49 protein-coding genes, 1 tRNA gene, 2 pseudogenes and 1 riboswitch are annotated in these 57,671 nt (G+C 70.9%); of the genes and pseudogenes, 29 read left to right on the top strand and 23 right to left on the bottom strand.

Going from position 1 to position 57,671, the window contains the following annotated elements:
- Positions 1-513: 513 nt before the first annotated feature.
- The 5 genes and pseudogenes from AC1DU4_RS10325 to AC1DU4_RS10305 all read left to right on the top strand — a co-directional run.
- Positions 514-1,386, top strand: a pseudogene (locus AC1DU4_RS10325) (pseudouridine synthase); the annotation flags it as partial.
- Between the two features lie 59 nt (positions 1,387-1,445).
- On the top strand, positions 1,446-2,108 hold the full coding sequence (cmk, locus tag AC1DU4_RS10320; protein WP_477839541.1) for a (d)CMP kinase: 663 nt from the start codon (positions 1,446-1,448) through the stop codon (positions 2,106-2,108).
- On the top strand, positions 2,105-3,550 hold the full coding sequence (gene der / locus AC1DU4_RS10315) for a ribosome biogenesis GTPase Der (protein WP_477839510.1): 1,446 nt from the start codon (positions 2,105-2,107) through the stop codon (positions 3,548-3,550). Before cmk ends, der begins: the two co-directional genes overlap by 4 nt.
- Positions 3,551-3,724: 174 nt before the next feature.
- Positions 3,725-3,798: transfer RNA gene (locus AC1DU4_RS10310), tRNA-Pro, on the top strand.
- Between the two features lie 168 nt (positions 3,799-3,966).
- Positions 3,967-4,581, top strand: a complete 615-nt coding sequence (locus AC1DU4_RS10305) for an NUDIX hydrolase (RefSeq protein ID WP_477839508.1) — start codon at positions 3,967-3,969, stop codon at positions 4,579-4,581.
- A gap of 9 nt (positions 4,582-4,590) precedes the next feature.
- Here the strand turns inward: AC1DU4_RS10305 and AC1DU4_RS10300 are convergent, their stop codons facing one another.
- Entirely contained in the window at positions 4,591-5,097 is a 507-nt protein-coding gene (locus tag AC1DU4_RS10300; protein WP_477839539.1) for a DUF1990 family protein, read from the bottom strand.
- 85 nt (positions 5,098-5,182) lie between these two features.
- Between AC1DU4_RS10300 and AC1DU4_RS10295 the strand changes: the two genes are divergently transcribed.
- The 12 genes from AC1DU4_RS10295 (at position 5,183) to AC1DU4_RS10240 (ending at position 15,857) form a co-directional block, all read left to right on the top strand.
- Positions 5,183-6,226, top strand: a complete 1,044-nt coding sequence (locus AC1DU4_RS10295; protein WP_477839506.1) for an SMP-30/gluconolactonase/LRE family protein — start codon at positions 5,183-5,185, stop codon at positions 6,224-6,226.
- Between the two features lie 45 nt (positions 6,227-6,271).
- A complete protein-coding gene (locus tag AC1DU4_RS10290; protein WP_477839505.1) occupies positions 6,272-6,955 on the top strand; it encodes a CDP-alcohol phosphatidyltransferase family protein in 684 nt (227 codons plus the stop codon).
- Entirely contained in the window at positions 6,952-7,812 is an 861-nt protein-coding gene (locus AC1DU4_RS10285; protein WP_477839503.1) for a DUF881 domain-containing protein, read from the top strand. The genes AC1DU4_RS10290 and AC1DU4_RS10285 overlap by 4 nt, the downstream gene beginning before the upstream one ends.
- A gap of 14 nt (positions 7,813-7,826) precedes the next feature.
- Positions 7,827-8,177 (top strand): small basic family protein, encoded by a 351-nt coding sequence (locus tag AC1DU4_RS10280; RefSeq protein ID WP_072845315.1) that lies wholly within the window; start codon positions 7,827-7,829, stop codon positions 8,175-8,177.
- Positions 8,178-8,180: 3 nt separating this feature from the next.
- Positions 8,181-8,927, top strand: a complete 747-nt coding sequence (locus AC1DU4_RS10275) for a DUF881 domain-containing protein (protein ID WP_477839501.1) — start codon at positions 8,181-8,183, stop codon at positions 8,925-8,927.
- Positions 8,928-8,991: 64 nt separating this feature from the next.
- Positions 8,992-9,396 (top strand): glycine cleavage system protein GcvH, encoded by a 405-nt coding sequence (gene gcvH, locus AC1DU4_RS10270; RefSeq protein ID WP_477839499.1) that lies wholly within the window; start codon positions 8,992-8,994, stop codon positions 9,394-9,396.
- A 168-nt stretch (positions 9,397-9,564) separates the two neighbouring features.
- Positions 9,565-10,050 (top strand): glycogen accumulation regulator GarA, encoded by a 486-nt coding sequence (garA, locus tag AC1DU4_RS10265; RefSeq protein ID WP_072845205.1) that lies wholly within the window; start codon positions 9,565-9,567, stop codon positions 10,048-10,050.
- Entirely contained in the window at positions 10,050-10,787 is a 738-nt protein-coding gene (gene ftsR, locus AC1DU4_RS10260; protein ID WP_072845206.1) for a transcriptional regulator FtsR, read from the top strand. The genes garA and ftsR overlap by 1 nt, the downstream gene beginning before the upstream one ends.
- A 97-nt stretch (positions 10,788-10,884) precedes the next feature.
- Positions 10,885-11,358: a bifunctional nuclease family protein gene (locus AC1DU4_RS10255; protein ID WP_072845207.1), complete on the top strand. Its 474-nt coding sequence runs from the start codon at positions 10,885-10,887 to the stop codon at positions 11,356-11,358.
- A gap of 382 nt (positions 11,359-11,740) precedes the next feature.
- On the top strand, positions 11,741-12,280 hold the full coding sequence (locus AC1DU4_RS10250; protein WP_245709293.1) for a MerR family transcriptional regulator: 540 nt from the start codon (positions 11,741-11,743) through the stop codon (positions 12,278-12,280).
- A 92-nt stretch (positions 12,281-12,372) separates the two neighbouring features.
- Positions 12,373-12,471, top strand: a riboswitch (glycine riboswitch).
- Between the two features lie 172 nt (positions 12,472-12,643).
- Complete coding sequence (gene gcvP / locus AC1DU4_RS10245; RefSeq protein WP_477839496.1) at positions 12,644-15,493, top strand: aminomethyl-transferring glycine dehydrogenase; 2,850 nt, start codon at positions 12,644-12,646, stop codon at positions 15,491-15,493.
- A gap of 193 nt (positions 15,494-15,686) precedes the next feature.
- The gene (locus tag AC1DU4_RS10240) at positions 15,687-15,857 is read left to right on the top strand and encodes a hypothetical protein (protein ID WP_477839494.1); all 171 of its coding nucleotides are present in this window, start codon (positions 15,687-15,689) and stop codon (positions 15,855-15,857) included.
- A gap of 58 nt (positions 15,858-15,915) precedes the next feature.
- Here AC1DU4_RS10240 and AC1DU4_RS10235 read toward each other — a convergent pair whose 3' ends face one another.
- From AC1DU4_RS10235 to AC1DU4_RS10220, 4 genes are all read right to left on the bottom strand, one after another.
- Positions 15,916-17,070, bottom strand: coding sequence for a metallophosphoesterase (locus AC1DU4_RS10235; protein WP_477839492.1), 1,155 nt, complete (start codon positions 17,068-17,070; stop codon positions 15,916-15,918).
- 3 nt (positions 17,071-17,073) lie between these two features.
- Positions 17,074-18,852: a substrate-binding domain-containing protein gene (locus AC1DU4_RS10230; RefSeq protein WP_477839490.1), complete on the bottom strand. Its 1,779-nt coding sequence runs from the start codon at positions 18,850-18,852 to the stop codon at positions 17,074-17,076.
- A gap of 143 nt (positions 18,853-18,995) precedes the next feature.
- Positions 18,996-21,179, bottom strand: coding sequence for a malate synthase G (locus tag AC1DU4_RS10225; protein ID WP_477839488.1), 2,184 nt, complete (start codon positions 21,177-21,179; stop codon positions 18,996-18,998).
- A 359-nt stretch (positions 21,180-21,538) separates the two neighbouring features.
- Entirely contained in the window at positions 21,539-22,660 is a 1,122-nt protein-coding gene (locus AC1DU4_RS10220) for a class I SAM-dependent methyltransferase (RefSeq protein WP_477839486.1), read from the bottom strand.
- A 1,114-nt stretch (positions 22,661-23,774) separates the two neighbouring features.
- On the opposite strand from AC1DU4_RS10220, the gene AC1DU4_RS10215 reads away from it, so the two are divergent.
- Complete coding sequence (locus tag AC1DU4_RS10215; RefSeq protein WP_477839484.1) at positions 23,775-24,779, top strand: hypothetical protein; 1,005 nt, start codon at positions 23,775-23,777, stop codon at positions 24,777-24,779.
- A gap of 23 nt (positions 24,780-24,802) precedes the next feature.
- The gene (locus AC1DU4_RS10210) at positions 24,803-27,634 is read left to right on the top strand and encodes an FtsW/RodA/SpoVE family cell cycle protein (protein ID WP_477839482.1); all 2,832 of its coding nucleotides are present in this window, start codon (positions 24,803-24,805) and stop codon (positions 27,632-27,634) included.
- Here AC1DU4_RS10210 and AC1DU4_RS10205 read toward each other — a convergent pair whose 3' ends face one another.
- From AC1DU4_RS10205 to AC1DU4_RS10195, 3 genes are all read right to left on the bottom strand, one after another.
- A complete protein-coding gene (locus tag AC1DU4_RS10205) occupies positions 27,635-28,624 on the bottom strand; it encodes a rod shape-determining protein (RefSeq protein WP_477839537.1) in 990 nt (329 codons plus the stop codon).
- Positions 28,625-28,823: 199 nt separating this feature from the next.
- A complete protein-coding gene (locus tag AC1DU4_RS10200; RefSeq protein WP_477839480.1) occupies positions 28,824-30,383 on the bottom strand; it encodes an HNH endonuclease signature motif containing protein in 1,560 nt (519 codons plus the stop codon).
- Between the two features lie 52 nt (positions 30,384-30,435).
- A complete protein-coding gene (locus tag AC1DU4_RS10195; RefSeq protein WP_477839478.1) occupies positions 30,436-32,253 on the bottom strand; it encodes a multicopper oxidase family protein in 1,818 nt (605 codons plus the stop codon).
- A gap of 239 nt (positions 32,254-32,492) precedes the next feature.
- Between AC1DU4_RS10195 and AC1DU4_RS10190 the strand changes: the two genes are divergently transcribed.
- Both AC1DU4_RS10190 and AC1DU4_RS10185 read left to right on the top strand, forming a co-directional pair.
- Positions 32,493-33,227: a class I SAM-dependent methyltransferase gene (locus AC1DU4_RS10190; RefSeq protein ID WP_477839477.1), complete on the top strand. Its 735-nt coding sequence runs from the start codon at positions 32,493-32,495 to the stop codon at positions 33,225-33,227.
- 70 nt (positions 33,228-33,297) lie between these two features.
- The gene (locus AC1DU4_RS10185; protein ID WP_477839475.1) at positions 33,298-34,347 is read left to right on the top strand and encodes a lipoate--protein ligase family protein; all 1,050 of its coding nucleotides are present in this window, start codon (positions 33,298-33,300) and stop codon (positions 34,345-34,347) included.
- A gap of 70 nt (positions 34,348-34,417) precedes the next feature.
- On the opposite strand, the gene AC1DU4_RS10180 is transcribed toward AC1DU4_RS10185, so the two are convergent.
- The 3 genes from AC1DU4_RS10180 to AC1DU4_RS10170 all read right to left on the bottom strand — a co-directional run bounded on the left by AC1DU4_RS10180 (position 34,418) and on the right by AC1DU4_RS10170 (position 37,148).
- Entirely contained in the window at positions 34,418-34,846 is a 429-nt protein-coding gene (locus AC1DU4_RS10180; RefSeq protein WP_477839473.1) for a pyridoxamine 5'-phosphate oxidase family protein, read from the bottom strand.
- Between the two features lie 86 nt (positions 34,847-34,932).
- Positions 34,933-36,420: a GMC family oxidoreductase gene (locus AC1DU4_RS10175; protein ID WP_477839471.1), complete on the bottom strand. Its 1,488-nt coding sequence runs from the start codon at positions 36,418-36,420 to the stop codon at positions 34,933-34,935.
- A 110-nt stretch (positions 36,421-36,530) separates the two neighbouring features.
- On the bottom strand, positions 36,531-37,148 hold the full coding sequence (locus AC1DU4_RS10170) for a PaaI family thioesterase (RefSeq protein WP_477839469.1): 618 nt from the start codon (positions 37,146-37,148) through the stop codon (positions 36,531-36,533).
- 103 nt (positions 37,149-37,251) lie between these two features.
- Between AC1DU4_RS10170 and AC1DU4_RS10165 the strand changes: the two genes are divergently transcribed.
- Positions 37,252-37,620: a SpoIIAA family protein gene (locus tag AC1DU4_RS10165; protein ID WP_477839467.1), complete on the top strand. Its 369-nt coding sequence runs from the start codon at positions 37,252-37,254 to the stop codon at positions 37,618-37,620.
- 28 nt (positions 37,621-37,648) lie between these two features.
- Here the strand turns inward: AC1DU4_RS10165 and AC1DU4_RS10160 are convergent, their stop codons facing one another.
- The 6 genes from AC1DU4_RS10160 to AC1DU4_RS10135 all read right to left on the bottom strand — a co-directional run bounded on the left by AC1DU4_RS10160 (position 37,649) and on the right by AC1DU4_RS10135 (position 45,077).
- A complete protein-coding gene (locus tag AC1DU4_RS10160; RefSeq protein ID WP_477839465.1) occupies positions 37,649-38,587 on the bottom strand; it encodes a 3-methyladenine DNA glycosylase in 939 nt (312 codons plus the stop codon).
- Positions 38,584-39,672: a hemolysin family protein gene (locus tag AC1DU4_RS10155; protein ID WP_477839463.1), complete on the bottom strand. Its 1,089-nt coding sequence runs from the start codon at positions 39,670-39,672 to the stop codon at positions 38,584-38,586. The genes AC1DU4_RS10160 and AC1DU4_RS10155 overlap by 4 nt, the downstream gene beginning before the upstream one ends.
- A complete protein-coding gene (locus tag AC1DU4_RS10150) occupies positions 39,665-41,059 on the bottom strand; it encodes a hemolysin family protein (protein ID WP_477839461.1) in 1,395 nt (464 codons plus the stop codon). The genes AC1DU4_RS10155 and AC1DU4_RS10150 overlap by 8 nt, the downstream gene beginning before the upstream one ends.
- Positions 41,060-41,404: 345 nt before the next feature.
- Entirely contained in the window at positions 41,405-42,841 is a 1,437-nt protein-coding gene (gene guaB1, locus AC1DU4_RS10145) for a GMP reductase (RefSeq protein WP_477839459.1), read from the bottom strand.
- Positions 42,842-42,843: 2 nt separating this feature from the next.
- The gene (locus AC1DU4_RS10140) at positions 42,844-43,725 is read right to left on the bottom strand and encodes a DMT family transporter (RefSeq protein ID WP_477839457.1); all 882 of its coding nucleotides are present in this window, start codon (positions 43,723-43,725) and stop codon (positions 42,844-42,846) included.
- 5 nt (positions 43,726-43,730) lie between these two features.
- Positions 43,731-45,077 carry a DEAD/DEAH box helicase gene (locus tag AC1DU4_RS10135; protein WP_477839455.1) on the bottom strand — a complete coding sequence of 449 codons (1,347 nt, stop codon included), beginning with the start codon at positions 45,075-45,077 and terminating at the stop codon, positions 43,731-43,733.
- Positions 45,078-45,333: 256 nt separating this feature from the next.
- Here AC1DU4_RS10135 and AC1DU4_RS10130 point away from each other — a divergent pair, with 256 nt between their 5' ends.
- Entirely contained in the window at positions 45,334-45,489 is a 156-nt protein-coding gene (locus AC1DU4_RS10130; protein ID WP_477839453.1) for a hypothetical protein, read from the top strand.
- Position 45,490: 1 nt separating this feature from the next.
- Here the strand turns inward: AC1DU4_RS10130 and AC1DU4_RS10125 are convergent, their stop codons facing one another.
- Positions 45,491-46,315, bottom strand: coding sequence for a putative protein N(5)-glutamine methyltransferase (locus AC1DU4_RS10125; protein WP_477839452.1), 825 nt, complete (start codon positions 46,313-46,315; stop codon positions 45,491-45,493).
- A gap of 355 nt (positions 46,316-46,670) precedes the next feature.
- Between AC1DU4_RS10125 and AC1DU4_RS10120 the strand changes: the two genes are divergently transcribed.
- From AC1DU4_RS10120 to AC1DU4_RS10110, 3 genes are all read left to right on the top strand, one after another.
- Positions 46,671-47,129, top strand: a complete 459-nt coding sequence (locus AC1DU4_RS10120; RefSeq protein WP_477839450.1) for a hypothetical protein — start codon at positions 46,671-46,673, stop codon at positions 47,127-47,129.
- Between the two features lie 2 nt (positions 47,130-47,131).
- Entirely contained in the window at positions 47,132-47,728 is a 597-nt protein-coding gene (locus AC1DU4_RS10115) for a hypothetical protein (RefSeq protein ID WP_477839448.1), read from the top strand.
- A 62-nt stretch (positions 47,729-47,790) separates the two neighbouring features.
- Complete coding sequence (locus tag AC1DU4_RS10110; protein WP_477839446.1) at positions 47,791-48,642, top strand: alpha/beta fold hydrolase; 852 nt, start codon at positions 47,791-47,793, stop codon at positions 48,640-48,642.
- 6 nt (positions 48,643-48,648) lie between these two features.
- Here AC1DU4_RS10110 and AC1DU4_RS10105 read toward each other — a convergent pair whose 3' ends face one another.
- A complete protein-coding gene (locus AC1DU4_RS10105; RefSeq protein ID WP_477839444.1) occupies positions 48,649-49,434 on the bottom strand; it encodes an enoyl-CoA hydratase in 786 nt (261 codons plus the stop codon).
- A gap of 158 nt (positions 49,435-49,592) precedes the next feature.
- On the opposite strand from AC1DU4_RS10105, the gene AC1DU4_RS10100 reads away from it, so the two are divergent.
- Positions 49,593-50,072 carry a DUF4262 domain-containing protein gene (locus tag AC1DU4_RS10100; RefSeq protein ID WP_477839442.1) on the top strand — a complete coding sequence of 160 codons (480 nt, stop codon included), beginning with the start codon at positions 49,593-49,595 and terminating at the stop codon, positions 50,070-50,072.
- Positions 50,073-50,160: 88 nt separating this feature from the next.
- Here the strand turns inward: AC1DU4_RS10100 and gndA are convergent, their stop codons facing one another.
- The 4 genes from gndA to AC1DU4_RS10080 all read right to left on the bottom strand — a co-directional run bounded on the left by gndA (position 50,161) and on the right by AC1DU4_RS10080 (position 55,516).
- Entirely contained in the window at positions 50,161-51,618 is a 1,458-nt protein-coding gene (gene gndA / locus AC1DU4_RS10095; protein ID WP_477839440.1) for an NADP-dependent phosphogluconate dehydrogenase, read from the bottom strand.
- Between the two features lie 170 nt (positions 51,619-51,788).
- Positions 51,789-53,858 carry a DEAD/DEAH box helicase gene (locus tag AC1DU4_RS10090; RefSeq protein ID WP_477839438.1) on the bottom strand — a complete coding sequence of 690 codons (2,070 nt, stop codon included), beginning with the start codon at positions 53,856-53,858 and terminating at the stop codon, positions 51,789-51,791.
- A gap of 263 nt (positions 53,859-54,121) precedes the next feature.
- On the bottom strand, positions 54,122-55,066 hold the full coding sequence (locus AC1DU4_RS10085) for a M56 family metallopeptidase (RefSeq protein WP_477839437.1): 945 nt from the start codon (positions 55,064-55,066) through the stop codon (positions 54,122-54,124).
- A 27-nt stretch (positions 55,067-55,093) separates the two neighbouring features.
- Positions 55,094-55,516, bottom strand: a complete 423-nt coding sequence (locus tag AC1DU4_RS10080; protein WP_477839435.1) for a BlaI/MecI/CopY family transcriptional regulator — start codon at positions 55,514-55,516, stop codon at positions 55,094-55,096.
- Between the two features lie 136 nt (positions 55,517-55,652).
- Here AC1DU4_RS10080 and AC1DU4_RS10075 point away from each other — a divergent pair, with 136 nt between their 5' ends.
- Positions 55,653-56,963 (top strand): alpha/beta hydrolase, encoded by a 1,311-nt coding sequence (locus AC1DU4_RS10075; RefSeq protein ID WP_477839433.1) that lies wholly within the window; start codon positions 55,653-55,655, stop codon positions 56,961-56,963.
- Positions 56,960-57,671: pseudogene (locus AC1DU4_RS10070) on the top strand (hypothetical protein); the annotation flags it as partial. The gene AC1DU4_RS10075 and the pseudogene AC1DU4_RS10070, both read left to right, overlap by 4 nt.

Raw genomic sequence — 57,671 nt, 5'->3', positions numbered from 1 at the left:
TACCAGCGCGATGACTCCCCGCGTGGCGGCGCCCCCCGCGGCGGCAGCACCCGCGGCTCCTCCTCCTACGATCGCGGCGCGGCGCCTCGTGGCGGTGCTCCCCGTGGTGGCGAGTCGCGCGGTTCCTACGATCGCGGCGCGGCCCCTCGTGGTGGCGCTTCCCGTGGCGGCTACGAGCGCGGCGGCGAGTCGCGTGGTTCGTACGATCGCGGTGCGGCGCCTCGTGGCGGTGCTCCCCGTGGTGGCGAGTCGCGCGGTTCGTACGATCGCGGCGCGGCGCCCCGTGGCGGTGCTCCCCGTGGTGGCGAGTCGCGTGGTTCCTACGACCGTGGCGCGGCCCCTCGTGGTGGCGCTTCCCGTGGCGGCGAGTCGCGTGCTCCGTACGAGCGCACCGAGCGTGGCGCCCCCCGTGGTGGCGAGTCGCGCGCTCCGTACGAGCGCACCGAGCGTGGCGGTGCCCCCCGTGGCGCAGCTCCCCGCGGTGCCGCCCCTCGTGGCGCGGCCCAGCCGCCGGCGGATCAGAACAAGTACGGCAAGCCCAAGGCAGCCAAGCCGCAGCGCGCCCAGGCGGCCACGCCGAAGCTCAGCAACGCCAAGCCCGCACGGCACCAGCACACCGACGAGGCCTCCGGGCCTCCGCGGATGGCGTCCGGCGAGGGTATGCGTCTGCAGAAGGTGCTGGCTCAGGCCGGCGTCGCCTCGCGGCGTGCCGCCGAGGAACTGATCGACCAGGGGCGCGTCGAGGTCGACGGCCGCATCGTCGTCGAACAGGGCCTGCGGGTCGACCCCGAGAACGCGGTGGTCCGTGTCGACGGCATCCGCGTCGTCGTCAAGAAGGACCTGGTCCACATCGCGCTGAACAAGCCGCGTGGCTGGCAGTCCACGATGTCGGACGACCTCGGTCGCCCCTGCATCGGCGACATCGTCTCCGAGCGGGTGTCCGCCGGGCAGCGTCTGTTCCACGTCGGCAGGCTCGACGCCGACACCGAGGGACTGATCCTGCTGACCAACGACGGCGACCTGGCTCACCGGCTGATGCATCCGTCGTTCGAGGTCCCGAAGACCTACCTCGCGACGGTGTCCGGCACCGTCGAGCGGAGTCTCGGCAAGACGCTGAAGGCGGGTGTCGAACTCGAGGACGGCCCGGCCAAGGTCGACCAGTTCGCGCTGCTCGACATCGGCGAGGGCAAGTCGCTGGTGAAGATCGTGCTGCACGAGGGACGCAAGCACATCGTGCGCCGGCTGCTCGACGCCGTCGGGCACCCGGTGGTGCGTCTGGTCCGGACCGACATCGGTGCGGTTGCGCTCGGCGACGGGCGACCCGGCACCCTGCGGGTGCTCGGTCGCGGCGAGGTCGGCAGCCTGTACCAGGCGGTCGGCCTGTGACCGGAGCGAGCGCGGCGACCGAGACCGCTCAGAGGACCGGTAGCCGACTCGTCGTGGCCATGGACGGACCGTCCGGCACCGGCAAGTCGAGCGTGTCCCGACGCCTCGCTATCGGGCTGGCCGCGCGCTACCTCGACACCGGTGCGATGTACCGGATCGCCACGCTGCACGCGTTGCGCTCCGGCGTCGACGTGTCCGATCCCGCGGCGGTCGCCGCGGCGACCGAGTCGCTCGAGCTGAACGTCGGCACCGATCCGGATTCGGACGGGGTGCTGCTCGCGGGCGAGGACGTCACCGACGAGATCCGCGGCGCCGCGGTGACCGCCGCGGTCTCCGCGGTCGCGGCGGTGCCGGAGGTGCGGACCATCCTGGTGGACAAGCAGAGGCAGCTGGTCGCCGGCACCGAGCGGATCGTCGTGGAGGGCCGGGACATCGGCACCGTGGTGCTGCCCGACGCCGACGTGAAGATCTACCTGACCGCGTCCGCCGAGGCGCGGGCGCAGCGGCGGAACGCACAGAATGTCGCCGAGGGTCGCGGTGACGACCTCGCGGCAGTGCTCGCCGACGTGAAGCGGCGCGACCATCTGGACTCGACCCGTGAGGTGTCCCCGCTGCGGCCCGCAGAGGACTCGGTGACCGTCGACACCAGTGAACTGGGCATAGAAGACGTGATCGGCAGGTTGCTGCTGGTGGTGCGCGAAAGAACTGGAGCAGTGCAGTGACCGAGAGTGTGGACATCGGCGGAGCGAGTTTCGCCGGAGATGGCGTCTGGAACGAGGAGTCGGACTGGGAGCTTGCCGACTTCGTCGACGGTGAGGAGGGCTTCGAGGACGTTGCCGTCCCCACCCTCGCGATCGTCGGCCGCCCCAACGTCGGCAAGTCGACGCTGGTCAACCGGATTATCGGCCGCCGTGAGGCCGTCGTCGAGGACATTCCGGGCGTGACCCGGGACCGTGTCTCGTACGACGCAAACTGGGCCGGCCGACGCTTCCTGGTGCAGGACACCGGTGGCTGGGAGCCCGACGCGAAGGGCCTGCAGCAGTCGGTGGCGCGTCAGGCCGAGCTGGCGATGTCGACCGCCGACGCGATCATCCTGGTGGTCGACGCGGTGGTCGGCGCGACCGCCACCGACGAGGCCGCCGCTAGGGTGCTGCGTCGGTCGAAGACGCCGGTCATCCTGGTGGCCAACAAGGTCGACGACGAGCGCACAGAGTCCGAGGTGGCCGCACTGTGGTCGCTCGGCCTGGGCCAGCCGTACTCGGTGAGCGCGATCCACGGCCGCGGCACCGGCGACCTGCTCGACCAGGTGCTGGCCGACCTGCCGGAGACCCCTCGTGAGGGCACCGCCGGACAGGGCCCGCGCCGCGTCGCGCTGGTCGGCAAGCCGAACGTCGGCAAGTCCAGCCTGATCAACAAGCTCTCCGGCTCCGAGCGGTCCGTCGTGCACGACGTCGCCGGCACCACCGTCGACCCGGTCGACTCGCTGGTGGAGCTGGGCGAGAAGGTGTGGCGTTTCGTCGACACCGCGGGCCTGCGCAAGAAGGTCAGCCATGCCAGCGGGCACGAGTTCTACGCCTCGCTGCGCACCAAGGGCGCCATCGAGGCGGCCGAGGTGGCGATCCTGTTGATCGACGCCTCTCAGCCGATCACCGAGCAGGACCTGCGGGTGCTGTCGATGGTCTCCGACGCGGGCCGGGCGCTGGTGCTGGCATTCAACAAGTGGGACCTCGTCGACGAGGACCGCCGGTTGATGCTGGAGAAGGAGATCGACCGCGAGCTGGTGCGGGTGCCGTGGGCGCAGCGGGTCAACATCTCCGCACACACCGGCCGGGCCGTGCAGAAGCTGGTGCCCGCGCTGGAGACGGCGCTCGAGTCCTGGGACAAGCGCGTCCCGACGGGCCGGCTGAACACCTGGCTCAAGGAGGTCGTGGCCGCGACGCCGCCGCCGATGCGTGGCGGCCGGCTGCCGCGGATCATGTTCGCCACCCAGGCGGGCACCCGTCCGCCGACCTTCGTGCTGTTCACCACGGGCTTCCTGGAGGCCGGCTACCGCCGGTTCCTGGAGCGCCGGCTGCGCGAGGAGTTCGGCTTCGACGGCAGCCCGGTGCGGGTCTCCGTGCGGGTGCGTGAGAAGCGTGAGCGCAACAACAAGAAGCGGTACTGACAAGAAGCGGTACTGACGCGACGGGGCGACGGCATTGTGCCGTCGCCCCGTTTCGTTTGCCGCGGTGGTGTCCGGGGAGGCGCTGTCGGACGGGTGAAACAGGCCGCCGACCAGTCGATTCGCGATCCGGAGTGCCACTGATGTAATCTCATCGAGCACCCGCAAGGGGGCAAACGGGCTGTGGCGCAGCTTGGTAGCGCACCTGACTGGGGGTCAGGTGGTCGCAGGTTCAAATCCTGTCAGCCCGACAGTTGAAGGCGGTTCCGGAGAAATCCGGAGCCGCCTTTTCTGTATTCCGGGGCGGGTGGATTCCCGTGCCGTCGGAACTCGGAACTCGGAACTCGGAACTCGGCGCTCGAGACTCGAGTCGCTCGGACCWGCGGTCCGGAACCGCACCGGGCCGCTACTGTCGGTCCATGGACGCACCGACGCTCACCCGCGAGTCCTGCGCCGCTGCCCTCGGGGCGTTCGAGACGCGCACCGCCGACCTGGGCGGCCGACGTCACGCCGCGGTCGCGCTGGCCGTGGTGACGCGGGCCGGCGCGGAGCCGACCCTCCTGCTCACCCTGCGCCCGAGCAAGATGCGCGCACACCCCGGCCAGTTCGCGCTGCCGGGCGGCGCCATCGACCCGGGGGAGACGCCGCCGGAGGCCGCGATCCGGGAGCTCGAGGAGGAGCTGGGGGTGCGGGCCGCGCCGTCGGGGGTGCTCGGCCGGCTCGACGACTTCGTCACCCGCTCCGGGTACGTCATCACCCCGGTGGTCGTGTGGGTCGGTGACCTGGACGCGCCGCTCGCGCCGAACCCCGACGAGGTGGCCCTCGTCTTCGAGGTGACGATGGCCGAACTGGATCGCGAACCGCGCTTCCACGCGATCGCCGACAGCCCGGAACCGTTGATCCAGTGGCCTTTTCGCGGTGAGTACCTGTTCGCGCCGACCGCCGCGGTCATGCACCAGTTCCGGGAGGTGGTGCTGCGCGGCAGGCACACCCGGGTGGACGCGTTCGCCCAGCCGGACTTCGCGGCCCGCTGATCGGCGACCCTAGACGGACCCGACGGCGCGAAGGTAGCGGCGGGTGATCACGGACTGAACCATCCGGTTCGCGGGACCGGCCAGCCTGACGAGCCGGTTTCCGGGCCGCGAGAACGCGGTGATGCGGGTCAGCACGTCGCCGGAAACGGGGTCCAGCTCCACGACGAAGGACTCCTCGCCGCATTCGGGATGGCCCGGGAGGGTCCCGTACGCGAACCCCCGGCGCAGCGGCTCGTCGACCACGTACACGACGCGGCACGGGACCCGGAGCGGCCCGAGGCCCAGCACGGCGACGGCGCCGGGCTGCGCCACCGGCGTCGACGCGGTGACGCGCAGCCCGGCGCCCCGGTGCATGTCCCAGCCGAGAACCGCCGCGGCCGCACGTTCGAACGTCGCGGCCCCGTGGCCGACCGACCGCGCCTCGTGCACGTGGTGGTATCCCGCGGGCAGGCGGCCGCGGGTGGCCCCGACCTCCGGGTAGGTCAGGGGCTTCGACTCGTAGGCGGCGAGGTTCACGTGTCCATGGTGCCCGAGCGCGGTGATCACGGCAGGAGCGGCGATCGCCGCGCGCCGGTGCCGCGGCGCGTCTACCGTTTCGGTCATGGGCATCGTGTACTCGGCACTGCGGCGGCTCGACCGGACCGGCGTCGAGCCGGTGGCCTGGCATGCGCCGACCCCGCCCCCGTTGACGGGAGTGCTGGCGCCGAACACCGAACTCGACGCCGCGGAGCGCTGGACCATGCCCGCCGGCCGCGGACCGGAGGACGTGGCCGTCGACCACGAGGGCCGGTTGGTCACCGGCACCGACGACGGCAGGGTGTGGCGCTTCGACGCCCCGGGCCGGGCCACCGTCGTCGCCGACACCGGCGGCCGCCCGCTCGGGGTGGAGGTCCTCGACGACGGTCGGTACCTCGTCTGTGACGCCGAACGTGGCGTGCTCCGGGTGGACGACACCGGCCGGATCGAGACACTGACGGACACCGCCCTGGGCACCCCGCTGGTCGCCTGCAACAACTCCGCCGTCGGCCGGGACGGGGCCGTCTACTTCACCGACTCCTCCGCCCGCTTCACCATCGCCGAGCACCGCAACGACCTGCTCGAACACTGCGGCACCGGGCGGCTGGTGCGACTGGACCCGGCGACCGGCGAGACCGACCTTTTGGCCGACGGGTTGCAGTTCGGCAACGGGGTCGGCCTGTCCGCGGACGAGTCCTACCTGATCGTCGCCGAGACCGGCGCCTACCGGATCCGGCGGGTGGAGCTGACCGGGCCGCGGGCCGGCACGGTCTCGACGTGGGCGGAGAACCTGCCGGGGATCCCCGACAACGTCACCTCGCAGACCGCCGCCGGGATCTTCTGGGTGGCGCTCTACAGTCCGCGCATGCGCCTGCTCGACCTGTTGGCGCCGCACCCGGCCCTGCGGATCGTGGCGGCGAACCTGCCCGGGTGGGCGCAGCCGGACCCGGAGCAGCGGGGGTGGGTGCTCGGCCTGGACGGCGACGGCACCGTGGTGCACAGCCTGCAGGGCGGCAAGGGCAGCTACGCGCCGGTCACGGGGGTGCGGGAGGCCGACGGCTGGCTCTACCTGGGCAGCCTCAGCGCCGACGCGGTGGCCCGGGTCCGGGCACCGGTCCACTCCGTGTGACACGCTGGTCCGCAGTAATCGCGGACCGACAGCGCAGGGGGACCAATGGACACCGGAGACCGGCCACGTGGTGTGGCGGACGGCCCGAACGTCCCAGAAGCGACTGCGGGCGAGGCGGCCGTCGCGGAGCCGGTGGTGACCGACCGGGTGCTGACGGTGCCCAACGTGCTCAGCGTGATCCGTCTGCTCGGGATCCCGCTGTTCCTGTACCTGTTGCTCGTCCCGCAGGCGGACGGCTGGGCCCTGGCGATCCTGATGCTCAGCGGGTTCACCGACTGGGCCGACGGCAAGCTGGCGCGGCTGCTGAACCAGACCTCCCGGCTGGGTGCGCTGCTGGACCCGCTGGTGGACCGGTTGTACGTGATCACCACCCTGGTCGGGTTCGCGCTGCGCGGCATCATCCCGTGGTGGGTGGCGGCCGTCCTGATCGGGCGCGACCTGATCCTGGCGCTGGTCCTGCCGATCTACCGTCGTCGTGGGCTGCCGCCGCCCGCCGTGTTGTACCTGGGCAAGGCCGCCACGTTCGCCCTGATGTTCGCGCTGCCGTTGGTGCTGGCCGCGCAAGGCGACTGGGGATTCGCCCCGATCGCGCGGGCCTGGGGTTACGCGCTGCTCATCTGGGGCACCGGCCTGTACGTGTGGACCGGCCTGCTGTACCTGCTGGCCGCGGCGAACATCGCCCGTGAGGTGCCGGTCGGTGCGCGGCAGACGGAGCCAGAACGCCGGTGAAACGGGAGGAAGTTCGCCGCAACCCGGCCCCGGCGCTGCTGCGCGCACTGCAGAACGAAGGGCTCGACCCGGGCTACGCGGCGGCCGCCGAGGACCGGGCGCGCGGCCACTCGCTGCACAAGCCGCTGCACGCGACCGCGTGGTGCGTGGCGGGCGGCATCGTGCTCGGATTGCTGTTCGGGGTGGCGTACGCGCAGGCCAGCGACCGGGCGCCGGGTACCGACCAGGTGCGCAGCGAGATCCTGACCAAGGTCGACGCCGCCGAGTCCCGCGGCGACGACCTCGCCCGGACCCGGGACGAGCTGGCCGCACAGACCGAGACCCTGCGGGCCGCCGCGTTGGCAGGCGACGCGCACGGCGCGGACGTCCTCGGCCGGCTCGGCGCGATGGAGCAGGCGGCGGCGCTGGACCCGGTGCACGGACCCGGTCTCCAGGTGACCCTCACCGACCCGTCGGCTCGGCCGGACCTGTCCGACCAGTCCAGGCCAAACGCGCGCGCCGCGAAGCCGGTGGTCCTGGACCGGGACATCCAGTCGGTGGTGAACGCGCTGTGGGCCAGCGGCGCCGAGGCGGTCGCCGTGGGCGGCGTCCGGGTTGGTCCGGCCGTCACGGTCCGGCAGGCTGGTGGCGCGATGCTCGTGGACAACCAGCCGGTGCCGTCGCCGTACGTGATCTCGGCGATCGGGTCCACCGCCAAGATGCAGACCGGGTTCGTGGTGAGCGAGGCCTACCTCCGGATGTCCGGCGTGGCACAGCTCTACGGCGCGGGATTCACCGTGACCGAGCAGGACGACCTTTCCGTACCCGGGGCATCCACCCGGGAGATTCGAACCGCACGTGAGGTGAGTGGGCAGTGAAGCCGGTCAAGGCCGTGAAGAACGGGTACGCGATCTACGGGGTGCTCGCGTTGGTCGCGGGGATCGTGCTGGGCGTGGTGTTCCGCCCGCAGGTGCCCGACGCGGTGCAGCCGTACCTGCCGATTGCGGTGGTGGCGGCGCTGGACGCGGTGTTCGGCGGCCTGCGGGCGTACCTGGACGAGATATTCGACGCCAAGGTGTTCGTGGTGTCCTTCGTGTTCAACGTGCTGGTGGCGGCGTTGATCGTGTGGCTCGGTGACCAGCTCGGCGTGGGGACCCAGCTGTCCACCGCGATCGTAGTGGTCCTGGGCATCCGGATCTTCGGCAACGCCGCCGCGCTGCGGCGTCGACTGTTCGGTGCGTGAGCGGTGAACGGCGAGGGCAGGCATGAGCTGCGCACCGACACCACCGCGGCCGCGCGCCGGTCCCGGGTGGTCTTCGGGCTGCTGGCGGCGCTGCTGGTGGGGGTCCTGGGCGTCGCGATCGTGACCCAGGTGCGCGACACCGGTTCCGGCGACAGCCTGGACTCCGCCCGGCCGGCGGACCTGCTGGTGCTGCTGGACAACCTCAACCAGCGGGAGGCGGCGCTGCGCGAGGAGGTCGCCTCGCTCGAGGCCACGCTGGCGACCCTGCAGCGCAGCGGCGGTGGCTCCGAGGCGGCGCTGGCGGAGGCGAAGGCACGGCTGGCGGCGCTGTCGATCCAGGTGGGCGCCGCCCCGGCGACCGGACCGGGTGTGGAGTTGACCGTCACCGACCCGAACAACGGCGTCGGCTCGGAGGTGTTGCTGGACCTGATTCAGGAGTTGCGGGCGGCCGGTGCCGAGGCGATCGAGGTGGGCGGCGCGGGATCCGAGCCGATCCGGATCGGGGTGAATTCCTGGGTGACCGGGCAGGCGGGCCGGATTCAGCTCGACGGGACCGCGCTGGCGGCGCCGTACAAGGTGGTCGCGATCGGTGACCCGCCGACGCTGGCGGCGGCGCTGAACATTCCCGGTGGCGTGGTGGACACCGTCGCGCGCAGCGGCGGCCGGGTATCGGTCGATCAATCGCAGCAGGTCACGATCGCCGCCTTGCGAGAGACGAAACCACGCCAATACTCTCGTCCCGGCAACTGAGATCTCCGATTTGTCAACGGCGCGCGCGGCGCGCCCCTCGGAAGATCGTCGAAAGGACCTCACGGTGAGTGAAACCAATACGCCGAGCGAATTGCGCTACACGGCGGAGCACGAATGGGTCCAGCGGACCGGACCGGCCACCGTTCGGGTCGGCATCACGGACTTCGCGCAGTCGCAGCTCGGCGACGTCGTCTTCGTACAGCTGCCCGCCGTCGACGAGGACGTCGTCGCCGGTGACTCCTTCGGCGAGGTCGAGTCGACCAAGAGCGTCTCGGACATCTACGCTCCACTGAACGCGAAAGTCATTGCGGCAAACGCGGATCTGGAGGCCAGCCCGGAGCTGGTGAACTCCGCTCCGTACGCTGGCGGGTGGCTGGTCGAGCTGGAGGTCGCCGACGAGGCGACCCTCGACGCCGCGCTCGCGGGAATGCTCGACGCGGACGCCTACAAGGCGCTCGCAGGCGAGTAACCTGCACCCGACTCGACCGGCGATGTCTACGCGGACAGGCTGTCGCAGGGTACGGTCGAAGGCGAGCGCATTCGCCGTGTCGGGGCGCAGGTCCGCATCGGAATGTGGTTGTGGCTATAGATTTGTCCGGGAGGTCTCCCGGATCGGTCGGACTGAGGAGGAGAAACGGTGAGCGAGAACGACAACGACGCGGTTCTTGGGGAAACGCCGGCAGAAACCACGTCGGTTTTCCGCGCAGATTTCCTCAGTGAACTGGACGGCACGGCGACCGCCACGCCAGCCGCCGAGGCGCCGGTTTCCGGGGTGGAGGGTCTGCCTGTCGGTTCGGCGCTGCTCGTCGTCAAGCGCGGCCCCAACGCCGGATCGCGATTCCTGCTGGACCAGCCGACCACCTCGGCCGGTCGGCACCCGGACAGCGACATCTTCCTCGACGACGTCACGGTCAGCCGTCGGCACGCCGAGTTCCGTCAGGACGAGAACGACTTCCAGGTCGTCGACGTGGGCAGCCTCAACGGCACCTACGTCAACCGGGAGCCGGTCGACTCCGCCACGCTCGCCAACGGCGACGAGGTGCAGATCGGCAAGTTCCGTCTCGTGTTCCTGACCGGCCCCCGCGGCGCGTCCGGCGACTCGGCTGCGGGTTCGGGTAGCTGATGACTGCCGTCCGGCAGCGGACCCAGGGCGGGATGTCGATCGGCTCCGTCCTGGACCGGTTGCGCCCCGACTTTCCGGACATCACCATCTCGAAGATCCGCTTCCTCGAGGCGGAGGGGCTGATCAGTCCGGAGCGCACTCCGTCGGGATACCGGCGGTTCTCGGTGTCGGACTGTGAACGGCTGCGGTTTGTGCTGACTGCTCAGCGCGACCAGTACCTGCCGCTCAAGGTCATCAAGGAACAGCTCGAGGCGATCGACCGCGGTGTCGCGGTGGTCGGGTCCCCGGACTCGCCGCCGCGACGGCCGCGGGCGCTGGCCATCGCGCCGGGCGAGGTCTCCCCGGAGGAGTTCCGCGCCGACCGTGAGGTGCGGATCAGCCGGGTGGACCTGCTGGCCCGTTCGGGGACGGACGAGGGATTCCTCACCGAGCTGATCCGCGGTGGGCTGGTGGTGCCCGGCGCCGCCGGCTTCTTCGACGAGGAGGCGGTGACCCTGGCGCGGACCGCGAAGGCGATGTCCGCGTTCGGGCTCGAGGTGCGGCACCTGCGTGCATTCAAGCTGGCGGCCGACCGCGAGGCCGGTCTGGTCGCCCAGATCGCGGGGCCGGTGGCCAAGGGTCGTGACGCGGGCGCCCGGGACCGCGCGGAGGAGATGGTCCGCGAGTTGGCGGCGCTGTCCTTGACGCTGCACACCTGCCTGGTCAAGACCGCGGTGCGTGGCGCCCTAGATCGCTGACCCCGCAGGAGTCGAACGCGTCGCGGTGTCGGAATAGAATCGGCGGTACCGCTTCGGTGTGCGGGGACAGTGCCACGGCAGACGGAAGGCAGACGCGATGAGCGAGATGCGTGTGATCGGTATTCGTGTCGAGCAGCCACAGAATCAGCCGGTACTGCTGCTCAGGGAGGCCGACGGCGACCGGTACCTCCCCATCTGGATCGGTCAGACGGAGGCCGCGGCGATCGCCCTCGAACAGCAGGGCGTGGAGCCGGCGCGTCCGCTCACCCACGACCTCATCACCACCCTGATCGGGGCGCTCGGCCACACGCTGCGCGAGGTGCGGATCGTGGACCTTCAGGAAGGCACGTTCTACGCGGACCTGGTCTTCGACGAGGATCTGCGGGTCTCGGCCCGGCCGTCGGACTCCGTCGCGATCGCGCTGCGGGCCGGGGTGCCGATCTTCGCGGAGGAGACCGTGCTGGCCGAGGCGGGCCTGGTGATGCCGGACGAGCGCGAGGACGAGGTCGAGAAGTTCAAGGAGTTTCTCGAGTCGGTGTCCCCTGACGACTTCAAAGCAACAGATACGTAACAATTGCCTCCGTGTCGCGACCTGGAGAAACCAGATCGTTGTGACTTCTGGTAGGTGCCGCTTGGGCGTGTTGCGTTGACCGCGGTTTCGTGGCCCCATACCGTCTGCACCAGTAAATATCCATCATGTGATTCGTCCCGGGGCGTACCCTGAGTTGAATCCACGGTATGGGATTTGTCCGTGCGAGAGGGAGCAGTCAGTGGTAGATCAGCCGCAGGATCCTCGGCGAAACCTCGTCTCGAACCCGGGAGCCCGGGCCGGGTCGGCCGGTGACGACGCATCGAGCGGCGATTCCCAGACTCCGAACGCCCAGACTCCGAACGCCCCGGTCGTCGAGACCCCCGTCCCCGAGTCGCAGATTCCCTCTGGTCCGGTGGAGGACATGCAGCCGGGCCTGTTCCCCGACGACTCCGTGCCGGACGAACTGGTCGGCTACCGGGTGCCCAGCGCCTGCCAGATCGCCGGCATCACCTACCGCCAGCTCGACTACTGGGCCCGCACCTCACTGGTGGTGCCGTCGATCCGCGGGGCCGCGGGATCCGGCAGCCAGCGCCTGTACTCCTTCAAGGACATCCTGGTCCTGAAGATCGTCAAGCGACTGCTCGACACCGGCATCTCCCTGCAGAACATCCGCGTCGCGGTCGATCACCTGCGCAAGCGTGGCGTCGGCGACCTGGCCAAGATCACCCTCTTCTCCGACGGCACCACCGTCTACGAGTGCACCTCCGCGGAGGAGGTCGTGGACCTGCTGCAGGGCGGTCAGGGCGTGTTCGGGATCGCGGTCAGCGGCGCAATGCGCGAGCTGACCGGCGCCATCGCGGACTTCCCCGCCGAGCGGGCCGACGGCGGCGAGAGCGAGCCGAGCCCCGAGGACGAGTTGGCGTCGCGTCGCAAGAACCGGGCCAACCGCAAGATCGGCTGACACCGGCGTCGAGAAACGTGTCGGCGGACACAGCCCCCGACGGGTTGGGCCGTCGCGCGCAGGTGAATTCGTAGCCTAGAATTCTAGGTACGTCGCGTCGCGCGGGAGAGTTCCGGAGGATTTCGCTCCGGACGCCGAAGGAGCAACACCTCCCCGTCAATCTCTCAGGCACAAGGGACCGCGCGGGCTACGACGTCTCTGGAAAGCGGTGGGAGTACCCACCCGCCCACGGGGAAAGGGGCCGACCGTCGTCGGTTTCCGAATCTCTCAGGCGCTCGCGGCGACGAGCAGGCGACAGAGGGGGAGGAGCGCACCGCACGACGCGGGGCGTGTCCTAGGACCCTTCACCCCGCGGGAGTTGCCTTGTCAGACGCCAGAAGCCACACCTTCGTCGACCGCCACGTCGGTCCGGACGCGGGCGAGCTCGCCCGGATCCTCGACGTCGTCGGCGTCGCGAGCCTCGATGAGATGGCCGGCAAGGCCGTCCCCGAGGTCATCCTCGACACCGTCACGGACGGGGTCAGCGACGGCCTGGACGTGCTGCCCGCGCCGCTCTCCGAGCACGAGGTGCTCGCCGAACTGACCCGGCTGGCAGACCAGAACACCGTCGCCACCTCCATGATCGGGCTGGGCTACTACGACACCCTCACCCCGCCGGTGCTGGTGCGGAACCTGATCGAGAACCCGGCCTGGTACACCGCGTACACGCCGTACCAGCCGGAGATCAGCCAGGGCCGGCTGGAGGCGTTGCTCAACTTCCAGACCATGGTCGCCGACCTGACCGGCATGGAGGTCTCCAACTCGTCGATGCTCGACGAGGCCACCGCCGCGGCCGAGGCGATGACCCTGCTGCGTCGCGCCAGCCGTAGTCGCTCGCCGCGGTTCGTGATCGACGTCGACCTGTTCCCCCAGACCCGTGCCGTGATCGAGACCCGGGCGACGCCGCTCGGCATCGAGCTCGTCGAGGCGGACCTCACCCAGGGACTGCCCGAGGGCGAGTTCTTCGGCGTGCTGGCGCAGCTGCCCGGCGCGTCCGGCCGCGTCGTCGACCACGGCGACCTGATCGCCGCCGCGCACGAGCGTGGCGCGCTGGTCGCGGTCGGCGCCGACCTGCTGGCGCTGACCCTGCTGACCCCGCCCGGCGACCAGGGCGCGGACGCCTGCTTCGGGACCACCCAGCGTTTCGGTGTCCCGATGGGCTTCGGCGGGCCGCACGCCGGCTACCTCGCGGTGCACAGCAAGCACGCCCGCCAGCTTCCCGGCCGACTCGTGGGCATCTCCGTGGACGCGGACGGCGACAAGGCGTACCGGCTGGCGCTGCAGACCCGTGAGCAGCACATCCGCCGTGAGAAGGCCACCTCCAACATCTGCACCGCGCAGGTCCTGCTCGCGGTGCTCGCCGCGATGTACGCCAGCTACCACGGCGCCGACGGGCTCCGGGCGATCGCCCGGCGCGTCAACGGCCACGCCACCGCTCTCGCCGCCGGGCTGCGCGCCGCGGGCGTCGAGGTGGTGCACGAGGCGTTCTTCGACACCGTGCTCGCCCGGGTGCCCGGCCGCGCCGACGCCGTCACCTCGGCCGCGAAGGCCTGGAACGTCAACCTGCGGCGCGTCGACGCCGACCACGTGGGCATCTCCTGCGACGAGGCGACCACCGCGGCGCACCTCGAGTCCGTGCTGGCCGCGTTCGGGGTCAGCGGTGCGGCGGTGCCGCAGGGCGCCGACTCGCTGCCGGCGTCGCTCGCGCGGACCTCCCTGTTCATGACCCACCCGGCCTTCGTCGCGTACCGCACCGAGACCGCGATGATGCGGTACCTGCGCCGGCTCTCGGACAAGGACATCGCGCTGGACCGCAGCATGATCCCGCTCGGGTCGTGCACCATGAAGCTCAACGCGGCCGCCGAGATGGAGGCCATCACCTGGCCGCAGTTCAACAGGCTGCACCCATTCGCGCCGACCGGCGAAGCCCCCGGCATGCTGCAGATCATCACCGACCTGCAGGACTGGCTGGCCGCGATCACCGGCTACGACGCGGTGAGTCTGCAGCCGAACGCGGGCAGCCAGGGCGAGTACGCCGGCCTGCTCGCGATCCGCAGCTACCACCTCAGCCGCGGCGACGACCACCGCGACACCTGCCTGATCCCGTCCAGCGCGCACGGCACCAACGCGGCCTCCGCGGTGATGGCGGGCATGCAGGTCGAGGTGGTGGCGTGCCGTCCCAACGGCGACGTCGACCTCGACGACCTGAAGGCGAAGATCGCCGACCACGCCGAGCGGCTCGCAGCCATCATGATCACCTATCCGTCCACGCACGGCGTGTACGAGCACGAGGTCGCCGAGATCTGCGCGGCCGTGCACGACGCGGGCGGACAGGTCTACGTCGACGGCGCCAACCTGAACGCGCTGGTCGGGCTCGCCCGCCCCGGTCGCTTCGGCGGCGACGTCAGCCACCTGAACCTGCACAAGACGTTCTGCATCCCGCACGGCGGCGGCGGTCCGGGCGTCGGGCCTGTCGCGGTGCGCTCGCACCTGAGCCAGTTCCTGCCCGGGCACCCGATGGCGCCCGAGCTGGGCGGCGCCGGGCCGGTCTCGGCGGCGCCCTACGGCAGCGCGTCGATCCTCCCGATCACCTGGGCGTACATCCGGATGATGGGCGCGGCAGGGCTGCGTCAGGCCTCGCTCACCGCCATCGCGTCCGCCAACTACATCGCACGGCGGCTCGACGAGCACTTCCCGGTGCTCTACACCGGCGAGAACGGCATGGTCGCGCACGAGTGCATCCTGGACCTGCGCCCGATCACCAAGGACACCGGCGTCACCGTCGACGACGTGGCAAAGCGGTTGGCGGACTATGGTTTCCATGCCCCGACCATGAGCTTCCCGGTGGCCGGCACGCTGATGATCGAGCCCACCGAGTCGGAGAACCTGGCCGAGATCGACCGGTTCTGCGACGCGATGATCGCGATCCGCGCCGAGATCGGCCGGGTCGCCGCCGGCGAGTGGCCGGTGGAGGACAACCCGCTGCGCGGCGCCCCGCACACCGCGGCCTGCCTGGTCGGCGACTGGGAGCACCCGTACTCGCGCGAGCTCGCCGTCTTCCCCGCCGGCAAGGACGCCCCGAAGATCTGGCCGCCGGTCCGTCGTATCGACGGCGCCCACGGCGACCGGAACCTGGTGTGCTCGTGCCCGCCGATCGAGGCGTTCGCCGACTAGACCCGGAATTCCTGGCCCCCAATGTCACAGCGGCTGCCCATACGGGCGTCGCTGTGACATTGGGGAGCGCGGACATCGGTGCTGACGCCAAGTCGTGAGCGACCCGAACGATCATTGTGTACAACGTCACGCGGGGAGGACGATTGCGGATGGCGGCCGCAACGCCGCCGTCGTCCAGCCAAAGGTGCAGGCCATGAAGTCCATCCTCGTAAGAGCCGTCGCTGCCACCGCCGTCGTTGTCGCGCTCGGCGCGGTCGCCGCGCCGAGCGCCTCGGCCGAGCGCCGTCCACTCGGGAACGGGTCGTTGAACATCTGCTTCTCGGTCCCGCTGCCGGGCTCCGCAGATCTCGTCTGGTGCCTCTGACCCCGCCTGACTGAGCGAATGCGACATTCGGTCACTCGGAAGCACGGGCGACGGACGGTCAGCCCGGGTCGACGGTCAGCTCGAGGATCGTGATCTCGGGCGGCGCGGCGACCCGCACCGGCGGACCCCACGCGCCCGCGCCCCGGCTGGTGTACAGCACGGTCTCGCCGATCCGGTCGAGGCCCGTCACCGACGGCTGCTGCAGCGGCACCAGGTACCCGAGCGGCCACATCTGACCGCCGTGCGTGTGCCCGGACAGTTGCAGGTCCACGCCCAGTTCGTTCGCCTCGAGCGCCTGTTTGGGTTCGTGCGCGAGCAGCATCACGAAACGGTCCGGGTCGCGTCCGGCAAGCGCCGCGCGCAGGTCGGGCTCGTACGGCGCCGGCGAGGTGAAGTCGTGGATGCCGGCCAGGTCGACGACGGCCTCGCCACGGCTCAGCTCGACGCGGGCGTTGCGCAACGTGTGGATGCCCAGCCGGTCCCACAGGTCCAGCCATCGGCCGCCGTCGCCCGCGTAGAACTCGTGGTTGCCGCTCACTCCGAACACGCCGAGCGGGGCGCGCAGGTCGGCCAGCGGCGCCAGGTCGGTGCCGACCTTGGCGACCGTGCCGTCGACGAGGTCGCCGCCGAGCAGGACCAGGTCGGGTCGCTCGGCGCTGACCGCGGACACGACCTCGCGGGTGAAACCGGCACCGCGGGCCGGTCCCACGTGCAGGTCCGTCACCAGGGCGATCCGCGTCCCCGCGAACTCGGCGGGCAAGCGCCGCAACGGGACCCGGACGTGCCGTACGCGCGGAGTGGCGGCCTCGCCGACGCCGTACCCGACAGCGGTGAAGGACGCGAGGACGACCGTCGCGGTCGCCCCGCGCAGCAGCCGGCGCCGCGTCAGGCCGGGGCCGCTCGACTCACCACCGCCAGTGCGCGAGAGCAGGCGCGAGGCACCGGACACGGCGGCGACCAGCATCAGTCCCAGCGCCAGGTACAGCATCACGGCGAGCCAGACCCAGCCCACGAACGCAGGTCCGCGGGCCCACGACGGGTCGAAGACCTCGCCGCTGCCGAGGCCGACCAGGGTGAGCACCCACGCCCCGGCGAGGGCGACGGCGACCGCGCGAGTGCCGCGCGGGCCGAGGCCCACCGCGTGGGTGAGGCGCCGGTGCAGCAGCCAACTGACGAGCGCGAGGAACGCACCGAAGACGAGAAGCCGGATCATCCGTCAGGACAGCAGCTTTCCGACGGCCTGCTCGAGTTCCGGTCCGTCCGACGTCGGCACGGTGACCGCGGTGCCGCCGGTCTGCTCCGCGAGCTGTCGCAGGGTGGCGACGTCGGAGTTCTCGCCGATGACGATCACGTTGACGGGCACCGGCTTGCCCGGCACCGTCGCGTCCCGGATCGAGGCGAGGAGTTGGCGGGAGCTGATCGAGGTGTCGTCGTTGGGGCCGTCGGTGATGAGCAGCAACGAGTTCGGGCGGCCCGTGACGAATCCGTCGACCGCGGCCTTGTACGCCGCCTGCACCGACGCGTACGTGGACGTCGCCGTGGCCGKGGTGAGGCCGCCGAGCGCGGTCTCGAGGGCCTCCCGGCGGGCGACGCCGGCGACCGGGTCGGTCAGCGGCCCGGTGGGCACCACGACGCGGTACGGCTTGGTGCCGTCAAGCCCGCGGGAGTAGGTCCAGAGTCCGAGTCCGGAGTAGTCCGGCGTGCGCGCGACCTGTGCGGTGAGCGCCGCCGCGGTGTTGCGCAACCGGCTGGCGCCGCCCTCCGTCGTGCTCATCGAACCCGAGACGTCCAGCAGCACCGTGGCGTTCGCGGCGGCGACGGGATGGGTGACCACGCCGGTGAGCGTCGCGGCGACGGCGCCGCTGCTCGGCTGCAGAGCGGTCGCGACCGGGGTGAACGGCACGGCGTCGGTGCCGGTCGGCACGCCGTCCTCGGTCCGGAATCCGGCGTCACGCAACGTGGCCGCCTGCTCCGGCTGGCGCAGGTACTCCACGAACTGGGCGGCGGCGCGGCTGTGGGTCTCGTCGACCCAACCCGTGGCCAGGACCGCGGCCGGGTGGTCGGCGATGGGCGTGGCGCCGGTGGGCGTCAGGGTGGCCAGCGGCGCGCCGGACCGAGTCGCCCGGTACACCTGCTGCTCGGTGGCAGGCGTCGCGTGCAGGGCGCCGGCCGCGGGATGCGGTTGACTGCCGAGGGCGGCCAGTGCGTCTGCGGTGGTGGCCGGCGGGCCGCCGTCGAGGGCCGCGGACCCGATCCCGAGCTGCGAGAGGGCGGCGACCACCGGGGTGGAGGCGGCCTGCTCTGCGGTGACCGGGCCGGTGCCCGCGTTCGACACCGCGGCCGCGACGGCCTCCGCGGCCAGGCCGGTCGGCTCCGATCCGGCACCGGTGGGCAGCGCCAGCCGCAGCGACCCCCACCCGGACAGGCCCGCCGTGTCCAGCGAGCGCGGGTCCGACTGCAGGCCGGCGAGATCCTGCCAGCCGGTCGGTCGGCCGGCGAGAGTGTCGGCGAGGGCGGGCGGCGCGGCGAGGACGACGGGGGAGGAGGCGACCGACTTCGGCTGGCCGTTCACCAGACCGGGACGGTCGGCGACCCGGGCCAGGGACTGTGAGCTCTGCGGGATCCACAGCGCGGGGGCGGGTCCGGGTCCGGTCCAGTGCGCGGGGTCGCCGGCTGCGAGCGCGTCGGCGACGGACTCCCCGGGAGCCGGGGTCACCGTCACGCTGATGCAGTGGTCGCGCACCACGGGCGCGGAGTCGTTGTAGCGGCGTGCGAGTTCGCCGAGGGGGAGTGCGATGTCGGGGTCGGCGGTCACGTCGAGCACGGCGTCGCCCTCGACGCAGGTCTGTGCGGCGGCGGTGCCCTGGTCGGAGATGCGATCGCGCAGGCGCATCCAGCCGAGCACCGCAAGGATCACCAGCAGCACCGCGACCACGGCGATGACGGGCCCCCGGCTGACACCTCTGGATCCGGATGCCCCGCGATGTTGACCCACGTCCCACTCCGTCTGCCCGCGCCGAGCGGGCCTGTCGATGATCGGCCGGACGCCAGTCTACGGATCCGGGCCGGGCCGGAAGATGCGGCGATGCCGCCGGCCCGACAGGTCGGGACGGCGGCATCGGCGGCGGTCAGGAGGGGTCAGGCGTTGGCGGCCTTGTACTCCCGGCGACGGCGGTGCAGGATCGGCTCGGTGTAGCCGCTCGGCTGGTTGACGCCCTCGAGGATCAGTTCCTTCGCGGCCTGCCAGGCGATGTTGGTGTCGAAGTCCGGCGCCATCGGACGGTAGTCGGCGTCGCCCTCGTTCTGACGGTCCACCACCGGAGCCATCCGCTCGAGCGCCTCGACGACCTCGGCCTCGGTGACGATGCCGTGGCGGATCCAGTTGGCCAGCAGCTGGCTGGAGATCCGCAGGGTGGCGCGGTCCTCCATCAGTGCGACGTCGTGGATGTCCGGCACCTTCGAGCAGCCGACGCCCGCGTCGATCCAGCGGACCACGTAGCCGAGGATCGACTGGCAGTTGTTGTCGAGTTCCTCACGCTTCTCGGCGTCCGACCAGTCGGTGCTCGGGGCGAGCGGGATGGTGAGGATGTCGTCGACGGTGCAGCGGGGCTTGCCCTTGAGCTGGTCCTGCACCGCGAACACGTCCACGCGGTGGTAGTGCGTCGCGTGCAGGGTGGCGCCGGTGGGCGACGGCACCCAGGCGGTGTTGGCGCCGGCCTTGGGCTGGCCGATCTTCTGCTCGAGCATGTCCGCCATCAGGTCGGTCATCGCCCACATGCCCTTGCCGATCTGCGCCTTGCCCTGCAGGCCGTCGGCCAGGCCGGTGTCGACGTTCCAGTCCTCGTAGGCGGAGATCCAACGCTGCTTCTTCATCTCGGCCTTGCGGACCACGGCGCCGGCCTCCATGGAGGTGTGGATCTCGTCGCCGGTGCGGTCCAGGAACCCGGTGTTGATGAAGACGACCCGGTCGCTGGCCTCCTTGATGCACGCGGACAGGTTCACCGTGGTGCGGCGCTCCTCGTCCATGATGCCGACCTTGAGCGTGTTCGCGGGCAGGCCCAGGACCTGCTCGACGCGGCCGAAGAGCTCCGCGGTGAACGCGACTTCCTCGGGACCGTGCTGCTTGGGCTTGACGATGTAGATCGACCCGGTGCGGCTGTTGGCCAGCGGGCCGTTGGCGTCGCCGGTGCTCAGGCCGTGGACGGCGCAGGCGCTGGTGACCAGCGCGTCGAGGATGCCCTCGGGGACCTCGTTGCCGTCGGCGTCGAGGATGGCCGGGTTGGTCATCAGGTGACCGACGTTGCGCACGAACAGCAGGGAGCGGCCGTGCAGGCTGAGCTCGCCGCCGTCCGGCGCGGTGTAGGTGCGGTTGCCGTTGAGGGTGCGGGTGAAGGACTTGCCGCCCTTGTCGATCTCCTCCGCGAGGTCGCCGCGGTTGAGGCCCAGCCAGTTGCGGTAGCCGACCACCTTGTCGTCGGCGTCGACGGCCGCGACGGAGTCCTCGAAGTCCATGATCGTGGTCAGTGCCGACTCGAGCACGACGTCCTTGACGCCCGCCGCGTCGGTCTGGCCGATCGGCGAGGAGGCGTCGATCTGGATCTCGGCGTGCAGGCCGTGGTTGCGCAGCAGCACCGAGGTGGGCGCGTCCTTCTCGCCGAGGTAGCCGACGAACTTCTCCGGCTGCGCGAGCGTGGTGACGGTGCCGTCGGTCAGCTCGACCTTCAGCTCGGTGCCGTCGATCCAGTAACGCTTGGAGTCGGCGTGCGAGCCGGAGGCCAGCGGCGCGGCGGCGTCGAGGAACTCACGGGCCCAGGCGATCACCTTGTCGCCGCGGACCTTGTTGTAGCCCTTGCCCTTGTCCGCGCCGTCCGCCTCGGAGATGGCGTCGGTGCCGTAGAGCGCGTCGTAGAGCGAGCCCCAGCGGGCGTTCGAGGCGTTGAGCGCGAAGCGGGCGTTGAGGATCGGGACCACCAGCTGCGGCCCGGCGGTGCTGGCGATCTCGGCGTCGACGTTCGAGGTGGTGATCTCGAACGGGGCCGGGGTCGGCAGCAGGTAGCCGATCTCCTGCAGGAACGCCTTGTACTCGGCGGCGTCGATGGGCTGACCGGCGCGCTCGCGGTGCCACGCGTCGATCTGCGCCTGCAGCTCGTCGCGCTTGGCGAGCAGGGCCTTGTTCTTCGGGGCGAGGTCCTCGATGACCTTGACCGCGCCGGACCAGAAGGCGTCGGCGTCTACACCGGTGCCCGGCAGTGCCTCGTTGCTGACGAAGTCGTAGAGAACCTTGGCGACCTGAAGCCCACCGACCTGAACGCGCTCAGTCATGAATTTCCTCGCTCTTTCTAAGTGAAAACCATGCAGACGACCTACATGTTACTCTCCGGTAATCCTCTTACTCTTTGTCCAGGTGCGAGAGGGGACGCACACTGCGCTACGGCATCTCGGCGCGCGGTGGTGCGGCGCGTGAGGCGAGCGCGGACGGGGCGCGGGCGTAGTCGGCCCGGCCGGCCGCGGTCTCGAGCGACGTGGTTGGTGACCAGTCGTGTCGAGGCACCCGCGTGTCCTGTTCGCGGGCCAGTCGCGGCTGGTCGAACCTATCAGGTGCGAGACGGGCAGGTGCTCGACGGGCGCCGGGGTCCGGGCGTTTCTGCCCGGGTTCACGCATCGGGTGTCGAGCCCAGCGCTCAACGGTCGAGGCGGTAGAACCGCCAGAAGTCGTGTTCGATCGGCAGTTCGGTGAACGACTCGAACCCGGCCGCGACAGCCCACTTTCGGACGGTCGACGGGCGCAGCACCGTCCCGTTGGCGGTCTCCGACGACTCCGCCATGGTGGCGGGCAGGCAGTGCAGGACGCTGAACGCATACTGCAGCCGCTCCACATCGCCCGCGCCCTCGGTGAACTCTTCGCCCGAATTCTCGTCGCCGATCAGAATCACGCCGTCCGATGTGAGGACCTCGCGGATCCCAGCGAGCACACCCACCGGATCGCCCATGTCGTGCAGCGCCTCGAATATCAGGGCGAAGTCGAATCTCAGCCGACGACGGTCCGCGAGGTCGGCGATCCCGTTGGCGTTGGCGACCTCGAAGTGCACGCGGTCGTCCAGTCCCCGTTCCGTGACGTTGGCTCTGGCATCGGCAATCGAGGCGGCGTCGAGGTCGACGCCGATCACCTCGGCGTTCGGGAAGGCCTCGGCGATGGAGATGCTCGACCATCCGGTACCGCATCCGGCGTCGAGTACCACGGCGCCGTCGCCCAGCCGCGCCGTCACCTCGGGCATCGTTTCGATCCATCCGGGCAGGTCGTGGACGAACCCGGGACGGTTGAAGGACCCGATGCCGTGCCGGATCTCGGCGCCGTACTGCTCGTAGGCGACGCCGCCGCCGGTGCGGTAGGCGGCCGTCACCGCCGGCAGGGTGAGTCCGCATCCGGCGAGCATCGGGGCGGCACCCAACATGTGCGCCAGGCTCTGCTCGTCGATCAGGACCGGCTCGTGCGCTCGCGGTATCTCGTAACGCCGTGAGCGGCCGTCACTTTCGCTGCCGTCGGCGACGACGCCGAGGATCCCTGCCGCGGCCTGCTGCTCGAGCCACTCGCGTGCGTACCGCTCGGATATCCCCGCCGCGGCCGCCAATCCGGCCGAATTGGTGGACCCGAGCCGGTGTATCGCGGGGTACAGCCCCAGCCTGCGACCGAGGTCCATGGTCAGCAACTCCATGCCCGCGAGCAGGGAACCGAACACCCGGTCCACCAACTGATCGCGCTTCTGTTCCTCGGCAGCTGTCAATGGATCGGTGGTGGTGTGCATGGCCCCCAGCCTCATTTCGGCGTGCCGGTCAACGGGACTTACCTTCGTCGACGCTATTCCTTCGCCACCAGCAGTGTCGAGGGTCGAGGGCCTGGTACGGATGCCGAAGCCCTCGTGCGACCTGGACGGCCGGAGCAGGCTGGTCCCCAGTGCACCGCGTTCGGGCATCACCCCGCGACGACCGAGCAGGAGATCGTCGAGCCCGCGCTCGCCGCCGAGGAGATGGGGCACGCCACCTGCCCCACCCCGGCACTCGGCCCGACCATTCGGTCGCTGGCCGACCTCGACCGAGCACGCCGGCTTGATGCACGGCCCGGGCGTCGGCGGCATCCTGGCGCGTGCGGCGGGTCACGAACGTCGGAGCAGCCCTCGTCCGATCGGCGGCCGACAGCGGTAGGGGTTGCGGTGTGCGGCGGTGTGGGAGGACCCCGAGGACGACGGACCCGGTCAGGACCAGCGCGGGTGCCGCTGCGGGCCCGGCCGCGCTCAGCGCGATGGATGGCACGGAGTTGAATCGGGACGGCGAGTGGTGCCGGGGACCGGGGTCGTGCACGGGTGGACCTTCCTGTCCGGGGCATCCGCGGCGGAAGGGTGTGGGGGAGTTCTCGGGGTGAGGCCCCAGCCAAGACACCTACCGTCGAGACCGCGTGCAGCCGCAGGTCAGCGACGCGACCAGGGAGGCTCCCATCCACCGGCGCGGGCGCTCGATCTGCACCTCGATCTCGGATGGTTAAACGGCATGCCCGCCGGCGCGGATCGGAGTTTAATGAGCAGCGCAGCGTAGTGGAGTTCGACAGAAGCCCGACTCATGTTCCGCCGCCACCCATTTCGGTCCAGTCGCGGCCGATGCGGGAGGCATAGCGTTTCGGGGTGCAGGATGATCGAAGCAGTAACGGGGCTCCATGCGAGACGCGGTGCGCCGACCGATTCCCGGTCTGCACCGCCCGGCCGTGTCGCGATCGGGTCGGGTGGTGGTGGCGTCGCCCTGCCGAGGCTGCTCACGGCGGCGACGTTGACGTCTGCGCAGGCCACACTGCTCCTCACGGATGCGATCGATCAGCTGGAAATGGCGCGCAGCCAGGGCCGTTCCCCGGTCGGTCTCGGGGGCGACGCTGTGACGGTCTCCGAAAGCGGACAGCTCACGATCGAGTGCCCCCGGACTACGGAATCCCGGCACGACCAGCACGAGGCGGCCGCGAGTCTGCTGCGCAGTATCGTGGCGAACTGCGGCGATCCGGTGCTCGCCGATCGGCTGGACCAATCGATCTCCGGAGCAACGGATATTGCCGCTCTGACGAGACGCGCGCGTCACGCGGTCACGACCGAGTCGGACCTGGACGAGGAACGGACAAGGCGGCGCCAACTCGCCGACCTGGTCTCGGCCACGAGGGGGCGTTCCCTGCCCGGCGAGCAGGTCGGGGGCGCGGCGGCCGCCGCGTCGACCCGGCTGCCGATGTCGGCCGGAACGTCGCTCGCGCCGGACCACTGGTTCCCTCCGGCCCGGAGTCCGTGGCATCGCAGGAGAAGACGGCTGTCGCGGCGCCAGGGTGTACTGGGTCTCGTCATCGTCCTGGTACTGCTCGGGGCGGTGTGGACGGCTCCGCGGATGTGGTCGGAGCTACGGCGTGGCTGGGACACCGTCCTCAACCCCGTGAAAACGGAGGAACAAAATCAGATTCGGCCGGTCTCGCCGCCACCACCGGAACCCGTCGGTGGTCAACCCGCCCCGGCCCCGAACACAGTGGGCACGGCGCCGGCGCCCGTCGAAGTCGGTGCCCCCGGCAGCGCAGGGCCGATCACCCTCGTCACCGCCACACCGGCCAACGGCGAATGCCGGGCCGGAGGATCGTGCGTCATTCGGGTCGACGTGCACCTCGATCCGGCGACAAGTGTCGGCGCGGTGACCTGGGCGCTGACAGTGTACGACCGATGCTCCGGGCAGGTGCGGACCAACGGTGACGTGTCCCAGCCCGTCCAGTCGGGCACACATCAGGTGTACGGCATCGGGCGGACGGACCTGCCGCCTGGCACCGCGCTCGCTGTCGCCGCGATCACCAGCGCCCCTGCGACGGCCGCGTCCGAGCCGCTGCTGGTGCCTGCCGAGAACGCAGTCTGTTGAGCGGCCAGGGGAGCGGGGGACGCATGCCCGGAGGCAAGCGGGAATCCGACCCGTGGATCGTCGCGGCGGCCGTCGTCCTCGTGGTGCTCGGCCTCCTGAATCTGATTGCGACGGGAATGACAGCGGCCGCCGTTCGCCACGCACTGTTCGCGGCAGCCGGCCTCGTCGTCATGTGCGTGGTCGCCCGCCTGCGGATGAGCTACCTGCGTGCCTTCGGCTGGGCGGTACTCGGCGTCGCCACCGTCTTGTTGGCGGCGGTGCCCCTCGCCGGGGTCGCGACCAAGGGWGCCCAGCGCTGGCTCGACTTCGGTGTGATCACCATCCAGCCGTCCGAGCTTGCCAAGCTCGCGCTCGTCCTGGTTCCCGCGGGCATGCTCGCGGCGGGGTTCACGCTGGCTCGATTCCTGGCGACCCTGGCGATCGCCGCCGTGCCCGTGGCGCTCGTCGCACTGCAACCCGACCTGTCCACCGCCGTCGTCCTCGTCGCGACCGCGGGCTTCATGCTCGTCCTCGCCCGGGTCCCGCTGCTTCCCCTGATTCCGTTGTTCGCAGCGGGGATCGTCTCGTTGCCCCTCGCGGTGCTATTTCTCCGGCCCTATCAGCTCGAGCGCGTCCAAGTGTTTCTGTCGAGYGACGCCGACACGGCCGGGGTCGGATGGGCCGAGTTGCAAGCGAACATCGCGATCGGCAGCGGCGGATTGTGGGGCCTGTCGCGCGACCCGGTGTACGACGTCCGGGCCGAGTACCTTCCCGAATCGGAGCACGACCTCGCGTTCGCCAGCCTGGTGTACGGATGGGGCTTGGTTGCCGGTCTCGCCGTTGTGGTGGCGACGTCGGTCATCGTCTGGCGGGCTGCGCTCGCCGCGCGAACGGCACGGACCCGGGAGGCCGCGCTCGTCGCGGCAGGCATCGGGGGCCTGTTCGGGTTCCACGCGCTGGTGTCGATCGGTGCGAGTCTCTCCCTGCTGCCCCACACCGGGATGCCGATTCCGCTGTTCAGCTACGGGGGAACCGCCGCGATCGTCGGGTTCGTCGCCATCGGACTGGTGCTCGCCGTGCGGAGAGATGGTGTCGCGCGGCCGCTGTGGGCGTCGGAGCCACATCGGCGCCGTCGTCCTCGCGGTCTGTCTGCAGGCGCCCTCACGCTGACCGCGTCCCTTGTCGCGATGTCTGTGTTCGCGTGGCAGTTGCAGCACAATCGGGGTGCGGAGTTCCGGGCGATGAGCGACCAGCAGATCATGCGCTGTATTCGCCTGCCTGCCGAGCGAGGACTCATCCTCGACCGCAACGGCATTCCCCTAGTGGAGAACGTGGCGGAGTACTCCGTTGCGGTGGTCGACCAGATGTTCGACGAGAACGACGACGGCGCTCGCGGTCGGCTCGCTGCGCTGCTCGCCACGTCTCCGGACGCGTTGACGGAACTGATCGGAGGACGTGGAGAAGGGGAGTCGCACGTCGTCGTGGGCAATATCGCACCCGATCAGGCCCGACGCATCGTGGACGCCCGACTGCCCGGGGTCCTCGTGGTGCCGTCCGGTCGTAGGCATTACCCGCACGGCGCCGTGCTCGGCTCCGTCCTCGGGCACGTCGGTGTCGCCGACCCCGACGACATGGAACGCTGGCCGCACCTCGCGCTCGGTTCACGGGTCGGCAAGGCCGGACTCGAGAAGCAGTACGACGCGCTGCTCCGCGGCAGCGACGGAAAGCAGTGCATGTACGTCAGTCCCTCCGGGCATCCGGTTGCGACGGGCGAGCGGGTGGACCCGATGCGGGGTCACGACCTGCGACTGCACCTCGACCTCGGCATGCACATCCTGGCCACCGACGCGCTCACGGAGGCGGTGCGCACCAGCAAGGGCGACCTCGGTGCCGCGGTCGTGATGGACGCCCGCACCGGCGCCGTCTTGGCACTTGCCAGTGTCCCCGGCGCCGACAACAACGTGTACGGGCCCCCGGCCGACCTCGTCGCGCTGGCGGACCAGGCCCAGGCCCCTGGGCCGAGTCGGTTGGTGAACAACGCAACCCAGACCGCGGTACCGCCCGGCTCGACCTTCAAAATCGTGGTCGCGGCGGCGAACACCCAGTACCCGGTGCTGGCGCCGGAGACCGTGATCGACACCGGTGCGTCCTACACCTACGGCAGCCACACCTTCCGGAACTGGAAACCGATGGGCCCGCACAACCTGCTCCAGGCAATCCAGTGGTCCGACAACGTCTACTTCTACAAGCTCGGCGAACTCCTCGGCCCCGAGAAGATGGCGGACGTCGCGGGGCAACTCGGAGTCGGCCGACGATCCGGGATCGACCTGCCCGGCGAGGCCGAGGGATTCCTGGGGACGCCCGAGAACGTCGGAAGTATCGGGGCCACCTGGTATCCCGGATCGACGCTGCTGATGGGCATCGGTCAGGGCACCGTCAGCGCGACCCCGCTGCAGGTGGCGCGATGGACGTCGGGCATCGCCACGGGCGCGGTGGTGACGCCCCAGCTCGCGGCTGGGTACGGGACGACGGACACCGTACCGATCCCGACGGCGGCGCCGGTACTGCTGCCCTTCGCGGAGCGCCTCGGACCCGTACGAGCGGGGATGCGGGCCTCCGCGTCGGCCGGCACGGCCGGTCAACTCGCCGACCTGCCGGTGCCGGCCGGCGCCAAGACCGGAACCGCCGAGGATCCTTCGGCGCCGGGGGAAGGTCTCAATGCATGGTTCTCCGCCGTGGCGCCGATCGACGCTCCGGAAATCGTGGTGTCGGTGTTGGTCCGCGGGGGCGGCTTCGGGTCGGCAACTGCGGGGCCCGTGGTGAAGAAACTCCTCGAGCGTTACTTCCCGCGACCGCCCGGCGTGCCGATACGGTGATCAGCTGCTGTACGCGGCAAGCACTTCGGGGTGATCCAAACATGCCGTAGCGCCTTCGGCCACGCAGGTGAGTGGGCGCTCGGCAGTCTTCACCGGGAACCCGAAGGACTGTTCGAGCAGTTGCGACAGACCACGCAACATCGACCCGCCGCCGATTGCGAGCAGCCCTTCCGACATCACGTCACCGATCGCCTGCGGGGGAAGGTCCTCCAGACACGCGGTCAGTGTCTGGACGATGCTCGTCGTGGTCGGCCGCAAGGCATCGACGATTTCCTCGATCTCGAGGGTGACCAGACGGGCACGGCCGGTCACGGCGTCGCGGCCCTCTACAACGAGCGACTGTCCTTCGGCATTGTCGGGCGCGCCCAGCTTCGCCCGCTCGGTGGTGATCTCGCCGACGATGGTTTTGTGCTCTGTCCGTAGATAGTGGTGCAGCGCGTCGGTGAGTTCGTCCCCCGCGAGTCGGCAACTGCGGTGGGAGAGAATGCCACCGAAACAGAACGCGGTGATCTCCGAAGTGCCGCCACCGAAATCGACGACGAGGTGGGCGCGCGGTTCGAGCGGGTTGATCCCGCAGCCGAGGGCACCCGCTACCGGCTCCGGTATCAAAGCGACCTTGCGCAGACCAGCCTCGTGTCCGACCTCGAGCAATGCGCGACGCTCGAGCGGGGTGGCGCCCGCGGAAACCGCGATGACGCCCTTCGGTCGTAGGCCGTATCGCCTGGCCGGGGCAGCGCGCTTGATGACGGCCGTGACGAATGTCCCGGCCGACTCCAGATCCACGATCACCCCGTCGCGAATCGGACGAACCGGTGTGATTCCGATCGGAGCGCGGCCGACGAGGTTCCGCGCGTCCGTGCCGATCGCCAGGGCCCTGTTGGGATCCTTGGTTCGAACGAGCATGAACGATGGCTCGTTCAAGACGATTCCGTCTTCGGGGGTCCCGACGACAGTGTTGGCAGTTCCGAGATCGATACCGAGTCCACTCACGTCGGCCTCCGAAAGGGATTTCAGCGAGACCATATCGATGGTACGGAGCGGTGGCGTCGTTCGGAAGACGTCCGTGCCACCAAAGTTGCCGTAACCCCTTTTTGCGCAACACGTTGCAGTGATCATGACCGACGAGTGGGGAAGCCCGGTGGCGGTGGCGGTGGCGGTGGCGGTGATGGTGGCCTGGTTGGTGGCACGCTCACGGGACGCCGTCATCATTGGGCGAGGTGCCGTCGTCTCGGCCGGTCCTGGGACCGGCTCCCCGGGATCGGCGCCCGCCCTTCAGTTCGGCCTCCCTGCGGGCGCGTGAACGTGCGAGCGCCTTCGCGAGCAGTTCGTCGAGGTGGTGCCGGTGGTTGACCCGCGGACTCCGGTCCGGGTCGATGTGGGGCGGCGCGATCCAGTGGGTGCGGCCGCGGTACCTTCCGCCATCCGGTGTGTTGGCCGTCTGCCAGCCGCCGGGGCCGTCGTGGATGAGGGCATGGCACGGGTCGCACGCCAGGTCGAGGTTCTCGATGTCGGTGGCGCCGCCATCGTCCRGTCCCTTGGTGTGGTTGCTCTTCCAGCCCTTGACGTGGTGGACGGCGGTCATGCTCGCCGGCGCATCGCAGCCCGGGCGGGTGCAACCGCGCGATGCGGCAATCAACGCGAGGCGTTGATCGGCGCTGGCGAGGCGTTTGTTCCTACCCAGGTGCAGCGGGCGGCCGCTGTGGTCGAAAATGCACAGCACGGGGTGTGCAAACTCTGCCATGCGGAGCGCATCCCGGATCGGAAGCATCCCACCGGACGCTGTGGTGGTGACCCCGGTTGCCTCCTCGAGTTGCTTCAGGGTCATGGTGATGATCGCGGTGACCGGGAGTCCCCGGTGGCTGCCGAGGATCCCGGAGGCGAGCACGTGGCGCAGACCGGCTTTGAGCGCGTCGTGGTTGCGTTGCCCCGCGGTGCGGGTGTCGCGGCCGGCGGCCTTCACGAGGGTGTCGCGGTCCATCGTCGGAGAATCGGCGTCGCCAGTAGGGGAGGTGGGGTCGTCCGGGTTGTTCATCCCGGGCCGGGCGTACTTCGCCAGCACCGGCTCGAGCAACGCGCGTGCCTCGGGGTCGAGCAACCCGGATACCGGCGTCATGAGATCCGCGTTCTGCCTGCCAATCCGGAAACTACGTTGCCGCTTGCGGTCTCGGTCGTCGGTGAGGCTGCCGTCCGGGTTGAGGTAGCCCAGCAACTGCTGGCCGGCGACGGCGACGGCGTCGGGGGTGGACGAGCGGGCAAGCTCGGCAAGTACCTGCTCGGCCGCGTCCACCTTCTCTGCGTCGACGGCCCGGGGGACCTTTCGCAGCACCTGTCGAATCGCGTCCACGTGGTCCGGTCCGACGGCCCCGTCCCGTTGCGCGGCAGCGGTGGCGGGCAGATCGGCGGGCAGGGGGTCGCCGCCCAGGCTGTGCCAGGTGCCCACCTTCCGGGCCGCCGTCACCCGGCGCGAGGCGTCGCCGACCGAGAGTCGCAGGGTCTTGATCAGAAAGTTGTTGATCGACTTGCAGTCGTACTTGCCGGGCAGGCCTCGTTCGACCGATTCGACGACGAGGCGGTGCCCGAGGGTCGAGGCTTTGCGGAGGGAGGTCTCGATCTGCTGCAGGGTCGCCGCGACATCGGCGTCGGACAGTTGCGACAGCTGGTCGTCGAGCAGCCCGGCGACGGCGGCGTCGAGTGCGGTCAGGTGCTCGGACACCGTCCCGACTTCGCCGAATTCGTTGCTCGAATCCATGTGCGAATTGTATCGAGGGGTACCGACATGTAGCTGCGCAAATCTGGCGCGCCTACCCGCGCACCCGGATCTGCTGCATCATGTCGTGGTCCTGGTGTTCGAGGTTGTGACAGTGCCACGTGTACCCGCGGACCTCCTGGTGGGTGCCGTGGTGACCCACTGCGCTGTCCGGGATCGGGATCGGCGCGTCCGGGTCGAAGCCGAGGTCGTCGACCGACGGCCAGTGCACGAGGATGGTGAGCACCGCGTCGGCCTCGACGAGCGTGGTGTCCTTCCAGCCCGCCTCCCACGCTGCCGGCGACGCTCGCTCCCCGATGAGGAACGGCGACGGGTCCGGCGCCCAGCGGATGTCGTGCTCGAGCGGCGGGGGCGAGGTGGCCATGTAGCCGGCCGACCACAGCTTCTGCCGGCTCAGGATCCGGAACCGGGCCAGGTGCAGGTGGACCGGATGCTCGAGCGGAAACACGTTGACGATGTGCCAGATCTCCGTCGTCCCGGCCCGGGCGACGTCGACGTCGTCGGTGAGGAACGGCAGATTGTTGATCGACCCCATCAGCGGCACCACCGCGGCCGTCCGGTCCAGGTCGAAGCGCCCCAGGAACGTCATGACCCTGGTACGGGCGACACCGTCGGTGGTGGCGGGCGCGATCGCCGGGGGGAGTCCCGGCCCGCCCCGCAGCCGTCCCGGCACCCGGACCGGTTCGGTCGCCGCCCGATCCGCGTCGAACCGCATGATCTCGGGCAGCGCCGGTACCGCGATCACGGCGTTGGCGACACCGTTGAGCGCGGTGTTGACGAGCGTCACCGACTCGCCCGGCGCGAGCGCCGAGAAGTCCACCAGCAGGTCGGCGCGCTCCCCGGAGGTCATGACGATGTGATCAGTGTCGACGGACTCGTCGAGCAGGCCCTGGTCACCGCCGATCACCGTGAACCGCATCCCGTTCGAGAACCCGAACCGGTAGGTGCGCGAGTTCGAGCCCTGCAGCAGCCGCAGCCGATACAGCGCGCGCCGCACCGTCATCCGTGGCCACGCGACTCCGTTGACCACCGCGACGTCCCCGAACTGGCCCCCCTGGCCGTAGCCGACCGGCTGGTAGCGGGCCAGCCGCGGCTGCAGCGTTCCGTCGGTGTTGAAGGTGCGGTCCTGCACCACGATCGGCACCTCGAACTCCCCGGCGGGCAGCCCGAGCGAATTGTCGGCGCGGCCGGTGTCGAACTCGTCGCGCAGCAGATAGAACCCGGCGAGCCCGGCCTGCACATTCAGGCGGGTGATCGCCATCGCGTGATCGTGGTACCAGAGGGTCGCGGCCTCCTGGTCGTTCGCGTAGCGGTTGGTCTGCACGCCGCCACGCCGCCACGTGATCAACGGATGCCCGTCCGAGTCGGGACGGCTCGGGGCGCCGTGCAGGTGCACCGTCGTCCGCGGATTCGTCCGATCCTCCTCGGTGGCGCCGTGCGCCGTCAGATCGACGGCGTCGCCGAGTGGATTGACGTCGATCGAATTGACGAACGACACCGTCGTCGGCACGCCGTGGCGGGCCTCGAGCGTGGGGCCGAGGACGCCGGCGTGGTAGCCGAGTACCGTCGTCGCCGGCAGATCCGGGTGGTAGGTGTGGGTGCTGGACTGCGCGGTGAGCGTTCCCGACGCCGCGGCGGTCGGTAGGCGCGGCAGGTCGGTGACGAACCGGCGTAGCGGCGGCGACGCGAAGTTCAGCGGACTCGGGTCGGTCGGCGGCGGTAGGTCCGGGATCGGGACGGGCGGCGGTGGCACCGGCGCACCCGGTCCGGCGGAGGCCGACGGTGCGCGCAGCCAGCCGAGGGCGGCGACCGAGCTTGCCACACCGAAGAATCCGCGTCGTGAGAGTTGCATCGTCGAACTCCTTGGTCGCGTGACGACGTCATGGGATCCAACTCGTGTGGACGCTACCCGAGCAGCGGACATGACACGCCGCTGTTGAGCGCAACCCGATGAGCCGCAGCACAGGTCTGCACCGAGACCCTCGCGATGACACTGAAGTTCCGTGACGGCGTGGCCTTGACGTGTCCGCCCGCATCCGATTGATTGGATCCATGCAGTTCGCCGCACCGGCTGAGCAGTATGACCGCTTCATGGGGCGCTACACACCGACCCTCGCGGCCGCGCTCGTGGATGCCGCCGGCGTGTCACCGGGCAGCCGGGTGTGCGATGTCGGCTGCGGGCCCGGCGGCCTGGCCCGGGAACTCGTCGCGCGGGTGGGCGCCACGCACGTCGCCGCGATCGATCCGGCGCCGCAGTTCGTCGCGGCCTGCCGGGAGCGTAACCCTGGTGCCGACGTCCGCGAAGGCGTCGCCGAGCACTTACCCTGGGCCAGCGGAGAATTCGACGCCGCCCTGTCCTGCCTCGTGCTCGGGTTCATGAGTGATCCCGCCCGGGGTGTGCGCGAGATGGCGCGGGTGACGCGACCGGGTGGCACCGTCGCCGCCTGCATGTGGGACACCGCCACCGGCGGCATGACGATGCTGCACCTGTTCTGGACCGCGGTGCGTCAGACCGACGCCGAGGTCGTCGGTGAATCCGCGATGGCGGGCACTGCGGCAGGCGACATCGCGGAGCGATTTCGCCGTGCCGGACTGACCGAGGTGGTCGGCGGTGCCCTCACGGCCCGGGCGGACTACGCCGGCTTCGACGACTTCTGGGAGCCGTTCACGTTCGCGGTCGGCCCTGCCGGCCAGTACCTGCAGTCCCTTGGGAGTGGGCGGCAGGCGGGCGTGCGCGAGGCGTGCCGAGCGGCGCTCCCGTCCGGGGCGTTCTCGCTCGACGCCCGCGCCTGGTATGCCCGGGCGACGGTCCCGCAGTCGCGGTGACCGGGGACGCAGAGGGAACGGCGTCCTGACCGTCGTCCGGCTCTACCCCGGCCGTTATACGCTTCGCCTCATGCGTGGTGAGTACAAGGTTCCCGGTGGCAAGCTCGTGGCGGTCGATGTCGAGGTGGACGACGGGCGCCTGTCGCGGGTGTCGCTCTCCGGTGACTTCTTCCTCGAGCCGGACGAGGCGCTCGACGACATCGTCGCCGCGGTGATCGGGATGTCCGCCACCGCCGACGCCGCGAAGCTCGGACAGGCGATCTCCAGGGTGCTCGGCGACGAGGTGTCGATGATCGGCTTCACCCCGGAGTCCGTCGGCATCGCGATACGCCGTGCCCTCGGCCACGCGACGAGCTGGCACGACCACACCTTTGAGGTGATCGAGCCGGCGGTGCTGGACCCGGCGATGCACGTCGCGCTCGACGAGGTGATCACCCGTGAGGTGGCCGCCGGCGACCGCGGGCCGACGCTGCGGTTCTGGGACTGGGACGCGCCGCTGGTGGTGCTCGGCTCCTTCCAGTCGGTGCGCAACGAGGTCGACGAGGAGGCCGCCGCCCGGCACGGCATCGGCATCGTTCGGCGCATCTCCGGCGGCGGCGCGATGTTCATGGAGCCCGGCAACTGCATCACCTACTCGCTGTCGGTGCCCACCTCGCTGGTCGACGGCCTGAGTTTCGAGCAGTCGTACGAGTTCCTCGACCGGTGGGTGATGGGTGCGCTCGCCGACGTCGGCATCAACGCCCGCTACGTGCCGCTCAACGACATCGCCTCCGACAAGGGCAAGATCGCCGGGGCGGCGCAGAAGCGCTTCGCCGCCGGCGCGGTGCTGCACCACGTGACGATGGCGTACGACATCGACGCCGACAAGATGACCGAGGTGCTGCGCATCGGTCGGGAGAAGATCTCCGACAAGGGAATCACCAGTTCCGGCAAACGGGTCGACCCGATGCGCTCGCAGACCGGCATGGAGCGCGACGCCATCATCGCCGCGTTCCTCGCGCACTTCCGCGCACGCTACGACACCCGGGACAGCACGTACACCGACGCGGAACTGGCCGCGGCACGCGAGTCGGTCGGCTCCAAGTTCCGCACCCCGGAGTGGACCTACCGCGTGCCGTGACCACACGTTCTCGGGCAACGACAGTCAGGGAAAGCCGGCGTCGGCGGTGCGCCTCAGGGGAGGGGCCTGACTACAGGTCCCGGAGATCGCCGAGGTCGGCCGAGAGCCAGTGCTCGGGCCGCATGTACACCGCGACCTGGCCGCCGTAGGCCTCGGTCGCCTTCAGGTACGGGTCGACTTTGTCCGCCGGGAGATAGCGGGCAGCCATCTCGCGGTTCATCTCGTCGGTCACCGCAGTGATCCGGGTGACCGGCCCCTCCACGCTCACGTACCGGACGGTGGGTTCGGCCTGCTGCACCATCAGGCTGAAACGGCCGGCCTCCCTGATGTGGCGGATCTTCTGCGATTCAGGGCCGGTCAGTACCCACGCCTCGGTCCCCGGTGCGTACTGGTACCAGATGGGGACGGTCAGTGGGCCGCGGCCGGGGGCCGCCACTGCAAGTGCGGCGATATGCGGCTGCGCGAGGAACTGTTGACGCTCATCCGGTGACAGCGGCATGTCGTCCAGGCTAACTCGTCAAAGGCGTTGTCTACGAGAAACTACGGACCGCGCCGAGACCGTGACCGGCTCAGAACTTGCGTACCTCAGATCAGTTGCGCGGCACGTTCGGCCATCATCACGCAGCCAAGGTAGGTGTTGCCCGCAGGCAGCACCGGCATCGCCGAGGCGTCCACGACCCGCAGGCCCTCGACCCCGCGGACGTGGCAGCGTGCGTCCAGGACGGCGTTCGGGTCTCCGTCCGGACCCATCGCGCACGTACCGCCCAGGTGTGCGTAGCTGATCACGCCGCCGTCGACCAGGCCGGCCGCGGCGCCTTCGACGCTCAGGTCGGTGATCGGTTGGACGCGGGTGGCGCCGAGCTCCGAGAACGGCCCGGTCGACTCCAGTGCGGCGATGCGACCCAGGATCCAGTCGAGTCGTTCCAGGTCGTGCGCCGTCAGCGCCGGCATCGCCACATCCGGTTCGGCGTCAGGATCGACCGACGAGATCCGGACCGTTCCCCGCCCGGTGACATCGAGCAGGTACGGGACGACCGAGAAGTACGCGCCGTCGGCGGTCGGTTCGCCGATCGGCAGGTTCAGAACGTGGAAGTCGATGGTGTCCGACTGCGGCGTACGGCCCACCCACACCGGCTGGACCGGACCGCCGCGCAGCGGACTGCCGCCCGCGTGGTGGTAGAGGAGTGGGAACCCGAGGTGATCCTGGAGGTTCGCCCCGACCCCAGGGATGTCGGCGACGACGGGTATACCGAGGCCGTCGAGCAGATCCCTCGGCCCGATGCCCGACCGCTGCAGTAGCGCGGGTGAACCGGTTGCGCCGGAGCTGACGACGATCTCGCCGGCGGACAGTTCCCGGCCATCGGCGGTGAGGACACGTCTCGCCCTGCCCTCCTCGACGACGACCCTGTCCACGGTCACCCCGGTCTCGACGGTCAGGTTCGGCCGCGACCGGACCTCCCTGGTCAGGTACGCCTGGCTCACGGTCAGCCGCTCACCGTCCTCGGACACCGTCAGCGGGAAGATCCCGACGCCCGGGAGCTGCCGGGGGTTGTTGACGTCGTCGACCCACGGCACGTCGAGATCCCGTAGTCCCGCGAGGAACGCCCGCTGGGATTCGGTCTGTTGGTCGGGGGTGGAGCGGCGTACGACGAGTGGCCCGTCCGAGCCGTGCAGATCCGATGCGCCGCAGTCCAGGTCGTTCTCCATGGCCCGGAAGGTCGCGAGGATGTCGGGCCAGCTCCACCCGTCGAGCCCCCGCGCGGCCCACGCGTCGTAGTCGGCCGGCTGGCCGCGCATCGTGGCGAGGTAGTTCACGGCCGAGGTGCCGCCCAGGACGCGCCCGCGCACCATCTGGACCGTGGTGTGCCCGGCCTGCATAGGGAACGCCCGAGCGAAAGGCGTTCCGGCCCAGACGTCCCCCGCCGAGGCGGGCCGCAGAACGGAGTCGTCGTACGCCGAATCGTCCGGGCCCTGCTCCAGTAGCAGCACGCGCCGATCCGGGTCCTCGGACAGCCGTGCTGCCAGTACCGCACCGCTGGTGCCCCCGCCTACGACGATCACATCCGCGTCCATTGCCACCCTGTCTCGACTCGCTCGCCCATCGCCTCACATTGCGTGACTCGGTCACATTACTGGCTGCCTTGTGATCGGGGTCACCGGGACGTGTTCGTGCATCGAATCCGCTACGCCGTCGCCGCGGCCGGGCCGATGAAGATGCCCTCGGCCTCGACGGTCACGCCGCCCGCGTCCGAGAGTGTCCCGTTGACAACGGTTTTGCGGCCCTCGTTGCGGGTGATGCGGGCCTCGGCGCGCAGCGGGCCCAGTGGGGTGCCGCGGCGGTACCGCAGGGTCAGCGTGCCGGTGAACCGCGGTTCGATCGAGCTGGCGGTGGTGCCGAGCAGGTGGTCGAGCACCAGCGCGCAGATCCCGCCGTGCACGAGTCCGGGCGGGCCCTCGTAGGCGGCTCCGAGGGTCACCTCGGTCCAGTGCAGTCCGGAGGCGTCGGACTCGACGCTGAGCGGGGGAGCGAGCGCGTTGCGCAGCCCGATCCCGGCGTTTCCCCACGCGAACGACTCGCCGCCGGTGGTGAACCGCAGGCCGAACGCGCCGTCGAGCTGCTTGGCGCGCAGCTTCGCCGCCGCGGCGGCGACCTCCGCATGCACCTCGCGGATGACGGACTCGTCGACCTCGGTGCGGATGGTGGCGTCGACGAGCTCGCGGACCGCCTCGGTGAGCGGGCCGTACAACGACCGGCGCCGGTCGAGTTCTGAGCTGTCGATGTCTTCTCGGGTGAACTTCACCCTGCGATCGTGAAGGATTCGTGCCGACTTTCGCCGACGATTCGTTTCAGGACCCGCTGTGCTCCACGACACATTGCGGCGTGAGGTATGCGACGGTGGACCCATGATCGAAGCCATCGAGAACCTGCCCGACGGCACCCTGGGATTTCGGGCGACCGGCACCGTGACCGCGCAGGACTACCGCGACGTCCTCGACCCGGCRATCGACGCGAAGATCGCCGCCGACGAGAAGGTCAATCTCGTCTACGTCCTCGGCGACGACCTGAGTCGCTACACCGCGGGCGCACTCTGGCAGGACGCCGAACTCGAGAGCCGGCCCCGGCGCAGCTGGGGCCGCATCGGACTGGTCACCGATCACGAGTGGATCGGCAAGGCGATCCACCTGATCAGCTTCCTGATGCCCTGTGAGGTGCGGTCTTTCGCCCTCGCCGACGAGTCGGCGGCGATCGAGTGGGTCTCGCAGGGGCAGTGACCGGGAGCGATCTGCCTTACTCCCCGAGTCAGGGGAGGTCCAGCAGCGCCCGGCACCGCCGCAGCAGCGCCGCCCGCAGCGGCGCCGCCCGCTCGGCCAGCGCCGACTGCGCCCGCACGTAGTCCGCCCGCCCCGTCGCCGTCTCGATCGGCACCGGCTCGTAGCCCAGCGCACTCAGGTCGTACGGACTGGCGCGCATGTCGAGTTCGCGTGCGGCGACGGCCAGTTCGAAGCAGTCGACGGTCAGTTCGGAGTCGACCAGCGGCGCCAGCTTGTAGGCCCACTTGTAGAGGTCCATGCCGGCGTGCAGGCAGCCCGGCTGCTCGCGGGCCGCCTGGTCCTCGCGTCGCAGCGGGATCTCGTTGCGCGGCACCGCGTCGTCGGTGAAGAAGCGGAACGCGTCGAAGTGCGTGCACCGCAGGTTCATCGACTCGACCACCGCGTCGGTGCCGCCCGGCCCGAGCCGCAGCGGTGTGCCCGAGTGCCGTACCGCCTCGTCGCCGCCGCGGTAGACCATCGCCCACTCGTGCAGGCCGAAACAGCCCAGCTGCGCCGGCCGGGACGCGGTCGCGTCCAACAGTCGGGCGGTGAACTCGAGCATCGAGCGTCGCTGTGTGAGCACCGTCGGGTTGACCTCGGCCACAGACCGCTCGGACACAGACCCCTCGGGCGCGTCGACCCGGCGGTAGCCCGAGTACTCCCAGTACTCGCGGGCGGCGTCGCCCTCGAGCCGCGCCCCGAACCCCGGATGCCACCGGCGCAGCTGCGCCGGCCGCAGGCTGTAGTAGGTGAACAGGAAGTCCAGCACCGGGTGGGCGTCCCCGCGTGTGCGGCGCTCGAGGTGCGGGCCGATCAGCGCGTCCACCCGGGCCCGGTGCGCCTCGCGGCGCCCGGTCCAGTCCTCCTCGGCGAGCGCCACCGGCGCGCCCAGTGCGGGCGCGCCGGTGGCCGACGGTGTTCCGGTCACGGCGTTCGCTGCCCCGGGACTACGTCGGTGATCCGGTGCGTGCCGTCCCGGACGGTGCCGACGAACTCCTCGACCAGGTCCTCGAGCGCCACGATGCCGATGGCGGCGCCCGACGCGTCGACCACCAGGCCGAGGTGGCTGCTGGCCCGGCGCAGCGTCGAGAGCGCCTCGTCCAGCGGGGTCTGCACCGGCAGCTCCGGCAGTGCGCGCACGTCCGAGCGCGGGATCACCGTGTCCGGTCCGGCCTCCTCGTCGAGCACCTGGTCGAGCACGTCCTTGAGGTGCAGGTAGCCGGCCACGGTGCCGTCGGGCAGCACCGCCGGGTACCGCGAGTAGCCGGTCTCGGTGACCGCCCGCTCGACCGCGCCCAAGGTGGTGCCGCGCTCGGTCAACGGCACGCTGCGCACCTTGTCCAGCGGGATCAGCACGTCCGCGACGGTGCGGCCGGCCGTGTGCAGCGCCTGCGTGAGCCGGCGGTGCTCCTCCTTGTCGATCAGCCCCTCCGAGCGGGACTCGCCGATCATCTCGGCGAGCTCGAGCGCGGAGACGGTGCTGTCGAGCTCGTCCTTGGGCTCAACGCGCAGCAGGCGCAGCGACGCGTTGGCGGCGTAGTTGTAGAACGCGATCAGCGGCTTGGCCAACCGGATGAAGGCCAGGTGCGCCGGGACCAGCAGCATCGCGCTGCGCTCCGGCCCCGCGATCGCGATGTTCTTCGGCACCATCTCGCCGAGCAGGATGTGCAGCACCACCACCACGGCCAGCGCGATGCCGAACGCGATGGGGTGCAGCAGGTCGGCGGGCACCCCGAGCGCCTCCATCGGCACCTCGATCAGGTGCGCGATTGCCGGCTCGCCCACCCGGCCGAGCAGGATCGAACAGATGGTGATGCCGAGCTGCGCGCCGGCGAGCATCAGCGAGAGGTTCTCGCCGGCCCGGATCACCGTGCGCGCGCGCTTCTTGCCCTGTGCCTCGAGCGCCTCGAGCCGGTCGCGGCGCGCGGAGATCAGCGCGAACTCGGCGGCGACGAAGAAGGCGTTGCCGGCCAGCAGCAGGACCGCCAGCAGGACCGCGAACAGGTCACTCATCGTCGTCGCCTTCCTGATGGTCGGGGTGCGGTTTCCGCTGCGCGATCGTCTCCGCGGGCAGCGGGGTCAGCAGTACGCGGTCGATGCGGCGGCCGTCCATCGCGGACACCGCGGCGACCCAGCCGCCCGCGACGTCGGGTCGGCCCTCCCCGATCGGATTGGGCAGCACCACCTCGTCGCCCACCTCTGGGATCCGGCCCAGGTGCGCGAGCACCAGGCCGCCCAGGGTGTCGTACTCGCCCTCGGGGGCGGTGTAGCCGGTGGCCTGACGGACCTCGTCGATCCGCAGCAGGCCCGCGCAGATCCAGCTGTCGCCGCTGCGCTGTACTTCGATCTCCGGGTCGTCGTGCTCGTCGCGGACGTCGCCGACGATCTCCTCGATCAGGTCCTCCATGGTGACCATGCCGGCGGTGCCGCCGTACTCGTCGACGACGAGCGCCACCTGCATGCCGTCGGCCCGCACGCGCTCCATCACGGAGTCGCCGTCCAGGCTGGACGGCACGATCGGGACCTTGCGCGCCAGGTTGACCAGCGGGGTGGTGGACCGGCCCGCGGCCGGAATGGTGAAGGCGCGCTTGACGTGCACCACGCCGATCGTGTCGTCGAGGTCGCCGTCGACGATCGGGAACCGGGAGAAGCCGGTGCGCGACGCCGCGTCGATCAGGTCGGCCACGGTGTCGGTGCTCTCGAGGGTCTCGACCTTGACCCGAGGCGTCATCAGCTCCTCCGCGGTGCGTTCGCCGAACCGCAGCGAGCGGTCCACCAGCAGCGCGGTCGCCGGGTCGAGCGAGCCGCGGCGGGCGCTGGTGCGCACCAGCGAGCCCAGCTCCTGCGGGGAGCGGGCCGAGCGCAACTCCTCGGCGGGCTCGATGCCGAGCCGGCGGACCACCCAGTTGGCGGATCCGTTGAGGCCGTTGATCGCCCACTTGAAGACGGTGGAGAAGCCGGCATGCAGTCCGGCGGTGGCCCGCGCGGTGCTCAGCGGCCGGGCGATGGCCAGGTTCTTCGGGACCAGCTCGCCGTAGACCATCGACAGCGAGGTGGCCAGGATCAGCGCGAGGGCCAGGGAGATGCCGCCCGCCGCGGACTCGGGAACCCGCAGGAACCGCAGGAGCGGGTTGATGAAGGTCGCGAGCACCGGTTCGGCCAGGTAACCGGTGATCAGGGTGGTGATGGTGATGCCGAGCTGGGCGCCGGAGAGCTGGAAGGAGAGCGTCCGGTGCGCGTGCTGCACCTGCTTGGCGCGGCGGTCGCCGTCACGGGCGTGCGCGTCGACGGTGCTCCGCTCGAGCGCGGTCAGCGAGAACTCGGCGGCCACGAAGAGTGCGGTGCCGGCGGTCAGCGCCAGGAAGCCCAGAACGCTGAGGACTGTGAGTGCGGTCTGCATGGATCATCGCCCCCGGACGGGGGCAGGGAACGAGATGGTGCCGCCGGGTTTGTCGCCCGGCTCGGTAGAAGAGCCCTCCGAAGTGGAACTCTCGTCGCCGGACTCGGCCGAGTCGGCGATGTCGGTAGTGGGTGCCTCAGGCACCGTGGTCCTTCCTGTCATGCCCGGGTGAGGCGGATCGGGTGATCCGCCTCGCCGTCCCCGCCGCTGCTTTCGGCTGCCGATCGGGCTGTCGAAAACTGCTGGTGGATACGGTCAAACCGGGCGCATGAGTTGCGTCAGCCCAGCCATTCTACCGGCACCGGGCGCGATGACGCCCGCCGCCGCACGCCCGAGTCGCGCAGGTCACCAACCCGCGGGCAGCGGACGCCCCTCGGCGAACCCGGCCGCCGACTGCACCCCCAGGACGGCACGCTCGTGCAGTTCCTCGAGGGTTCGGGCGCCCGTGTAGGTGCAGGTGCTGCGGACTCCCGCGCAGATGTGGTCGATCAGGTCCTCGACTCCGGGTCGGTCCGGGTCCAGCCGCATTCGGGAGCTGGAGATGCCCTCCTCGAAAAGTCCCTTGCGGGCGCGGTCGAAGGCGCCGTCGGCCGCGGTGCGGGCGGCGACGGCCCGCTTCGAGGCCATCCCGAAGCTCTCCTTGTAGGCGTTGCCCACCTCGTCGACGTGCAGGTCCCCGGGCGACTCGTAGGTGCCGGCGAACCAGGACCCGATCATCACGTTGGACGCACCGGCGGCCAGCGCCAGCGCCACGTCACGGGGGTGGCGCACCCCGCCGTCGGCCCACACGTGCGCGCCGAGCTCGCGGGCCGCGGCGGCGCACTTGGCGACCGCGGAGAACTGCGGCCGGCCGACGCCGGTCATCATCCGGGTGGTGCACATCGCCCCGGGGCCCACCCCGACCTTGACGATGTCCGCGCCCGCGGCCACCAGGTCCCGGGTCCCCGCCGCCGAGACCACGTTGCCCGCGGCCAGCGGCACCCCTAGGTCGAGGGCGGCGACCGAGGCCAGGGCGTCGAGCATCTTCTGCTGGTGCCCGTGCGCGGTGTCCATCACCAGCAGGTCCGCGCCGGCGACGACGAGCGCGGCGGCCTTCGCGGCGACGTCGCCGTTGATGCCGACCGCGGCCGCGACCCGTAGCCGACCGTTCGCGTCCACCGCCGGCTGGTAGATGCCGGCGCGGATGGTTCCGGTTCGGGTGAGCACCCCGGCGAGGGTGCCGTCCGCCTCGACGACGACCACGATCGGGTCGTGCCGGGACTCGAACACCTCGAACACCTCACGCGGCGACGCGGTCACCGGCGCGGTCGCGAAGTCGGTGGCGGCGACGGCGCGCAGCCGGGCGAACCGGTCCACGTCGGCGCACGCGGCCTCGGTCACCACGCCGACGGGACGGCCGTTCTCGACGACGACCACGGCGCCGTGCGCCCGCTTGTGCAGCAGCGCGAGCGCGTCGGACACCGAGTCGTCGGGGCCCAGGGTCACCGGGGTGTCCGCCACCAGGTGCCGGCTCTTGACGAAGCTCACGGTCTCGGCGACCGCGGAGGCCGGGATGTCCTGCGGGATCACCACGATGCCGCCGCGACGGGCGACGGTCTCGGCCATCCGGCGCCCTGCGACCGCGGTCATGTTGGCCACGACGAGTGGGATGGTGGTGCCGGAGCCGTCGAAACTGCGCAGGTCCACGTCGAACCGCGACGTCACCTCGGTGCGGTTCGGCACCAGGAAGACGTCGTCGTAGGTCAGGTCGTAGGCCGGCTGCTGGTCGTCGAGGAAGCGCACAGTCAGGACGCTACCGGGTCCGGGGCGCTCGTGCGCGGGCTCGACTGGGCCTGCGCGCGGGACAGCGCGACGGTGGTGACCAGCATGACCACGACCGCCACCACGATCACCACCAGGCCCGGGCCCGCCACCCGCAGACGCTCGCCCAGGACCGCGAACCCCAGGAAGGCGGCGACGAGGGGCTCGGCGATGGTGATCGCCGGCAACGACGCCGCCAGCGGGCCCGCGTGGAACGCGCGTTGCTGCAGGTAGAAGCCGGCGATCCCGGACGCGGCCAGCGCCCACAGCGGCCAGTGCGTGAGCACCGCCTCCGGGCCCTGGTCGAGGAGCCCGAGCACCGGTTTGGTCAGCGCCACCGCGACGCCGTACAGCGCGCCGCTGGCGAAGCCGAGCAGCAGTGCCCGCGGCCCGGCGGCGATCGGGGTCGCGGCCGCGGCGACGGCCGCCGCGCACAGCCCCACCACGAGTCCCAGCGGCACCAGCCAGTGCCCGAACGTCGCGTCCTCGACGCCCTCGGTCGGGTTCCCGACCACCAGGAACACCGCCAGCGAGACGGCCAGCGCGGCGGCGGTCACCCAGGTGCGGGCCGTCATCCGGGTGCCGGCGAACCGGGCGGAGAGCGGCAGCGCGAACAGCAGCGTCGCGACGATCAGCGGCTGGACGACCAGCACCGAGCCGAGCCCGAGCGCGATCACCTGGAAGACGTAGCCGCCGAGGTCGCCGAGCAGGCCCGCCCACCAGCGGGGTTTGCGGACCAGCTCGCTCAGCAGCGCGCCGTCCTCGGCGACGTCGGCGGCGGCGCTCTGCTGCGCCACCGAACCGCAGGCGAACAGCAGTGCCCCCACGAGCGCGCAGGCGACGGCGAGCAGGGGCAGGTCGGTCATGTCTGTCAGCGTCCTCCGCGGCGCCGATGTCCGGGGGTTGCCGCGCCGGACCCGCGGCGAGATCCGCCGCGGACGGTGGTCGCGCCGGGACGCTGGCGACGCTCGCGCGATCCCGGGCCCCGCGGGGCGGCGGACGGCGTGGTCACCGGTTCGGCGACCGGGACGGGGACGCCGCTCGGTGCCGCGGCACCGGTGAGCGCGACGAGCTCGCGGCTGCCGGGCCGGACCTCGACGCCCACCAGGTCGACGCCCGCCTTGCGGGTCAGCCGCGTGACCGCGTCGCGTTCGTCCTCGGTCACCAGGGTCACCACGGTCCCGGACTCGCCGGCCCGGCCGGTGCGCCCCGCGCGGTGCAGGTAGTCCTTGGCCTCGGACGGCGGGTCGACGTGCACCACCAGGGAGATGTCGTCGACGTGGATGCCGCGGGCGGCGACGTCGGTGGCGACGAGCACCGGCGTCTCGCCGTCCGCGAAGGCGGCCAGCGTGCGGGTGCGCAGGTTCTGGGTCTTGCCGCCGTGCAGGGCGCCGGCCACCACCCCGACCGACCGCAGCTGCTCGGCGACCTCGTCCACGCCCTCCTTGGTGCGCACGAACATGATCGTCAGGCCGGTGCGGGAGGCGATCTCCGCGACCACGGCCTGCTTGTCGGCGCGGGCGACGAAGAGCATGTGGTGTTCGGTGGTGGCGACGGGGGCGACCGCCGACGCGGTGGAGTGCAGCACGGGCTCGCGCAGGTACCGGCGGACCAGTTYGTCCACCTCGCCGTCGAGGGTGGCCGAGAACAGCAGGCGCTGACCGTCTTTCGCGGTCCGGTCCAGCAGCGTGGTGACCTGGGGGAGGAAACCGATGGCGGCCATGTGGTCGGCCTCGTCGACGGTGGTCACCCGCACGTCCTCGAGCGACACGGCGCCCTGGTCGAGCAGGTCGGCCAGCCGGCCCGGGGTGGCGACCAACAGGTCCACCCCGCGGGCGAGGCGCTCGGCCTGCTTCTTGGTGGGCACCCCGCCGAACACACAGGCCAGCCGCAGCCCGAGCGAGAGCGCCGACTCGTCGAGCGCCTTCTCGATCTGTGCGGCCAACTCGCGGGTCGGCGCGAGGACCAGCCCGCGGGGACGCTTCGGCTTGCTGGGGGCGCCGGCGAGCCGGACCAGCATCGGCAGGCCGAACGCCAGCGTCTTGCCGGAACCGGTGGGGCCGCGGCCGAGCACGTCGCGGCCGGCGAGCACGTCGGGGATCGCCGCGGTCTGGATCGGGAACGGTGCGGTGATCTTCTCCCGGTTCAGTGACTGCACCAGCAGCGGCGGCAGGCCGAGGTCGGCGAACGTGGGCCCGGTCGTGGCGGGAGTGGACATGACGCGGTTGCCTCCGATGATCTTCTCCGCCCCGCGGCGCCCACACGGATCCGTGCGGCGCACGCCGGGCGCATGCAGTGAGGTTACCGCCCGCCGGGGGCAGGGACGGCATCCGTCGGTGGGGGTCGGACCCGACGGCCGGGGGTGGATTTGTTCACCCCGAGGGTGCCTGGTCGCGGTGGCGGGCGGGGCCGACGCTGAGGTGGTACCGCATCGCGCGGGCAACCCACCCACCACCGCCACTGGAGGACTTCCGATGGAAACCGGCTACATCCCCGTGCTCGTCCTGCTCGGCATCCTGGTCCTCGTCGCGGCCGGACGCGTGGTGTGGCACCACCGGACGCGACGGCTCGCGGACCACGAGTACCCCGAGTGGTCGCGGCTGGACACCTTCGCCTATCTCGGGCCGTGACCTACGGTCGGCGCCCGCCGGCCGGCCTGGTGCCGACCACCACGGTGGCGTCGAGGTCGTCGCAGCTGACCACCCGGGTGGTCAGCCCGCCGCGGCCGAACGCGTCGACGGTGCGCGCCGCCTGACGCTCGCTGGTCTCGATCAGCAGGTGACCGCCCGGTGCCAACCACTCGGCGGCGCCCGCCGCCACCCGGCGCTGGACGTCGAGGCCGTCCGCGCCGCCGTCCAGCGCGACCGTCGGCTCGTGCAGTCGGGCCTCCGGCGGCATCGTCCCGATCGCCTCGGTGGGGACGTAGGGCGCATTCGCGACCAGGAGGTCGATGCGTCCGCGCAGGCCGGGCGGCAGCGGGTCGTACAGGTCGCCCTCGACGGCGTGGCCGCCGAGCGGACCGACGTTGCGGCGGGCGCACCGCGCGGCGGCGGCGTCGATGTCCGCGGCATACAACTCGGCGGTCGCGAGCGCGGCGGCCAGCGCGACCCCGACCGCCCCCGACCCGCAGCACAGGTCCACGATCACCGGCCGCGACGGGGCGAGCGCGGCGGCCGCGCGGACGAGCAGTTCGGTGCGCCGGCGGGGCACGAACACCCCGGGGTCGACGGCCACCCGCAGCCCGCAGAACTCCGCCCAGCCGAGGACGTGTTCGAGGGGTAGCCCGCCGACCCGGCGGTCGACCATCTCGGCGAGATGGTCTGGGTTCGAGGCGGCGTCGACGAGCAGTCGGGCCTCGTCCTCGGCGAAGACGCAGCCGGCGGAGCGGAGGGTCGAGACGACGGTGGGGAGCGGCGGGACGACGGCATGGACTGCCGATGACACAGGAGTCGACATGAGGAGCCTTTCGGGGATACCGAACGGGGCTCTCGCGGTCACCTGAGAGGTGTGGACCGTTCTGGAGAGAGCACCCGACCTGTCATTGCGGTAATGGGTCTCACCTCCTCGGTCGTGTGCCGGTGGCCGGCGGCGCCGGGCGTGTGCTGCGCGGCATCCGGGACGTTACACCCGGGATCGCCGGGTGTCGCCGGGTTTTCGCGGTCGGGTATCGGTGTTGCCAGTCGGAAACGGATGCACCGTCGGGTGGGCGGCGCGTACCGGTTGCCGGTGTGTCGCGGCGTCCCGGCGTGCCACACGGTGTCTGATGAACCCGGACGGTGGAGTCATTCACCTTCAGTGGGGAGGACGTGCAGTGCGCACCGAGTTTCGGTTGCCCGGTTACGGCGGCGCCGCGCTGTTCCTGCGCAGTCATGTGGTTCCGCCGCGCACGCTGGGGACCGACGGGCAGCGGCTCGTCTTCGACGTCGGATTCCTCAGTCCAGACCGGTTCACCTGGTACCTGGCGCGGCCCGCCGGTGACGGCTTCGCCGAACGCCTGGCCACGTTCCTGTTCCGGGCCGCCGCCGACTTCCACCCGGAGAACTCCCTGCAGACCTTCTCCGACCTGGAGATGGGACTGACGATCTCCGTCCGGACCAGCACCGATTCCCGGGTGGAACTGGAGGTCACGCTGGTCGAGGAGACCGGCGCGCCCGTCGACGACTCGGACGGGCTCAACTTCGAGACCAGCCGAGTGGTGCTGGCGAGTTCGGCCCAGGCCGCATCGGTGCTCGTCGGCGGCATCGTCGCCGCGTTCGACATGGAGTTCTGACGATGGCGCACCTCTTCGAGGTCCTCGGGTTCCCGGACGGCAGTCGGATGACCAACGTGTGGAACAACACGTGGGCCGACGAGGCTCGCGGGCACGAGGTGGCGTCGGGGCATTTCGTCGAGCTGGGCGCGGACCAGGACGTGGGCGTCGAGTCCGACTTCCTGAGCAGTCACCTGCCGTTCAACGTGGCCGGCCTCGGCGGGCTGTTCCCCGACGGCAAGCCCTGGATGTTCGTCATGCAGAAGGCGTCCGCGGCCGGCACGCCCGGGTTGCTCGGTGAGGTCGACCCGCACGGGGTGCTGCGCGGCTCTCTCGACCGTGCCCTTGCCTTCAATCCCGAGGCCGTCGCGGTGCACGAGTTCCGTTGGAGTCACAGGGATCTCGCGACCGAGTACGAGGCAGACGGCGTCGCGCCCGGCTCGGTCGACCGGTGGTCCGTCGCGGACCTGCTTCGGGGGATCTTGGCGCAGTGCTGCGACGTGCCCCTCTCCGATCTGGTCGCCGGGTATCCCGACTGTGCTTACGGCGATGCGCCGCACCCGTGTGAATCCGACGTCTTCGACGACGCGTTCGCGGCGTGGGGGAGGCGGCTGGGCTGATCGGTCGCGCATTGTCCGCCAATCCCTCCCGGCGATCCGCGACGTCTTCTAGCATCGCGCAAATGGACGTGACGTACGAGGGGACCAAGAGGGAAGTCGCAACCGACCGGGGGGTGCTGCGGTACCACGAGGCGGGGGAGGGGCCCCCGTTGATCCTGTTGCACGGCTCGGGGATCGGCGTCAGTGGCTGGCGAAACTACCGGGGAAACCTGGACGTGTTCGCGGAGCACTTCCACTGCTACATCCTCGAGTTTCCCGGATTCGGCGTGAGTGATCCCGTCGACGGGCATCCGGTGCTGACGGCGGGCTCGGCGGTGATCCGCTTCATGAACGCGCTGGGCATCGAGTCGGCCGCGATGGTCGGCAATTCGATGGGCGGCGTGGTCGGGGTCAACCTGGCCATGAGGCATCCCGAGCGGGTGAGCAGGCTCGTCACCATCGGCGGGGTGGGGCCGAACATCTTCAGTCAGAACCCGAGCGAGGGAACGCGGCTGTTGCAGGAGTTCGCGGACAGCCCCGGCCGGGAGAAGTTGGTTCGCTGGCTCGAGTGCATGGTCTACGACCGGGCCGTGATCACCGAGGAACGGATCGAGGAACGGTGGGAGAGCGCCGCCGACCCGGCGTCCCACAAGACGCTCGCGGCGATGTACGGCTCCAAGGCATTTGCCGCGCAGCAGCAGGCGATGGCGAATTCGGACGCGCCGCCGTACTGGTCGATGATGCACAAGGTGCAGTGCCCGACCCTGCTGACGTGGGGCCTCGACGACCGTCAGTGCCCGCCGGACATGCCGATGATCCCGATGCGGCTGATGCCCAACGCCGAGCTGCACGTGTTCCCGAACTGCGGACACTGGGTGATGGTCGAGGCGAAGGAGGCGTTCGAGCGGGTGGCCCTGGAGTTCCTGCTCCGGTGAGCCCGCTCACTTCCCCCGCCACACGGGTTTGCGCTTCGCGAGGAAGGCGCTCATGCCTTCCTGCGCGTCGCAGGTGACGGCGTTGGCGGCCATCGTCTCGCTCATCAGCTTGTAGGCCTCGTCCTGGGGGACGTCGATCTGGCGGTAGAACGCCTGCTTGCCGATCTGGAGGGTCAGCGGGCTGGCGTCGGAGATCCTCGCGGCCAGCTTTCGGGTCTGCGTGTCCAGTTGGGCGGGTTCGACGACGATGTTGACCAGACCCCAGTCGGCGGCCGTGTGGGCGTCGACGGTCTCCCCGGTGAGCAGCATCTGCATCGCCCGTTTGCGGCCGACCGCGCGGCTGAGCGCGACCATCGGCGTCGAGCAGAACAGTCCGATCCGCACGCCCGGTGTCCCGAACACCGCGGTCGACGCGGCGACCACCAGGTCGCACGACGCCGCCAGTTGGCAGCCGGCGGCGATCGCCGGACCCTGGACCGCGGCGATCACCGGCTGCGGTATCTGCTGCACGGTGTTCATCATCTCGGTGCACACGTCGAAGACCGCCCGCTCGTCGTCGAGGGTGCGGTCGATCATCTCGGACAGGTCGTGGCCGGCGGAGAACACCGGCCCGTCGGCGGTGATCACGACGACTCGGACCGACTCGTTCGTGGCGAACTCGCGCAGCGCGGCGGTCACCTGACGCATCGCGGAGGTGGACAACGGGTTTCGCTGCCCGGGACGGCTCAGCGTGACGGTGCCGATCCCGGCATCCGTGTCGATCTCGGTCCTGACGGCGTCGTCTTTCACCATGCACCTCCATGTGTCCGCGTACCGCCGACACTACCGCCGGGGGCCGACGGAGTCGGTGCTCGCCTCGCCGGTTGTTGCGGCGCGGCCGAAACATGTCGGTGGTCGGGTGCACCATGAATCTCGAACGTATCTTCGACCGTGGTTCTGGGAGGACGATCATGTGCGACATCTGCAACGGAAAGACGCCTAGCCAGGTGCGGCGCGACCTCGAGCGCACCATCGAGCAGTACGGGTGGGCCCTGCAGTACGTGGAGTCGGCGGTGGACGAACGCGGGGTGCATCCGGCGTTCTGCTACACGGTGGGATTGACCGCACTGGGGCGCGCCGAGCTGGTGATCACCGGCCGGGTCGCCGACCAGTCCGCGGAGGTCCTCGACGACCTGGCCGAACGGATATGGGAGGGCAGCGAATTCGTCGCCGGTGAGCGGGTGAGCGCGGGTGGGCTGGACCTGTGCATGGTGCCGGTCCGCGAATGCGAGGGCTGGCTGCTGACCGCCAAGCGCCTGTACGGCGACGTCACGGCCGTGCAGGCGGTGTGGGCGGACTGTGAGGGCCGGCTGCCGTGGGAGGGTGCGATCGACTCGACCATCGTCCAGCCCCTGCTGGGCCCGCCGCCGGGTGGCCGGATCGCGTCCTGAGTCGGGCGATTCTGCCACGGGTGATTCCGGGGCCGGGAGCAGCGCCGAGCGGCGCTGCTCCCGGGTACCTCGGACTACGGCGTGGTGACTACGCCTCGACCTCGGAGCGGTCGCCGCTCCAGAGGGTGTGGAACTTGCCCGGACGATCGGTGCGCTCGTAGGTGTGCGCGCCGAAGAAGTCACGCTGGCCCTGGGTGAGGGCGGCGGGCAGGCGCTCGGCACGCAGGCCGTCGTAGTACGAGAGGGAGGAGGCGAATCCGGGCACCGGGATGCCCAGCATCGTCGCGGTCGCCACCACCCGGCGCCAGCTGTCGATGCCGGTCTCGATGGCCTCGCGGAAGTACGGGGCCAGGATCAGGCTCGGCAGGGTCGCGTCGGCGTCGTAGGCCTCCTTGATCCGGTTGAGGAACTGCGCCCGGATGATGCAGCCGCCGCGCCAGATGGTGGCGAGGTCGGCCGGCTTCAGGTCCCAGTTGTACTCGGCGCTGCCGGCGGCGATCTGGTCGAAGCCCTGGGCGTACGCGACGATCTTCGACGCGTAGAGGGCCGCGCGGATGTCCTCGGTGAACTGGGCGACGTCGGTCGGCTTGTCGCCGAGGGTGCCGGCCGCCAGGCCCTGCGCCTGGGCGGCTGCACGCTGGGTCCGCGAGCCGGACAGCGCGCGGGCGAAGACGGCCTCGGCGATGCCGGTGACCGGGACACCCAGGTCGAGCGCGGACTTGACCGTCCAGCGGCCGGTGCCCTTCTGCTCGGCGGCGTCGACGATCACGTCCACCAGCGGCTGGCCGGTCTTGGCGTCCTTCTGACGGAGCACCTCGGCGGTGATCTCGATCAGGTAGGACTCGAGGGTCCCGGCGTTCCACTCGGTGAACACGTCGGCGATCTCGCCGGCGTCGAGGCCCAGCGCGTCGCGGAAGAGGTTGTAGGCCTCGCCGATGAGCTGCATGTCGGCGTACTCGATGCCGTTGTGCACCATCTTGACGAAGTGCCCGGCGCCGTCGGGGCCGATGTGGGTGCAGCAGGGGGTGCCGTCGACGACCGCGGCCACCGACTCGAGCAGCGGTCCGAGGGACTCGTAGGACTCCTTCGGCCCGCCCGGCATGATCGACGGGCCGTTGAGCGCGCCCTCCTCGCCGCCCGAGATGCCGGCGCCGACGAAGTGCAGGCCGCGCTCGCGCAGCGACGCCTCGCGTCGAATCGTGTCCGTGTACAAGGCGTTTCCGCCGTCGATGATGATGTCGCCGGTCTCCATCGCGGCGGCCAGCTCCTCGATCACCGCGTCGGTGGCCTCGCCGGCCTTGACCATGATGAGCACGCGGCGCGGCTTCTGCAGCGCGGCGACGAACTCCTCGACGGTCTCGGTGCGGACGAAGTCGCCGTCGCCGCCGTGTTCGGCGATCAGCGCGTCGGTCTTGGCGACGCTGCGGTTGTGCAGTGCCACCGTGTGGCCGTGGCGGGCGAAGTTGCGGGCGATGTTCGAGCCCATCACCGCGAGTCCGGTGACGCCGATCTGGGCGCGGGCTGTCGAGGAGTTGTTGTCGGTCATGGGCTACAGCTTTCCCTGCCCGTCGCGTGAACGAAAGTTGAGGTCTCGTCGTGTGAAATGGGCGGGCCGCTCACGCGTGTGGTGGACGGCGCCCACACACGCGACAGCGCCGCCGCCTGCACTGGGCAGACGGCGGCGCTGTCGGTGTTGGTTGAAGTCAGGCTTCGGGGTCAGCGATCGCGCTGCGGGCCGTCGAATCCGTCGTACGAGCGACGCTCGGTGCGGCTGCGGAAGCCGCCCGACTGACCGGCGCCGGCACTCGCGCCGCTGCGGTCGTTGTTGCCGCGGTAGCCGCCTTCGGACCGCTGGGGGCGGTCGCTGTTGCCGCGGTAGCCGCCCTCGGTGCGCTGGGGACGGTCGCCGTAGGAACGGTTCTCGCTGTTGCCGCGGTAGCCACCTTCGGTGCGCTGCGGGCGGTCGCCGTAGGAACGGTTCTCGCTGTTGCCGCGGTAGCCACCTTCGGACCGCTGGGGGCGGTCGCTGTTGCCGCGGTAGCCGCCCTCGGTGCGCTGCGGGCGGTCGCCGTAGGAACGGTTCTCGCTGTTGCCGCGGTAGCCACCTTCGGACCGCTGGGGACGGTCGCCGTAGGAACGGTTCTCGCTGTTGCCGCGGTAGCCGCCCTCGGTGCGCTGGGGACGGTCGCCGTAGGAACGGTTCTCGCTGTTGCCGCGGTAGCCACCTTCGGTGCGCTGCGGGCGGTCGCCGTAGGAACGGTTCTCGCTGTTGCCGCGGTAGCCACCTTCGGTGCGCTGGGGGCGGTCGCCGTAGGAACGGTTCTCGCTGTTGCCGCGGTAGCCGCCCTCGGACCGTTGCGGGCGGTCACCGAAGCTGCGCTGCGGGCGATCACCGCGGTAGCCGCCGCTGTCGTTGTTGCCGCGGTAGCCGCCGCCGTCACGACGGGGACGGTCACCGAACGAACGCTCACGGCGGTCGTTCTTGAAGGCCGGCTCGCGCACCGGCTCACCGCTCGGCGCCTTCGCGCCGGTGATGTTGGCCAGTTCCTCCGAACCCGGGGCGACGTTCACGGCGGTCGCGTCGACACCGGCCATGCCGGTGAGCTTGCGGACCAGGCGACGCTGGTTCGGCAGCACGATGGCGACGACGGTGCCCTTCTCGCCGGCGCGGGCGGTGCGCCCGGCGCGGTGCAGGTAGTCCTTGTGGTCGGCCGGCGGGTCGACGTGCACGACCAGGTCGATGCCGTCGACGTGGATGCCGCGGGCAGCGACGTCGGTGGCGACCAGCACCGGGGTGCGGCCGGTCTTGAACCGGTCCAGGACCCGGGTGCGCTGGTTCTGGGCCTTGCCGCCGTGCAGCGACTCGGCGGGGATGCCCACCGCGCGCAGGCGGTCGGTGATGCCCTCGCAGCCCAGCTTGGTGCGGGCGAACATGATGGTGCGGCCCTCGCGGGCGCCGATCTCGGCGAGCACGACGTCCTTCTGGCCGCGCTCGACCAGCAGCACGTAGTGCTCCATGGTGTCGACGCTGGCCTTGCCGTCCTCGGTCGAGTGCGTGACGTGGTCGGCCAGGAACTGGCGGACCAGCGACTGCACCTCGCGGTCGAGGGTGGCCGAGAACAGCAGGCGCTGACCGTCGGCGCGGGTCGCGTCGAGGATGGAGCGGACCTCGGGCAGGAAGCCCATGTCGGCCATCTGGTCGGCCTCGTCGAGGGCGGTGATCTCGACCTCGTCGAGGATGCAGGTGCCCTGCCGCAGGTGGTCGCCGAGGCGGCCCGGGGTGGCGACGAGGATGTCGACGCCGCGGCGCAGCTGCTCGACCTGCTTGGTGAACGGCATACCGCCGACGGCGGCGCGCACGTTCACGCCGACCGCGGAGGCGTACGGGTACAGCGAGTCGACGACCTGGATCGCGAGCTCACGGGTGGGGACCAGGACCAGGGCGCGGGGGCGCTTGGCGGCGGGGCGGTCTTCGTGCTGGGAGAGGCGGGCCAGCATCGGGAGGCCGAAGGCGAGGGTCTTGCCGGAGCCGGTCTGCGCGCGGCCGAGCACATTTCGGCCGGCGATGGCGTCCGGGACGGCCATGGCCTGAATGGGGGACGGCACGGTGATGCCGTTCTTGGCGAGCGCGGTGACGACCGCCGCGGGCAGGCCGATCTCGGCGAAGGTGACGGTGGCGGCCTCGTCGGCGGCAGCCTCGGGGGCTGCGACGGTGACGGCCTCGTCGGGGGTGGGAACTGCGGCCTCATCTTGGGCAGCAGAAGACATTTGGACAGCGTTGGTCACGCGGATACCTCTCCGGACATCGGGCGCGTCGCGGAGCGCGAGCTGTCATGCAGCACGCAAAGAGACGAGCCTGGCACGTCATGCCTGCCGAACCTGGCCAATATGGCGGGCTCGGAGTGAATGGCTAGTGCCTGAAAATTAGCGGATTCGATCGATTGTCGAATCGGGCCACGTGTGCGGCCGCTGTCCACTGTACGGCAGAAAAGGAAAAACTACACGTCAGAGGTGTTGTGACGTGGACTACTGCCGGCCGAAGATGGCATTCACACGTTGAAAAGTCGGCTCAGTTCGGTAAGCCAGGGTGCTGCCACCGCGACGGTCGGCACCACGAGGATGGCCACGGAGGCGAGGTACGCGGCGATCGCGATCGAGGTGGCGGACTCGGTGTCGGAGAGCCGTTGGATGCGGGTGAGGGTGTGCGGGCCCCCGGCGGCCATCGCGCCCACCGGGGTGCTGGACCCGGCGCACGCGACCAGGGCGCGGGCCAGGGGAGTGGGGCCGGTGACCCGGACCGCGGAGTCGTCGGCGAGCATCTCCACCAGCAGTTGCACGCAGCCGAGCGCGGACTTGCTGCGCACCACGAGCGGGAAGGCCGTGTTGACCGCGGTGAAGGCCTCGAGGACCAGGTCGTGCCGCGCCCGCAGGTGCGAGCGCTCGTGCATCAGGATCGCCTTGACCTCGTCGCGGCTCAGGTTCGCCAGGGTGCCTTCGCTGAGCACCACCCGCTGCCGCAGCCCGGGGAGGCAGTAGGCGATCGGCTCGGCGGACTCGATCACCCGCAGGTTGGAGGTGCGGCTGCGCTCGGGGTCGCGTCGGTCCAGCAGGTCCACCAGCATCCGGTGCCGCGCGCGCCGGCGTCGGGTGCGGACCGCCACCGAGGCGATCGAGAAGATCAGCCGGGCGCCGATGAACAGGGTGATCGCGAAGACCACCACGTACAGCAGCCACAACGGCATGCCGAGCGCGTCGATCTCCTCCAGCGGTGCGGTGGTCGGGCGGCCGTCCGGTCCGGGGACCAGCAGCCGCGAGGCGATCGCCAGGCCGGAACTGAAGGCCGACAGCACGGCGGCCAGCGCGATCGCCTGCCAGAGCACGAGGGCAGCGCGGGGCGCCCGGTACGGCCAGGCGGCACGGGCGAGGACGGCGGGTACCGGACCGGCGAGGAGCAGGGCCGTCAGGGCAAACGCCAGCGCGGTGGTGGGGTTCATGACCTACCCATCATCGGACATGCGCGGTCAGCTGGCGCGGTCGGTCCCCGTTGGCACGCTCCTGAGTCCGCGCTTGGCGGCGTCCGAGGCCTCGAGTGCGGCGAGGGCCTCGCGCAGTGCCGCGGCCTCGTCGGCGTTGACCTGCCCGACGAAGTGCACCAGTGCGGCGGCGCGGCCCTGGGACTCGTCGGCCTGCTTGAGGGCGTCGACCATCAGGCTCGCGACCAGTTCGTCGCGGCCGTGCACGGGTGCGTACCGGTGGGCACGGTCGTCGCGCTGCTGGGTCACCAGATGCTTCTTCGCGAGACGCTGCAGGACCGTCATCACGGTCGTGTACGCGAGTTCCCGCCGGGCGGCCAGGGCTTCGTGCACCTGCCGCACGGTCTGGGGTTCGGTACTGGACCACAGGTGGTCCATCACTGCTCGTTCGAGTTCACCAAGGCCTGCCATGGGACCAGTCTACGGACCGTCCGACGCAAATGCGTACTACTCGCAGTAGTAACTATTGCGGTGTAAAGGTGTTGAGGGCGCGGCACGTGTCGGCGCCGCATATTGTGCAGGTCACACCCGCCGAAGGGGGAAGATTGTGGACTGGCTGTGGCGCACGTCACTGATCTCCGGTCCGATCCCGTGGATTCTCGCCGCGCTCGGCGTGGTCGGCGGCCTGTGGCTGCTGTTCGCGCCGACCGCCGACACACGGCGCTACCGCAGGCTCGCAGTCCCGATCACGGCCACCGTCGCCCTGGCGCTGACCCTGGTGGGCTGGGTGGTCGTGGAGCGGTGGTGGCGGCCGTTCCCGGACCCGATCGAGACCCAGATCTACGTCTGGATCGGGTTCGGGGCGTGGGCGCTGCTGCTGGCGGGGGTGCGAGTGGCCACGGACCGGCGGCTGCGGCGCTCGGCGGTCGCCGTCCTGGCCGCCGTCGCGGTGGTCGCGGTGTCCGCGGCCCAGGTGAACCTCGTCTTCGACGCCTACCCCACCGTGCGGGACGCGCTGGGCCTGCCCGACCCGAACCGGATCGCCCTCGCCGACGTGCCGCCGCCGACCCCCGAGCCGGTGACCGGGACCCCGCTCGCGTCGGTGTGGCAGCCGCCCGCGGACCTGCCGTCCGGCGGCCGCGTCGTCACGGCGCCGATCCCGGGCACCGTCTCGGGTTTCGGGGCCCGGGACGCCGTCGTCTACCTGCCGCCCGCCTACTTCACCGACCCTCGGCCCGTACTGCCGGTGCTGGTCCTGCTCGCCGGGCAGCCCGGCTCGCCCCAGGACTGGCTGGCCGGCGGCAAGCTGGTGCAGACGATGAACAACTTCGCGGCCGCACACGGCGGCCTCGCCCCGGTTGTGGTGGTCGCCGACGCCACCGGATCGCAGTTCGGCAATCCGCTGTGCGTGGACTCGAGCCTCGGCAACGTCGCGACCTACCTGGCCCAGGACGTGCCCGACTGGGTGACCTCGCACCTGCAGGTGAACGCGGATCCGCGCGCCTGGGCGATCGGCGGCCTGTCCTACGGCGGCACCTGCGCGCTGCAGATGGCGACCAACCACCCGCAGCGCTACCCGACGTTCCTCGACCTGTCCGGGCAGGAGGAACCCACCCTCGGCGACCGCGACCGCACCCTCGCCGCCGCGTTCGGCGGCGACGCGGCGAAGTTCGCCGCGGTGAACCCGCTGGACCTGCTGGCCGCCCACGCGTACCCCGACTCCGCGGGCGTGTTCGTGGTCGGCGGCGACGACCGGGACTTCAAGCCCGGGCAGCGGAAGGTCTACGAGGCGGCACGGAAGGCGGGCATGGACGTGCGATATGTCGAGGTGCCCGGCGGGCACAGCTTTGCCGTCTGGTCGGCCGGGCTCGAGGGTCAGCTCGGCTGGCTCGCACAGCGGCTGGGTCTGACCTCGTGAGCGGACTCGACCGCGTGAGCGTCGCGGCGTCCGCCCCCGGCCGACAGGCCCGGCGGCTGGCGGACCTGGCCCGGTCCGGGGCGTCCGGTGCGCCGGTCAGCCTCGGGCTGCTGGTCGGCATCTGGGTCCTGGGGCTGGCCACGTCCAGCGTCGTGTCGGGGCCGTCGCAGCTCGTCGACCGGCACTTCGCCGCGGGAGTGGTCGCGCTGCAGGAGGGCCGGCTGTGGGTGACGCTGACCTCCGGGCTGTGGGCCGACGGCGTCGTCGGCTACCTGGCGACGACGGTGCTCGTGGTGCTGGTGGCCGCGCCGCTCGAGCACCGGATCGGCTCGCGGCGGTTCGCCGTCGCGGCCCTTTCCACCCAGGTGCTCGGCACGGCGGTCGCCCTCGGGGTGGCGGTGCTGGTGCGGCAGGTCGACTGGGACTGGGGGCTGCGACTGCACATCGGCGTCGCGGTCGGCCCGAGCACCTGGGTGGTCGGCGTCGTGCTGGTGGCCAGTTCGGCGATGAACACGCTCTGGCGTCGCCGTGTCCGGGTGGGGCTGTTCGCGCTGCTGCTCACCCTCGCACTGTTCAGCGGGCACCTGCACGACCTGGTCCTGCTGGCGTCCGCGACGGTCGGGCTGCTGCTCGGCCCGGCGATCGTCGGCCGGTCCGCGCGCGGCGACCGACTGGCCGGCACCCGGCGCGAGGGCCGGGTGCTCGTCG

It is taken from the genome of Rhodococcus sp. P4_F5 (assembly GCF_056401315.1).
Note: the sequence above shows the minus strand (reverse complement) of the source record. Positions and strands in the feature narration are given on the sequence as shown.

What these genes read in the sequence shown, in the direction of transcription:
- AC1DU4_RS10295 (WP_477839506.1), top strand. Translation starts at nt 5,183, where the DNA reads ATGGGCATCGTGTACTCGGCACTGCGGCGGCTCGACCGGACCGGCGTC.
- AC1DU4_RS10175 (WP_477839471.1), bottom strand. Translation starts at nt 36,420, where the DNA reads ATGGACGCGGATGTGATCGTCGTAGGCGGGGGCACCAGCGGTGCGGTA.
- AC1DU4_RS10150 (WP_477839461.1), bottom strand. Translation starts at nt 41,059, where the DNA reads ATGCAGACCGCACTCACAGTCCTCAGCGTTCTGGGCTTCCTGGCGCTG.
- AC1DU4_RS10085 (WP_477839437.1), bottom strand. Translation starts at nt 55,066, where the DNA reads ATGAACCCCACCACCGCGCTGGCGTTTGCCCTGACGGCCCTGCTCCTC.
- AC1DU4_RS10290 (WP_477839505.1), top strand. Translation starts at nt 6,272, where the DNA reads ATGGACACCGGAGACCGGCCACGTGGTGTGGCGGACGGCCCGAACGTC.
- AC1DU4_RS10130 (WP_477839453.1), top strand. Translation starts at nt 45,334, where the DNA reads ATGGAAACCGGCTACATCCCCGTGCTCGTCCTGCTCGGCATCCTGGTC.
- gndA (WP_477839440.1), bottom strand. Translation starts at nt 51,618, where the DNA reads ATGACCGACAACAACTCCTCGACAGCCCGCGCCCAGATCGGCGTCACC.
- AC1DU4_RS10125 (WP_477839452.1), bottom strand. Translation starts at nt 46,315, where the DNA reads ATGTCGACTCCTGTGTCATCGGCAGTCCATGCCGTCGTCCCGCCGCTC.
- AC1DU4_RS10250 (WP_245709293.1), top strand. Translation starts at nt 11,741, where the DNA reads ATGCAGCCGGGCCTGTTCCCCGACGACTCCGTGCCGGACGAACTGGTC.
- ftsR (WP_072845206.1), top strand. Translation starts at nt 10,050, where the DNA reads ATGACTGCCGTCCGGCAGCGGACCCAGGGCGGGATGTCGATCGGCTCC.
- AC1DU4_RS10105 (WP_477839444.1), bottom strand. Translation starts at nt 49,434, where the DNA reads ATGGTGAAAGACGACGCCGTCAGGACCGAGATCGACACGGATGCCGGG.
- AC1DU4_RS10080 (WP_477839435.1), bottom strand. Translation starts at nt 55,516, where the DNA reads ATGGCAGGCCTTGGTGAACTCGAACGAGCAGTGATGGACCACCTGTGG.
- AC1DU4_RS10255 (WP_072845207.1), top strand. Translation starts at nt 10,885, where the DNA reads ATGAGCGAGATGCGTGTGATCGGTATTCGTGTCGAGCAGCCACAGAAT.
- AC1DU4_RS10235 (WP_477839492.1), bottom strand. Translation starts at nt 17,070, where the DNA reads ATGATCCGGCTTCTCGTCTTCGGTGCGTTCCTCGCGCTCGTCAGTTGG.
- AC1DU4_RS10220 (WP_477839486.1), bottom strand. Translation starts at nt 22,660, where the DNA reads ATGCACACCACCACCGATCCATTGACAGCTGCCGAGGAACAGAAGCGC.
- AC1DU4_RS10225 (WP_477839488.1), bottom strand. Translation starts at nt 21,179, where the DNA reads ATGACTGAGCGCGTTCAGGTCGGTGGGCTTCAGGTCGCCAAGGTTCTC.
- AC1DU4_RS10110 (WP_477839446.1), top strand. Translation starts at nt 47,791, where the DNA reads ATGGACGTGACGTACGAGGGGACCAAGAGGGAAGTCGCAACCGACCGG.
- AC1DU4_RS10115 (WP_477839448.1), top strand. Translation starts at nt 47,132, where the DNA reads ATGGCGCACCTCTTCGAGGTCCTCGGGTTCCCGGACGGCAGTCGGATG.
- AC1DU4_RS10305 (WP_477839508.1), top strand. Translation starts at nt 3,967, where the DNA reads ATGGACGCACCGACGCTCACCCGCGAGTCCTGCGCCGCTGCCCTCGGG.
- AC1DU4_RS10190 (WP_477839477.1), top strand. Translation starts at nt 32,493, where the DNA reads ATGGGGCGCTACACACCGACCCTCGCGGCCGCGCTCGTGGATGCCGCC.
- AC1DU4_RS10195 (WP_477839478.1), bottom strand. Translation starts at nt 32,253, where the DNA reads ATGCAACTCTCACGACGCGGATTCTTCGGTGTGGCAAGCTCGGTCGCC.
- AC1DU4_RS10180 (WP_477839473.1), bottom strand. Translation starts at nt 34,846, where the DNA reads ATGCCGCTGTCACCGGATGAGCGTCAACAGTTCCTCGCGCAGCCGCAT.
- AC1DU4_RS10100 (WP_477839442.1), top strand. Translation starts at nt 49,593, where the DNA reads ATGTGCGACATCTGCAACGGAAAGACGCCTAGCCAGGTGCGGCGCGAC.
- AC1DU4_RS10155 (WP_477839463.1), bottom strand. Translation starts at nt 39,672, where the DNA reads ATGAGTGACCTGTTCGCGGTCCTGCTGGCGGTCCTGCTGCTGGCCGGC.
- cmk (WP_477839541.1), top strand. Translation starts at nt 1,446, where the DNA reads ATGGACGGACCGTCCGGCACCGGCAAGTCGAGCGTGTCCCGACGCCTC.
- AC1DU4_RS10140 (WP_477839457.1), bottom strand. Translation starts at nt 43,725, where the DNA reads ATGACCGACCTGCCCCTGCTCGCCGTCGCCTGCGCGCTCGTGGGGGCA.
- AC1DU4_RS10185 (WP_477839475.1), top strand. Translation starts at nt 33,298, where the DNA reads ATGCGTGGTGAGTACAAGGTTCCCGGTGGCAAGCTCGTGGCGGTCGAT.
- AC1DU4_RS10240 (WP_477839494.1), top strand. Translation starts at nt 15,687, where the DNA reads ATGAAGTCCATCCTCGTAAGAGCCGTCGCTGCCACCGCCGTCGTTGTC.